Origin of the sequence: Eubacterium ramulus, from assembly GCF_045002895.1 — a bacterium.
In the GTDB taxonomy this organism is placed as follows: Bacteria; Bacillota; Clostridia; order Lachnospirales; family Lachnospiraceae; genus Eubacterium_I; species Eubacterium_I ramulus.
This window is the reverse complement of sequence record NZ_CP173382.1, coordinates 766,543-824,213: the sequence shown is the minus strand read 5'-3', so window position 1 is coordinate 824,213 and position 57,671 is coordinate 766,543. Positions and strand designations below refer to the sequence as shown.

Below are 57,671 nucleotides of genomic sequence, written 5' to 3'. Positions count from 1 at the left end.
ATGGCCTGTGACTCTGAATCTTTCTACTCAATCTTATCTATTGTAATAAAGGGAAAAACATCTGTCAAGAGAGAACCGTCACACAACGGTTCCGCACACCGTTCCTGAAACCAGAGCGGAAAACAGCCCAAACGATCTGTCTGCCTCTGTACCTGGCTCTTACAGCATACTTTTTCCTGCAATCCCGCCGGACCGTCCAAAGTAATCCAGGACCGTTGCTCCGATATCCGAAAAGCTGTCTCTGGTTCCAAGATTTTTACCCTGTGCCAGATTTTTTCCATACATCACAAACGGCGTATATTCCCTGGAATGATCCGTGGACGGAGTGCCCGGATCACAGCCGTGGTCTGCTGTGATCATCAGAACATCTTCAGGCTCCATGGCAGACAGGATCCGTGGCAGCTGCCGGTCAAAATAAGTCAGTGCCTTTGCATATCCCGCCACATCATTTCTGTGTCCATACAACATATCAAAATCTACCAGATTTACAAAGCACAGTCCGTTGAATTCACGCTCCATATACTCCAATGTCTTCTCAATACCATCCGCATTGTCCTGTGTCCGGACAAATTCTGTAATACCCTTTCCTGCAAAAATATCGTTGATCTTACCGACACCGATCACATCATATTCCGCTTCTTTCAACACATCCAGCATCGTATCCTGTGGCGGCTCCAGGGAAAAATCATGGCGTCTGGATGTCCGTGTATAGTGACCGGATGTACCAACAAACGGCCGCGCAATGACTCTGCCAACCCCCAGATCCCCCTGCAGCATCCTCCGGGCAATCTCGCAATCCCGATACAGTTCTTCCACCGGAACCACATCCTCATGTGCTGCAATCTGAAATACCGAATCCGCAGACGTATAAACGATCAATGCACCACTTTGCATATGCTCGTCACCGTAGTCCTGAATGACCTGCGTGCCGGAATACGGCCGGTTACACAATACCTTACGGCCTACAGCCTTTGAAAATGCCTCCAGAAATTCCTGCGGAAAACCATTTGGAAAGGTGGGCATCGGTTTCTTTGAGATCAGTCCTGCGATCTCCCAGTGTCCGGTAGTCGTATCCTTTCCGGCAGACTGCTCCGTCATACGTGCAACGATGCCTTCCGGCTTCGCACACGGCGTTTTCGCCGTCACCCCGTCAATATTAAATAATCCAAGCTTTGCCATATTCGGCATGGAAAACTCCGGGCTTTTTGCCACGGTTCCAAGGGTATTGCTGCCCTCATCCCCATAATTTGCTGCATCCGGCATCTCACCGATTCCAAAACTGTCCAGAACGATCAAAAATATACGTTTCATCTGCTGTTCCCCCTTGTCTTCGTTTTATTTTTCCTGAAAAAGCATTTGGCTTCCGCAGATTGTAAAGCGGACATTCGCAATCCGCATTTCTGCTTACAGTATAACACACTCCCCTTTTTTATGTTCATCAAATAATCTCATTTAACGCTTTTTTACAGAACTATTAGTTACTGGCTCAAGGGTGTGATCACGATATTTTCCGCAGAAATTCCGGTTTTACGCTTCACGATATCCTCCACCTGTGCCCGCTTTGCATCGGTGACATCGCCCATATTGAGTACAACGTCTGCCTCATTGTCCGTAATACTTACCACGACATCGGAAAATCCTTTTGCTTCCAGCAAAATCTCTGCCGCATTTTCTTTTTCCGCAACATCTGTCATCTGGATCATAGAATCAATGGCATCCTGTTTCTGTGCCTCCGCAATGGATGTATTATTGATGATTTCCATCAGTGTCTCCTTATTCTTAGAGCGCACCTGCTCCCGGTTTAATTTCACCTCCGATGCAAACGCCAGACTCTGTGCCTGGGCTGACGTCTGCACCGTTTCTCCCGGATTCTGTATTTCCTCTGCATTTCCCCCATCGGCCTCTGTCTGGGTCTCAGATCCGGCCCCTGAGTTTTCTGTATCCTGCCCGGAGCGTTCCTCTGCCTGCGCATCCGCTGCACTGGCAGCCTGGGTATTGTCCTCCGTATCCGTAAATATTTCTCCAATCTGCTCGCCATCTGAAATATCATTGGTTTCTCCTGCTGTCTGGATTGCGTCATTTTCTGCTACATTTGCCCTTGTGTAACTGATATAACCTGCCACAGCGATCATCAAAGCCAGTGCGGTAATAATAATCTGATTTTTGCGAAATATCTTCTTCAATTGGAATCTCCTTTCGTTTTCATTTTAACTATCTTTATTTTATGTGCATCCAGTCCGAATAATGCCTCCACCGACTCAGAAATATTTTTTCTCACTTCGGAATCATCTCCGCCTTCCGCCACGATCAGAACACCATCAATTTTGGGCAGGATCGCACGGTTTACAAATGGGGTTTCATCTCCGTCAGACCGGGCATAAACCGTCGTTTCACTGTTCTCACAGCTGCCGGATCCGCCATTGACCGGATCCGTTTCCCCTTCCTTCTGCTCTCCCTCCTGCGTATCCTCCCGCATCGTCACATCTTTTTCCACTATGGATTCTCCCTGATCCCGGAACGTGATCATCACCTGCACATCACCAACCCCTCGCATCCTCTGTAATATTGTCTCCAGGCGCTGTTCCAGTGCCGCCCCATATGTTTCATAATCTGAAACGCCCTGCGCCGTTACTGTACTCTCACTATTCTGTGTATTCTTCTCCACATTCGTCGTTGTACTGTTTTTCCTGCCGGCAGGCATCGCAATGATCAGAAGCAGAACACCCGCCAGAAACAAAATGAGCCACTGATCCTTTTTCACATATTTCCACTTTTTCTCCCGCAGAAAACCATTCCAATCCATCAGCTGCCATACACCTCCACCTGCTGTTCTCCGATTCCACAGGCTTCTGCCGTCTGCCTGCGCATCTCCTGCTGCATCGTTTTCCCGGAAACCGCCGTCCACACGGTCACCTGTGCAACGGCACCGGTATCTTGCGTCAACGTCACTTCCACTTTCTGCACCGGCACACCGCAGGAATTTCCCAGTTCTGTTACCATCTGCTCCACCACTTCCTTTACCTGTCGCTCATAATATGTTTTCTGCTGCCGTTCCATATTCGAAAAATCAAGCTGCCTGCTCTGCAGGATATCTTCCCGGACAAATTCCCGCTCCATCCTCTGTTCTACATTTTTCTGTCCCAACACGGAAAATAATGGATTTAAAATTGTCACTACAAACACCATCCCTGCAAAAAAACGCACATATTTCCGATAAGCATTCGCCGGCAATACCTGCAGCAAAAGCGTCAGAAATATCCCAAGAAATATCATTCGTTTTACCCATTCCAGCATCTCTGTCATATGATCGCCGTCACCACCACCGCTATCGTTATCATACATAATAAAATTCCGGTTCCAAGCGCACGAAACAAAAGTAATGCCCCATCCCCCACACAATCAATACAGCCACAGATCCGTTTATCGGAAAACGGCTCCGAAAGTGCCCCTGCCACTTTATAGAAAACAGAAAACACCAGCATTTTCAGTAATGGCCCTAGCGCCAGGCACACAAGCACGATCATTGCAGCCGTTCCTATTCCGTTTCGGATCACCACCGCCGATCCAAAGAAAATATTTCCCACCGCCTGTGCTGTATTTCCAAGTCCCGGCAGCATGCTGATGGTCTGTGTCACCGACATTTTTTTCAGATTATCCACAGAAGGGGCAATCATCCGTTCGATCACATTCATTCCCGTCACCCCTGCCAGCAGCAGACGCATTACCCAGATAAGTCCCCGTTTCAGCAGGACTGTCATTCTGGAAATCAGTTTTTCCTCCGTCATACAGTTCAACATCTGAAGCACCACATAGACATGGATCGCCGGTATTACAATATACAGAAGTACCCGGTCAATCAGATAAATCACGATCAGAGACAGCTGATAAAATCCTACCGCAGTTACCTTCTGACTGCAAAATACCATCGTCATGCAAAATGCGGGCAACAATGCTTCCATAAAATCAATCACCTGTCCCAGTACATCTTCCAGAATTCCATGAATGAGCAGATAGGACCGGAGCAACAACCCCATCAGCAGTAAAAAATATAGATAAAACCCTGTTTTTGAAATCTGGCTGTTCTCAAACACATGGATAAAATTCTGCAAAAACGAACAGGCCGCCGTCAGAAGCAGTATTTGTACAAACAGCTGTTTTCCTTCGGCTACATCCCCAAATGCACGATCAAAAACCTGCCGCACCAGCGTCCGCTTATCCGTATACTCTCCGTCCTGCATCAGCTGCCTGACCAGTTCCCGAAAGGTCAGATCCTGTGTATCTGTATTCTGCTCCAACACCTTCTGAATGTCTGACAAAGGCAGATCCGACAGCAGTTCTTCCTGCTGACTGGCCTCTGTCTGCGCAATATTCTGGGCCGCCCGTACCTGTTTTGGAACACCAAACCACACAACGAACACGCTCAAAAGCAAAAATATCATGCACCATCTGTATCTGTTTTTGTGATTCCATATACGCTGTGCCGTGCTTTCCTTCGCATACAATGCCTGTCCCTCCTGTCTCACGCAAATCCCAGCATCTCTGCAAGTCTACATTCTGTTTCGGTCGGTGCAAAACCATTGTCCACCGGCCAATGTGCGCCCCGCCGGAGGCTGCATCCGATTTACTTCCAGGTACTCAGCAGTCCTTCGATTGTTTCCAGCAATGTCAGAAGCACCGGTACACTGACCGCCATGATTGAAAACTTTGCAAACATCTCGATCTGGCTTCCAATTGCTGAAAATCCCGCATCCTTGCAGATTCCGGACGCAAACTCTGCCACATAGGTAATGCCCATCAGTTTCACCAGAATTTTCAGCATAGCAACATCTATTCCGGTATACTGTTCTATTTTCCGGATGGTCTCCATCACAACCTGTAAACGGTTCATGCTAAAGACAAGGATCAGAACCACTGCGGACAGACTCAGATACAGTGCATATTCACTTTTCTGCTGTTTTACCATCAATGCCAATGCCACCGCGCCGATTCCAATCATTGCGATCTGAATGATTCCCATGATCTTCCACCTCTATTTGTTGTCTGTTTTCGGTTTTTCATAAGGAAAACAGATGTTTTATTTTGTCAAACAAATCGTATATATAAGGCACGATCCAGAACAATACTATGATCAGACCTGCAAGACTGACCAAAAATGCATGCTCCTCCCTTCCGCTGTGTTTCAAAACCTGTCCGATCACAGTCACCAGTATCCCCACCGCTGCTATTTTAAACAATAAATTGACATCCATCGCTATCCTCCCCGTAAATGACTAAACCAGAATCAGAATCACAAAAATCCCGGCTGCCACCCCCAGACAGCGGTACATATGTTTCTTTTCCTCCAGTTCCTTCTGCCTTAATCTCAGCAGACGCTGCAGCCGTTCCCGACATCCCTGCAAATGCTCCTCCTGCTGTCTCTGGTCCAGAAATCCAAGATGTTTTCCTATACGACATACCTCTTCCAGCTCCTCTCCGGTCAAAAACAGTTCCTTTCCTCCTTTCCGGAATGCCTGCTCCCAGATTTCCGAAAATGACGTTCCTGTACCATCTTTCATCTGTTCTATCATCTGCCGTAACACAAAAGCTATTTCCGGCCTTATTTTTTTCTGAATCTGCTGCAAAGCTTCCTGTATCGGCAGCCGTTCATAGCGGATTTCTGCTGACAGCAGTTCTGTCAGTTCAATCAATGCCTCCAGATACTCCTTATGTAAACTGCCTGTCCGGAGCAGTTCCCGCACAAAGCCGATACACGCCGCCAGCACACACATACTCCCCGCTGCTTTCAACATCCTATCCCTGTTCTCCTGTTTCTTTTTAACATCGCATTGAATTCCAGTAAGCTCTGACATCTGAGTAAAGTGGACATTCACAGTCGCTTTGCGACCTGTCATTGGATGCATTTAACTCCCACTGACATAAGCATCCCCTTACCTACCGCTTAGTACTCTACGCACTTGAAGCAGGAGGAATGCTTATCCCGCGTTCATCATATACGGTATACCTGCGTTCTCCGTTCTCTTTTGAAATGACTACATAGTTTCTGAATAACTTCACCTGTCCGCACTTGTCCCACCCTGGCTTTTGAAACAGTTCTTCCAGGCTTCCTGCATGTACCGTTGCCAGCAGATGACAACCACAGCGCATGGCATATTCCATTGCTGCAAAATCTTCTCTGCCGCCAATCTCATCCACTGCAAGGATTTCAGGCGCCATACTGCGTATTAACAGCATCATCCCTTCCACTTTCGGGCACCCATCCAGCACATCTGTCCGGATGCCCAGATCATTTTGTGGAATTCCATGAAGGCAACCGGCAATCTCTGACCGTTCATCCACCAGCCCGATTCTTTTTCCCGGATGCGCTTCGTCTCCATTGGAAAACAGCCGGATCAGATCACGAAGCAAGGTGGTTTTTCCATTTCCGGGTGCGGACAGTAACAGTGTATTTTCCGGTTCCTGTTCCCGCCACAACTGCTTATAAAGCAATGCTCCACACGCCTTTCGCTCTCTGGCAATACGAATGTTCAGATACAGGATCGGATAGATTCTGTTTATCCTGCCATTCAGCTGCATGACCTGTCCACACACACCGATCCGATGTCCTCCTTCCACTGTCAGAAATCCCTGCCGGATCTCTTCCTCATAGGCATAGAGCGAATACCGAGACATCAGGGTACTCATCTGCCTTAAATCTTCTTCCGATACGGACAGACATTGCCTGTCCGTCTGCCTGACCAGTGCGCCATTGTTCAGGAAGTATGCCCCATCAGCGGTAACCAGTTCCAATGGCTGATTTACACGCACCCGGATTTCCTCCAGTTTCTGTGACAATCGTTGAAATACCTCTGCCTGTTCCATGACTTTTCTGATATGCACCGGAAACAATTTCAAAATCTGTTCCACTTTATCACTCCATTCAGCAGCCTGTTTCACTGCCATAGTCTAATATATGCCATTGCTATTTTGTTAGAACTTTTGTCTGCACGCACAAAGCAAAAAACTCCGGGAAAAGTATCCCGCAGTTTAAGATTCCCTGCGATGATATTTTTCCCAGAGTTTGTAAATCGGACATAAGCATTCAATACAAGAATGCCCTCGACATTCTAAAAACACGACAAAAGGACACTTCCACAGAAGTGTCCTTTCAATTAACTTCGAACTAGTTGTATTTACGTTTTCTAGCTGCTTCAGATTTCTTTTTACGTTTTACGCTTGGTTTCTCGTAATGCTCTCTCTTACGAATCTCCTGCTGGATACCAGCTTTCGCACAGTTTCTCTTAAATCTGCGTAAAGCGCTATCTAAAGTCTCGTTCTCTTTTACGATTACATTTGACATAGTCTCACACCTAACCTCCCTCCAGTTGCGTATTGTGCATATTCAACTGATTGGGTAATATTCTTACTGCACTGCTTGACAATTATAATCATTTTTTGTAGATATGTCAATAGTTTTTTCAAACTTTTTGCATATTTTTTTATGATGTCTGGGTCAACAGATGCCATACGAATTGTTCCGTACTTCGTACTCCCGCAATTCTTATTATTATTTGATCTGTCCCGCCAGTGCTTCTTTCGCTGCTGCGATCGCATCCGGGATTCCTGCCGGGTTCTTACCGCCGGCCTGAGCCATATTCGGACGTCCGCCGCCGCCACCGCCAACTTTTGCTGCGATTGCTTTGATCAGGTTACCTGCATGTGCACCCTGCTTCATAGCTCCTTCTGTTGCCATAGCGATCAGACTTACTTTGCCTTCGTTTGCAGATGCCAGTACAACAACACCCTCGCCGAGTTTCTCTTTCAGCTGATCACCCAGGTCACGCAGTCCGTTCATATCTACATCTTCCAGAGCGGTTGCCAGAAGTTTTACTCCGTTGACTTCTTCTACACGATCCATGACATCGCCAAGTGCATCCTGTGCAGCTTTGCTCTTTAAGGATTCGTTCTCGCTGTGGAGTTCTTTTACTTCTGCCTGCAGATGTGTGATTTTTTCTGTCAGACCTGCTGCATTTGTTTTCAATAATGCTGCTGCCTCGTTGATGATCTCCTCTAATTTATCATAGTAAGCATATAATGCATCGGAAGTCAGAGCCTCAATACGTCTTACGCCTGCTGCGATACCGGACTCAGATACGATCTTAAATGCGGAAATCTCGCTGGTATTTGCAACATGAGTACCGCCACAGAGCTCTGTGGAGAAATCACCCATTTTTACCACACGGACGGAATCACCGTATTTTTCACCAAACAGTGCCATCGCACCTGTTTTCTTTGCTTCTTCCAGACTCATGATACTTGTCTCTACCGGAAGTGCCTCTGCGATCTTTTCATTTACGATAGTCTCAACCTGTTTTAACTCTTCCTCTGTCATAGCAGAAAAATGGGAGAAGTCAAAACGTAGACGGTCCGGATTTACATCAGAACCTTTCTGCTCTACATGAGAACCAAGTACGTTACGCAATGCTTTCTGCAGTAAATGTGTTGCACTGTGGTTCTTTGCGATCAGAGAACGTCTCTTTGCATCTACTTCCAGCATAACCGTATCACCGACTTTGATCATACCTTTTGTCACACGGCCGATATGTCCGACTTTACCGCCGAGCATTTTTACCGTATCTTCTACACGGAACTCACCCTCTGCAGTGCGGATATAACCGGTATCAGCGGTCTGTCCACCCATAGTTGCATAGAATGGAGTCTCATTCACAAAAACAGTACCTGCCTCACCATCTGTCAGTGCTTCTACGATCTCTGTCTCGCTGGTCAGAACAGTTACTTCCGAATCATGGCAGAAACGGTCATATCCGACAAATGTAGTTGTAACGGACGGATCGATCGCATCATAAACCGTTGCATCTGCACCCATATAGTTTGTTACTTTTCGTGCGTTACGTGCTTTGGTACGCTGCTCTTCCATCGCTGCCTCAAAACCTGCCTGGTCAATCGTAAATCCTTTTTCTTCCAGAATTTCTTCGGTCAGATCTACCGGAAATCCATATGTGTCGTACAAACGGAATGCATCTTCTCCGGAAAGAACTTTCTTTCCTTCTTTTTCCATCTCTGCCTGCATATCAGCCAGAATTGCAAGTCCCTGATCGATTGTCTTATTGAATTTTTCCTCTTCCTGTGTCAGTACACGGAAAATGAATTCTTTTTTCTCTTCCAGTTCCGGATAACCGTCTTTGCTCTCGTTGATGACAGTTTTGCTCAGTTCCGCAAGGAACAGTCCGTCGATACCAAGCATTTTACCATGTCTTGCCGCACGACGGATCAGACGACGAAGTACATAGCCTCTGCCCTCATTGGTCGGCATGATACCATCCGATACCATGAATGTAGCGGAACGGATATGATCTGTGATCAGACGGATGGATACGTCATCCAGTGCATCTGTCTGGTAAGTTTTATGAGACATCTCACATACTTTGTCACGGATTGCTTTCATAGTATCGATATCAAATACGGAATCTACGTCCTGCATAACAACAGCCAGACGTTCCAATCCCATACCGGTATCAATGTTTTTATTTTCCAGTTCTTCGTAATTTCCTTTTCCATCACCGTTAAACTGTGTAAATACGTTGTTCCATACTTCCATAAAACGGTCACAGTCACAGCCTACTTTACAATCCGGGCTGCCACAGCCGTATTTCTCTCCACGGTCATAGTAAATCTCAGAACATGGACCACAAGGACCCGCACCATGCTCCCAGAAGTTATCACACTCACCATTCTCATCACGATAGAAACGTGTAATTCTCTCTGCCGGTACACCGACCTCTTTTGTCCAGATTTCAAATGCTTCCTCATCCTCACCGTAAATAGACGGATACAGACGCTCCGGATCCAATTCCAGCACTTTGGTCAGGAACTCCCAGGACCAGGCAATTGCCTCATGTTTGAAATAATCACCAAAAGAAAAGTTTCCCAGCATCTCAAAGAAGGTCAGATGACGTGCTGTCTTTCCTACATTCTCAATATCACCGGTACGGATACATTTCTGACATGTGGAAACTCTGCGCTTCGGTGGAATCTCTGCTCCTGTAAAATAAGGTTTTAACGGTGCCATTCCTGCATTGATCAGCAATAAACTGTTGTCATTATGCGGGATCAGCGAAAAACTTTTCATTACAAGATGATCTTTGCTTTTAAAAAAGTCAAGATACATTCTTCGTAATTCATTTACACCATACTTTTTCACTCTCGTGTTCCTCCATCTATATGTTATTATGAATATCAAATTCACTCTTGCGATCGCTGAAAACACAACGATTACACACTCTTACAATAATAGCATAGCATTTCTTCCTTGTAAAGCAATGCATCCCTGCCTATCCTTTATTTGGAAGAAATTTTTTCTGTTTTTTCATCTGTATCATATTAGACACAAAGCTTTTTTTCTCCGGATCTGACCGAAGTGCCACCGGAACCGGCACACAGCCACCTACCGTGGATGCCAGCAGCATCCAGCCGATATCTTTGACCGGGAAAAAGACAAGAGACAATGCAAGCGCCCCTAACGGCTGCTGCAAAACCGTGCCAAGCAATGCTCCTGTCACCAGCACCACGCTGACGATCTCATTGATATGCAGAATTGCCGCAAATCCATATCCGATGCTCAATCCACTGAAAATCATCGGGAAGAAATGTCCGCCACGCCATCCGGATTCAATGCAGACATTGGTCAAGAATAATTTTACCACACCGATCAGGATCAACAGATAAGGTGTATATTTCAAATATTCATACTGCATAGCCTGAATATTATTTCCACCGGAAAACATGGTCATCGGTAATGCAGAACCGATCAGTCCCAACACCAGTCCACCAAGCACGGCATTGAATACTGCCAGATTTTTTTCTCTCAGTTTTCCGAAAAACCAACTGCTGGCCTTCTGAAAGATCAGATACAGATAGCCGGCTGCAATTCCGACAATCACCAGCAAAATAACTGCCACTTTGTCTCGCAGGATCAGTACACCACCATGCAGGTGAGGTACCGCCAGGCATCTGCCAAAACAGAAATTCAGCAGTTCATATACTGCCAGTCCGGTCAGTCCGGCCGTAATACCTGATGCAATCTGCTCTTTCCGTTTCCAGCTGATTTTCCCTTTGTCGTACACAATCTGATCCGGCGGAAGAAACAGCCCAGCTGCCATCACCCGGAACAATTCTTTCTTCCTGATATATGGATTTCCAGCGATCAGCGTCTCCATCTTCCAGCGTGCCAGCCCAAACTGATCCATTGCCCAGCAGCAAAGACCAAGTAAAAGACTGACCAGGCCGGATTCTGGTCCGACAGCTCCGCCAAAAAACAGAGATAAAAATGATGCTGAAACAATCATCGGAAGTTTCCGGTAAGGATATGTACCCGTGTCTTTTACCCGCTTAACAGAATCTGCCATCCGCTCCGGATATGGGCCATATACTCGGTGGAACAATCCGATGAGTACACCGCCTCCCAGGCACATGAGAACCGTATAATATTTCGAATCTATATAAACCGGAACCATTTCCCAGATGACCGTAATCCCTACATTTGCCACTTTCAGATATAACCACACGATCCCGGCAATCACAGCACCTGTCAATGATGTAAAATACAAAAACAGAGTTCTGTTACTCATTTGTTCTTTCATTCTGTAATCTCATCCTCCAGCAGATTACTTCCATCCGCTGCTGTGGTTGCCAGCCGGTCACAGCGTTCATTCTCCGGATGACCGTCATGTCCTTTCACCCAGTGAAAGTTCACCTGATGCGGTTCCATCGCTGCCAGAAGTCTGGTCCACAGATCTTTATTTTTCACCGGCGATTTATCTGATTTTTTCCAGCCGCGCTTCAGCCATCCCTGGATCCAATGCTGATTGAACGCATCCGTCAGATATTTGGAATCCGAATATAATTCCACCTGACACGGTTTTACCAGCGCCTCCAGTCCGACGATCGCCGCCATCAGCTCCATCCGGTTATTTGTTGTTTTGCGGTATCCGGCACTCAGTTCCTTTTCATGCAGCCTGCCCGCCGCATCGACAAACTGCAGCACGGCACCGTATCCTCCGGGTCCGTCCGGATTTCCCCGTGCGGCACCATCGGTATATAATGTTACTTTCATACCTTTTACCCTTCCATTGAGCGGATGATCCGATTTGCTTCTTTATAAATGTCTGCCGGTTCGAATCCAATAGAAAATTTCTGCTCTTCATACAGGATTTTTCCATTGACCATGGTCAACTTGACATTTTGCTTGCTTCCGCTGTATACAAGATTTTTTACGATATTATTCTCCGGCTGCATATTCGGCTGCTGCAGATCGATCATGATCAGATCCGCTTTTTTACCGGCTGCCAGACGGTCGCAATTATCCAGCCCCATCGCATGCGCACCACCTGTCGTGGCCATATACAGGATTTTATCCGCACTGATACACTCTGCATCCATTTCACGCACCTTCGCCAGTGCACTTGCCAGAAACATTTCCTTAAACATATCCAGGCTGTTGTTGCTCGCAGGTCCGTCTGTACCGATCGCCACCGGAATACCTTCCTCTACAAATCGTTTCAGCGGTGCGATACCGCTTGCCAGCTTCAGGTTGGATGCCGGGCAGGTAACTGCGGTCAGCTGACGTTTCTGAAAGATCTCAAAATCTTTATCATCAAAATATACACAATGGTATCCACCGCCGCCATACTCATACATGCCAAGTTCTTCCGTCAGCTGCGTCGGCGTCTTGCCATAACGCTCCAGACACTCCTTCACCTCATTCTGAGTCTCGGAATTGTGCAGGAATACCGGTGATTTATATTTGTGTGCCAGATCAGCGATTTCCTGCATCAGTTCCATCTTTGTCGTATACTCTGCATGGAAACCGATCATGAACGAAGTCAGGTCGCTGGTCTCATTGACTTTCAGATAATTTTCCTCAACAACTGCCGCACTTCCGCCAAAACTGTTTACACCGGACACCTGAACGGCACGGAATCCACACTGAGCTGCCACCTGGGCATAGACCGGTGGAAAATAACACATATCAAAGCTGGTAGTAATACCGCTGGTCAGATATTCCATGATACCAAGCACTTCCAGCGGACGGATGTTTTCCGTATCCAGCTTGTCCTCTTTTGGGAAACACATCTGATACAACCACTCCTGCAACGGAAGATCATCTGCATAGGAACGTAAAAATGTCATATAAGTATGTGCATGGGCATTCTTAAATCCCGGCATCAGCAGATTGCCTTTTACATCAATCTCGCGTTCCCATGCCGGCTGCTCCATCTGAAGTTCTGTACAGATTTCTGCCGGATTTTTGCTCTCGCCCACATAACAGATCGTATCTCCTTTTACCCAGAGTTCTCCGTTGATGATATCAAATCGTTCCTGCTCATTTAATGTCAGGATTTTTGCATTATAAAAGCGAATGTTCATCTTCTTGCCTTTCTCATTTTGTTTCTATGATTCGTCATTCTACTGGTTTGCAATATTCACTATGGATGCCGTGATCAGCTGCTGGAACAGCGGTGCCACCCGGTCTGCCGTCTCCTGGATTTCCGCATGTGTCAGCGGATTTTCTGAAATACCGGCCGCCAGATTGGAAATACAGGAAATACCGCAGACACGCATTCCCATATGATTTGCCGCCATAGCTTCACAAGCGGTACTCATACCGACTGCATCTGCCCCCAGGCTCCGATACATCCGAATCTCCTCCGGAGTCTCATAATTCGGTCCGGTAGTCTGCACATACACACCTTCTTTTAACGGAATTCCACAGTTCTTTGCCGTATTCCGTATAATCTCCTGCAGATCCTTTTTATAAACCTCACTCATATCCGGGAAACGGGTTCCAAGTTCCTCAATATTCGGTCCGACCAGCGGCGATGGTACAAAACTGGAAATATGACCGGTGATCAGCATAAAATCTCCAGCGTGCATGCCTTTCTGCATTCCTCCGGCAGCATTGGTCAGGAACAATACTTTGGCTCCAAGCATGCCCATCAATCTTGTCGGAAGCACCACATCATGCATGTCATAACCTTCGTAAAAATGCACTCTGCCCTGCATGATCACCACCGGAACATTCTGGATATAGCCAAATACAAACCTTCCTTTGTGCCCAAGTACCGTAGAGACCGGAAATCCTTCAATGTCATGATAATCCAGAACCGCCTCCACCTGAACCTGCTCTGCATAATCACCAAGTCCGGAACCGAGAATCAGGGCTACCTGCGGTTCGAAACTAATCTTTTCTCTCACACTGTGGTAACATCTCAATAATTTGTCATATTCTTTACTCATACCATCCTTCTCCTTTTTCTCCGTTTTATGTTGAATCGTTATACTTTTCACATAGATAGTAAATTATAATACCACAAATCAAAAAAATGAACAAGTCCCGGACATTTCTGTGCTATTCTTTTTCTTTCCTTTTTTCCCACAAAACAAATATCTTTTATGATATGTCAAAAAGGAAACTGACATTCTGAAACGCATATGCTTTACAGAATATCAATTTCCTTTTTGCTAAAATGCCAATCTTTATTTTACCGGTTACCCCTTTTATGGTTACAAAATAATGCACACAAGCCCGCCATTGTTATCATTCACGATTTTCTTCATCGTATCCTGCAGTTTCTGCTGGCTTTCCTCATCCATCATCGTAATCTTCCGCCGGATACCATCTTCCACCAGTTCACCCAATGATTTTCCGAAAATATTTGTCTTCCAGAGCCCTTCCGATGTATTCTGATTCTCTTTGATATACGATACCAGATCTTTGGCCTGCTCCTCGCTGCCGATGATCGGTGCAATCTCTGTCTCAATATTTGCCTGTATCATATGTATGGATGGAGATGATGCCTTCAGCCGGACACCATACTGGTTTCCATGCCGGATCAGTTCCGGTTCTTCCACAGAAATTTCATCCATGGACGGTGAAACAACGCCATACCCAGTACGTTTGACACTTTCCATGGCATCCGCCACCTGTGCATACGCATCTCTTTTTTCCGACAGTTCCCGGAGTAATGAGATCAGTTCATACTCTCCGTGAATCGGAACCCCTGCCAGTTCACTGATATTTTCATAATAATAGTGCTCATCCACCTGAAAACAGATTTTTGCCGTACCGCACGCCAGATCCGTCACTTCCAGCCGGATTGACGAGATTTCTTCTTTTTCCGGTTCAAAAACAACACCTGCAATGTCCTTCATCTGTTCCGCCTGTTCCAGAATCCTGCGTGCTTCTGCAATAGCTGCTGCTTTGATCTTGTGGGATATCGGCAGCATCTCCACCCATTTGGGCAGATAAAAATCAAGCTCTGTCACCGGAAATTCATACAATGCCTCTTGCAGAATCCGGCAGATATCCTCCTGCTTCAGCTGTTCACAGTTTACCGGAAGGACACTGACACCATATGTTTCCTTCATTTTTCTGCTCATCTGCATGGATGCATTACTGTGGGGTTTCGGTGTGTTTAGCAAGACCACAAAAGGTTTTCCGATTTTTTTCAGCTCCTGAACCGTCCGTTCTTCTGCCGGAACATAATTTTCTCTTGGAATATCTGTAAAACTTCCGTCCGTGGTCACCAGAATTCCAATGGTGGCATGCTCCCGGATCACCTTTTCCGTACCGATCTGTGCAGCCTTTGCAAAAGGAATCTCATGGTCAAACCAGGGTGTCTTCACCATCCGCTCATTCCCATCTTCCATGTGGCCGTTCACTCCGTCGATCAGATATCCGACACAATCGATCAGCTTCACCTTTGCAGTCACATCATCCTCCAGCTGAAGGCTTACGGCCTCTCTTGGAATAAACTTCGGTTCCGTGGTCATGATCGTTTTCCCCTGAGCCGACTGAGGCAGTTCATCCACGGTCCGCTTTTTTGCCGCAGAATCCTCCATCTGAGGCAGCACCATCACATCCATGAACCGTTTGATAAATGTCGACTTGCCGGTACGCACCGGTCCAACCACACCAAGGTAGATATCTCCACCGGTTCTGGCAGTAATATTCTGATAAATATTCGTATTTGTCATAGCAGTCATCCTCTCCTCTTCTGCTTATGCATATGCGGCATGGAGCTGATTTATACCGGAAAAGAGCGAAAAAAATATCACTGTAAGGCGTCTTAGCCTGCAGGATACTTTTTCCGCTCTTTTTTCGTCCGTTTATTCAACCACTAATCGTCTAACAAATATTCTCCCAGAATGCGAATACCATCCTCGATACAGCCGTCACAGCTGCGCAATACTTTCCCGGTATCAATTCCTTTCAGTTCCCGACAGACAATGGATCCGTTCTTTTTCTCAAATTCAGCTGCCAGTTCCCGCACTTTTTTCATCGTCTGCGGCTTTGTATCACAGGCCTGCAGATCTCCCGAACTGTTTGCCAGTCCAAGTGCCATAAACATCGCAGTCACTGCACCGCAGGTCTGCATCATGCCGCCCATGCCGGCGCCGAATCCTTCAGAGATACGAAACAGCGTCTCCTCGTCGATTCCCAGTTCTTCCGCATAGGAACAAAGCACGATCTGCGCACAGTTATATCCTCTCGTATGTTTATCCTTGATTTCTGCTACACGTTCTTCTATTGATTTCATCATCTTCTCCTTGTCATTTCTACTTATTCTTCTTCGCTTATTCATGTTACAGTTCACTTGCGCTCATTATATCATGAACAAAAACAGTTCATGATTGGCATTCACCACTCGTCAATCATACAAGTATGTTGACTCGTTTGCGTTCATTATATCATATTTTAATGTTTTTTCCCTGAATCCATTGAATTTTTCTTCAGAAACTGTTACACTATAGTTACCCTTTTGATACTAAATTACTTTTTCAAACCAAATAAAATTAACAAAAAGAAAAATTTCGGAGGTGAAATACATTTCATGCAACAAACTGTCAATCCCTATCATTTTGTTACAAATTGTATTTCCGGAAAGTGGAAAATGACGATTCTTCATCATATCCACCATTATGGAAAAATTCGTTTTAACGAAACAAAAAAGACACTCGGTGTCAGTGAAAAAGTTTTAAGTCAGCAGTTGAAGGAACTGACCCACGACGGACTGGTACAAAGGATTCAGTATAACACAATCCCATTAAAAGTCGAATATATTCTCACACCGCTGGGCGAGGATCTGATTCCGGCACTGGATATTCTTTACATCTGGAGTATCCGCCGGCTGACAGACTTAAATCTTCCTATTGATCCGGATGCATTCAAAGTACATACGGAACTTAAGTATCGAGATCAGTTAAAAGATATCATGGATACTTACATGAAAAAACATCCTTCTGTTGAGGAGTAAAGCAAAATATGGTATACAAAAAAAGCTGCTTTCGCAGCTTTTTTTGTATTAGGATAGGATATTATATAGCTACAAACAAGGCGGATCTTTCCAGCCTGTGTAACTTGCTTTGATATGGTCTCGCATATGCTCGACCCGAAATCGATGTGACTTATTTGTTTGTCACATACTCATAAATTGCATGTGCTGCATGTTTTCCTGCACCCATTGCAAGAATAACAGTAGCGGCACCTGTAACTGCATCACCACCGGCATAAACACCCTCTTTGGTTGTTTTTCCGTTCTGCTCGTCAGCTACGATACATTTCCATTTATTTACTTCCAGACCCTCTGTTGTTGAAGAAATCAGCGGGTTTGGAGAAGTTCCCAGAGACATGATGACGGTATCAACATCCAGGACAAAGTTGGAACCCGGAATCACCTGCGGACGTCTTCTTCCAGACTCATCCGGCTCACCAAGCTCCATACGAACACATTCCAGACCGGATACCCATCCGTTCTCATCCTCATGAATCTTCACCGGATTTGTCAAAAGATCGAAGATAATACCCTCTTCTTTTGCATGATGAACTTCTTCCACACGGGCCGGAAGTTCTGCTTCACTTCTTCTGTATACGATATGAACCTCTGCGCCAAGACGAAGAGCGGTTCTTGCTGCATCCATTGCTACGTTACCGCCACCAACTACTGCTACTTTCTTGCCGCCGTGAATTGGTGTATCATAATCTTCTCTGTATGCGCTCATCAGATTATTTCTTGTCAGGTACTCGTTTGCGGAGAATACACCATTTGCATTTTCTCCCTCGATACCCATGAATTTTGGAAGACCTGCTCCGGAGCCGATGAATACAGCCTCAAAACCTTCCTCATCGATCAACTGATCAACGGTTACTGCTTTACCGATAACTACGTTTGTCTCAATTTTAACGCCAAGATCTGTTACATTGTCAATCTCTCTTGCAACAATCCGCTTTTTCGGAAGACGGAACTCCGGAATACCATAACGAAGTACTCCACCTGGCTCATGCAATGCTTCAAAAATTGTAACATCACATCCCATTCTTGCAAGCTCACCTGCACAGGCCAGACCTGCAGGACCAGAACCTACGATTGCGATCTTGTGTCCGTTTGCCGGAGCCGGATCCTGCTGACGATAATGGAATTTTGCAGCTGCATCTGCTACAAAACGCTCCAGCTTACCGATGGAAACAGCCTCGCCTTTGATTCCGCGGATACATTTTCCTTCACACTGGTTCTCCTGCGGGCATACACGTCCACAAGTAGCCGGAAGAGATGTATACCGAGAAAGAATTTTGTAAGCCTCCTCAATCTCTCCAACTTTTACTCTGCCGATAAATGCAGGAATATCAATAGAAACCGGACAGCCTTCGATACATTTTGCATTTTTACATCCAAAGCATCTCTGTGCTTCCATCATTGCTTCTTCTTTATTATATCCATAACAAACTTCTTCGAAATTCGTTGCTCTTACCTTTGGATCCTGCTCTCTTACAGGAACTTTTTTTAACATATCCATTAGTTGTCACCTCCGCAGTTTCCGCATCCACCATGATGTGTATCTCCTTCGCGCAGTTTCAGGATTGCACGTCCCTCTTCTGTCTTGTACATCTGCTGACGTTTCATTGCCTGATCAAAATCAACCAGATGTCCGTCAAACTCCGGTCCGTCTACACATGCAAATTTGATTTCATCCCCTACCTGTAAACGACATGCGCCGCACATACCGGTACCGTCTACCATGATCGGGTTCATGGAAACAATCGTCGGAATATTCAGCTGTTTGGTAAGCAGACATACGAATTTCATCATGATCATCGGTCCGATTGCCACACACACATCATACGGTTGTTCGGATTTTTCTGCCAGTTCTTCAATCGCTGTAGTAACCATTCCCGGAATACCATAGCTTCCGTCATCTGTACATACATACAGATTGCCTGCTACTGCTTTCATCTCATCCTCAAGAATCAGCATCTCATGATTTTTTGCTCCGACAACAACATCTACATCAATACCATGCTCATGCATCCATTTTACCTGTGGATAAACCGGTGCTGCTCCAACACCACCTGCCACAAACATAATTTTTTTCTTTTTCAGTTCTTCTATATCTTCCTCAACAAGTTCGGATGGACATCCCAGCGGTCCAACGAAATCCTGGAAAAAATCTCCTTCATACAGAGCTGTCATACGTTCTGTGGAAGCGCCTACTACCTGAAATACAATCGTAACGGTTCCGGCTTCTCTGTCATAATCACAGATTGTCAGCGGAATACGCTCTCCGACTTCATCCATTTTTACTATTACAAACTGTCCCGGCAAACAGGATTTCGCTACTCTCGGTGCATTTACTACCATATAATAGATTTTATCAGCTAACTGCTTACGTTCTAAAATCTTATACATAAGGACCTCCTCTATTGTTAATGAATTAACTTGCTTTTTATATTGTATACAGATTTTTTGTGTTTTTCAACTACTTTCTGCATATATCTTTGTTCTAATTCATATACATCACTCACTATCTAATAATTATGCATTTTTTCGCATAAAATATTGATAATTTTTAAACGATATGTATACAAATGATACACTTTTGCTTTATATTCAAGTCGAACGCACGTGAGATTTGGTGCGTGATTCTGGTCAGCGAAAGCTGACATATTCTTCTCAGAATCACTGCACATCTACACATCTCTGCTTCGTATACTTTTCCATTTCTATGAATGACTATTCGCTTTATGAAATATTTCTACGTATTGAAGAAAACTCCTGATTTCTCAGGAGTTTTCTTCGGATAGGTATAATTTTGGGAATCAGAAAAATCGAATCAATTTTTCTGGTTTTTACTGTGGTACAACCTTTGTAAATGTTTTGGCTTCCTCTTCTCCACGCTGAACACGCAGTGCACCAAGCGCAAGAGATTCCATTTCATTTTCTCCGGCATATACGATTACCGGTGCGATAAATTCCACACGTTTTGCAACTTCTTTGGTAAAATACTCAGAATATGCAATTCCACCGGTCAGAATGATATTGTCCACTTTACCGTCAACATAAACAGCAAGTTTGGCAATATTTCTTGCCACATTTAAAATCATTGCATCATAGATAAGTTTGGCTTTTTCATCGCCATCCATCATCATTTTTTCAACGATTCTTGTATCATTCACACCAAAGTAACCCATAAGACCACCCTGTGTTTTTACTTTTTTCATCATGGCTTTTTTACCCATGCCTTCACGGGTAGCCATATCAATCACCTGGAATGCAGGCAGTCCGCCGGCACGCTCCGGTGAGAAAGGTCCTTCATCATCAGAGATCATATCAACAATCTGACCTTTGTGGTGCAGGGATAAGGTGATTCCGCCACCCAGATGTGCAACAATTACAGAAATATCACGGTATGGTTTGTTGTTTTCTTTTGCATATTTCATAGCTGCTGCACGCATGTTCAGATTGTGTCCCATACCTTTACGCTGCATCTCCGGTAAACCGGTTACTTTTGCAAGAGGCTCTAACTCATCCACGGTTACCGCATCATAAATGTATGCCGGGATAGCAAGCTCTGTGGCAATAGCATTGGCAATAACTGCACCAAGATTAGATGCATGCTCATTCTGCGGTGCATAAGTAAGTTGCCATACCATATCTTCATTTACTCTGTAAGCACCTGCCTTGATCGGTGGAAGAAGTCCCCCACGGGATACAATGGCTGTCAGATCTTCTTTGTGCACTCCATTTTTTTCCATGGTTGCAACAATCAGATCTTTTCGCATCTCATACTGATCAATAATATTTTCAAAAGGCTTTAACTCATCCTGGGAATGCTCAATACTTTCTACAAATAACGGTGTCTCATCCTGATAAACCGCAATTTTTGTGGAAGTGGAACCCGGGTTCATGACTAAGATTTTTTCCATGTGAGTCTCCTTATTTGTTTTTGCCGGCACTTACTGCTGCTGCTAATGCGAGAGAAAGGAATTTCTCTTTTGCAGAAGATCCTCTGGAGCAGAATACAATCGGTACCTGAGCACCAACTACAAAGCCTGCCATGTTACCCTGTGCAATGATTGTGATGGATTTTCCAAGAATATTTCCAACCTGGATATTCGGAACAAGGATAACATCCGCATCGCCTGCAACCGGGCTTTCAAAACCTTTGATGTCTGCACACTCTTTATCCAGAGCAATATCCAGGGAGATCGGTCCCTCAACAACACAGTCTTTGATCTCGCCGCGCTCGTTCATTTCTTTTAACTCACGTGCTTCTACTGTCTCAGGCATTTTCGGATTCACTTTCTCTACAGCTGCAACTGCTGCAATCTTCGGATTCTCATATCCAAGAGCCTTCAGAGTCTCTACGGTATTCTCGATGATCTGTGCTTTCTGCTCCAGTGTCGGATAAGTCATCATACCACCATCTGTAGTAACAAGAAGTTTATGATAATGTGGAAGTTCATCAAATACAAAGTGGGACATTACACGACCGGTTCCGAGACCTGTCTCTTTATTGACAGCCGGTTTTAAGATCTGTGCTGTCTCCATTTTACCTTTCATCAGGAAATCACCTTTTCCCTCATGGATCAGGGCAACGGCACGTTTTGCAGATTCATCTACATCCGGAACATCATAAATATCTTCTTCCGGAACAACCAGACCGATCTCTGCACAGATTTTATTAATCTCTGCTTTATCTCCAACCAGAACAGGTTTTGCAATTCCTTCTTCCTGTGCATGTTTGATTGCCTGTAATGTATGCTCGTCCTGAGCTGCTGCAACGATTACACGCATCGGCTCCGGAAAACCTTTTACACGTTCTACGATCTCATCAAAGTTTTTAATAACTGCCATATCAAAATCCTCCTGCGTTTTATTTATATTTCCGAGTTTCTGTTGAAACTCTTTTCTCATTCAATGGTTTTTATTATAGCATGTTTCTTTTTGCACCGCAATAAAAATTTGCAAGTTATACTTTATATTTTGTATTATGCACGATTTTTTGTTTCATTTTTAAAGGAACTGAATGAAATTACCGAATGCGGACACGGATTCGGTAATTTCACTTCAGTTCCAATTTACACTACAAAAAAACTCAACATTTATACTCAGTAAAGCGGATATTCGCAATCCGCTTCGCTACTTGCTCATAACCGAATGCTGCTTTGCAGCTTATCAGGAGTGGCTTGCACCACTCCTGATACAAGCAAGTTCCAACCCACTGCTTATTGCTTTACGCAATTGAGGCAGGGGACTTGCTTGATTCGGTTAAAATCTGTTTTTCACCGTCTCAAGATTTTTCAAAATATAATCTCTGGACCAGAGCTGATGTGCCTCCAGACCGTCACAGATCTTAGAGAAGTCTTTATTGGCAACTGCCTCATGAATCTGCTCAAAATAAGTGATACCGGAATGATACTGTTCTCCACTGCCGCCTTTTTCTCTCGGCATCGCAAACAATGCATGCAGAATCTCATCCATTCCTGTCATGGAAGTAACTTTTGTCATCAGCATCTCATTCTTGGAATTTTTGTAAAATACATCCAAAATATTACGGATGCATCTGCAGCTCTCGATGACACCATTGGAAGAACGATATTCCTCAATATATTTTCCGATCTCATCTGCCATCTGCTGTGCATCACCATTGCGCAATGCATTTCTTGCAGCTACCATCTGATACGCAAATGCAATCTCCTGGATTTCACGGACATCTTCTTCTGTGATATCGATGACTCTCGCACCCACATTATTTTCAAATTCAATTAACCCCTCGTTTAACAAACGGTTCAGTGCCTCACGCACCGGTGTGGAACTGACACCATACTCCTCCTGCAATTTACTTACATTCAGTTTACTTCCAAACGGTATTTTCAACTGAACGATTCTCTCCCTTAACTTTTCATACACCTGATCAACCAGGGATACCCTTTTAATGACTGCCATTTTCTTTACTCCTGTCTTAATGCTTTTTGCATAATACACATTTCACATTTTGCACAATATCAAATGTACAACATATTATGACACAAAAATGTATACAATGCAAACTATTTATGGCACAAAAAAAGAAACACGATCAAAATCTTTGCGATTTCAATCGTGTCTCTCTCCTACTCTACTTCAAAGTATTCATTATCATCTACCTGACGGGCACCTTCTTTTTCATAGACACCCATAACATGACACTCCGGGCAGAAACCGAACTCATCACCGAACTCAGTCATAACGTCCAGTGCGTACTCAAATTTCATACCGCATTTCGGGCAGTGATAATACATATATAAAGCTCCCCAGGTCATAAGAAAAGGTCTCCTTATTTAGCTAAGCCAAGAATCTGACGTGCCTCATCCGGTGTAGCAACTTCTTTGCCATACTCTTTGATCACACGAACTGCTCTCTCGATGAACTGAACGTTGCTCTCTGCAAGCTGTCCTTTTGCATACATTACGTTATCTTCCATACCTACACGGATATTTCCGCCAAGTGCTACTGCACCATAAAGCATTTCCATAGCACTGTGTCCAACACCGAAGCAGGACCATGTGTAGTTTCCTTTTCCTACTAATTCATCTGCTGTCTCTTTCATGAAGATCAGGTTCTTCATAGAACCGGCAATACCGTTTGCACAACCCATGCAGAACTGGAAGTGTACCGGTGTTTTCAGAACGCCTTTTTTGATGTAGTAAGCAGCGTTTCCGATCATACCAGGATCAAAAGCCTCGATCTCCGGTTTTACACCTAACTCCTGGAATAACAGACCACAATCTGTTAAGAATTTCGGTGTATTTAAAAATAATCCGCTGTTTAACCAGTTCATGGAACCACAGTCATAGGAAGCCATCTCTGGTTTTAATTTTTTAACGTGAGCAACACGGATTTCATCATCAGCGTGGATATCTCCGGATGTTGTAAGATTTAATACGATATCGCAATCCGGATATTTTGTATGGATCAGGTTTACAGTCTCTTCAAATTTAGCTGTATCCATTGTTCCGTTACCTTCATCATCTCTCATATGAAGATGCGCTACTGCAGCACCTGCTTTCCAGCATGCATAAACGTCATCAGCGATCTCCTGCGGAGTCATCGGTACGTTCGGATTGTTCTCTTTTTTTGGCCATGCGCCTGTTACAGCAGCTGTAATAATAACTTTATTTTTTAATGCTTTGTTATCCATTCTAATTTCCTCCCTTAATATTACTTCTTATACAATGTAAAACTTATTTCATTCCCTATAATCAGATTTTATTTCATGTCTTAACGGTTGTCAAGTCTTTGAATAAGCCCACTGCATTTCTGCAATGGGCTTATTTTCATTTTCCTAAAACCTCACCAACAATTATTTGTTGCGGTTGAACAGTCTCTGAATGTAGTCCAGGCAGCTAAGTCCGTACTCTTCCTCATCACCGTAACCTGTTCCGCAGTATTTGTATTTTCTGTCCGGAACTGTCGGGTCAATGTTCTCTTCGTCAACATAAGCAACCGGATGAGCCATAGAACCATCGCCCATGTACCATCTGATTGGGTAGCAGTGGAAATCGAACCATTTACCCGGAACGATCTTATCAAGATCACCACCAAGGTTCTCAACACCAACGATACCATGACCAAGCATCTCTTTATGACATGGCTCCCATGTTCCCCAGATACCAATTGCCTCTAAGTCACCGAATTTCTTGTCATATGCTTCCTGACCATGGATACGGATGTACTCGAATTTATCAAACTCAGCGTAAGCTTCCTCACCAAAGAGCTCTTTGTACTCTTCAACGATTGTTTTACCTGTAGCTCCAAGAAGGTTCATTCTTGTCATACCGTTGTTACCCATAGCTGTGTGAAGCGGATGATCCAGAGCCTGTCCGTCCATAGCTACACATTTAACGCCCTGTTTTACAAACCATTTACCAGCATCTACACCAGTACCTGCTGCGTAATGATAGTAAGCTTTGGAATCATCGAAGTAACGATGCATTCCGGAGTTAATGCAAAGAATTTTTCCTTTCAGATCGCCATCTTTTAAGCCGTATTTTTCCATACATGCATCCAGATGTTTGTCTGTGATCAGTCCCCAAGGCTCGATATCAATTTTGAAAACGATAGCCTGTCCAGCATAAGCATCAGCCGGCATCTCATGTGTGTAACGAGCACGTTTGCCGTCAAACTCATACTCCATAACGTGACGCGGTGCATCACAATGTGTACCGGTATGCATTGTACATGTGATTCTCTGTGTAAGAACGCCACCTTTTGCCATGGAATGTGCTCCTACGATCTCCGGTTTGTCAAAGTACGGCCAACGTGGAATCTCTGCGCTAAATGGATGTGATAAATCAACTACAACTTTTGCCATTTTATTAACCCTCCTAGATTATTAAAAAAAATATGGTTCATAATAAGTATATCTACAAATAAACAAAGGATCTTTATTTATTGTAAAGCATTTTGATCAGGTACTCGTTCAGACCACCGTTAATTTCTGCGATTTCCTCATCTGTATATTTCATAAATCCTTCATGAACACCGTCTACTTTCTCTGCACGGAAACCATTTTTGCCTTCCTCAAGCATCTGTTTCAGTAATGGAGAAGCATCATGTCTGTCTTCCAGATCTTTTAATACATAGTTGTGGATATTGGATGTGAGCTGTGTGCTTACCATATCAGAGTTTACTAATGGCGGTAAGTATGGCAGTCTCAGACCAAAGCTGTATTTACATGCATCATCAACAGTCTTTGCATCCGCAATGCCTCGCTCAACGATTGAAATAGCCTCGCGCCATAATGCATGCTGCATTCTGTTTGCGATGAATCCCGGAACATCTTTTTTACAAAGAACCGGTTTCTTTCCAGCCTCTGTCAGAACATCGATCACTGTCTGAGCAACCTCATCTGTGGTAGCATCTGTTTTAACAACTTCTACCAACGGAATAAGGAATGCCGGGTTCCAGAAATGTGTACCGCAAAGTCTCTCGCGATGTTTACATTTTGCAGAAATCTCTGTCGGGCTCATAACGGATGTATTTGTACAGAAGATACAGTCATCTGCCACATAATCCTCTAACTGTGCGAACAGATTCTGTTTCATCTCCATCTCTTCTAATACACATTCAACAACCATCTGTGCATTTTTAACACCTTCGTCGTTCAGATCCTGTGTAAAGCTGATTTTGGAAACGATCTTGTCTACATCTGCCTCTGTAACGATTTCTTTTTCAACAAGAAGTTTCATATTGTTGCGGACTTTAGCCTCAACATCAACCGGGAAAACATCATATACAGTAACCTTTGCATCATCAAGTCCTGCAAGGATCTGAGCGATAGCGCTTCCCATCATTCCGCCGCCGCATACTAAGAAATTCTTAATTTTACTCATTATTTTGCATCTCCGTCTTATTCATCATTTACCGGAATCCCGACTAATGTCAGGATTCCATATTTTTTGTAATAAGTCTGCAATCATGGTTTTTGCCGCCACATCACATGACCTTTTTTCATTATCAGAGGATAATGATTAGCAGGTTAAGTAACCGCCGCTGCAGTCGCAGTTAGCGCCTGTGATATAGTTGGAAGCATCGGATGAAAGGAAGATTGCATATCCAACGAAATCTTCCGGCTCAGCCAGACGTCCGATCGGCTCACGTTTCATGAAGTTCTGGTATACTGCTGATTCCGGATCAAACATCCACTCTGTCAGCTCACTGCGGAATACAGTCGGGCAAAGAGAGTTTACATTGATGCCGTATTTAGCAGAAAGGTCACAAGCCATGGAAGAAACCATAAGATCTGCTCCACCTTTGGATGTACAGTATCCTGTGTATCCAGCCATACCGCGTTTGGAACGCTGAGATGTAACAACTACCATCTTTCCGCCTTTGCCCTGAGCAACCATCTGCTCTGCAACGTATTTGCATACAACGTATACAGATTTGCAGTCAGCATCCATAATGTACTGCCAGTCAGCTACAGACTGCTCTAAAATATTCTGAGGTTTGTTGAATCCGTGGCAAACAGCAAGGATATTGATCTCACCATATTTTTCAACGGTAGCTTTCATTAAAGCTGCAACATCTTCTTCTTTTGCAGGATCTGCTGCATAATATGCACACTCGATATCCTCTGCTTTAAACTCAGCCTCAAGTTCCTGTAATTTAGCAGCATTACGTCCGGTCATCATAACTTTTGCTCCTGCGTAACCATATGCTTTTGCAAGAACTTTTCCTAATGCTCCTGTTGCACCTGTTACTAATGCAACTTTACCTTCTACAGAAAACATGTTGTCGACAAAGTCTTTTTTTAAACTTACCATTTCCCAAAGTCCTCCTTAAAATTTACATTGTGTTTTATTCTTGATTCCGGTTGTCGATCTATGACATCCGAAATGAGATATCTTGAATGAATCCGACGTTTTCCCATTCGTCATTTTCATCAGCTTCAGTATAGTTCATGTCCCTTTTTTATGCAATACATACAATATTGTAATCAAGTTACTGTACGGTAATTCAGTTTCCTTTTTGTACATTATCACCAACATTTTTTTGTTTTTTTATGAAGAAATTGTTGATTTTTCCTTATACTGGTTGTATACTTATGTTTGTAAAAAATGTCAGAAAAGAAAGGAAGGTCTTATACTATGGCTGGCTACAAAATTACTAAAAAAGATGCTTATTATACTTACGAGGCACCGGGACACAAAGAGTGCAAATTATGCAGACTTCATGATCCGCAGGATATCGATGGCGGAAGACTGATCAACGGTCTTTCTCACTTCCTTCCAAGTGGCGGCGGCACAGAATTCGGAGACAACGCTATGGAGTCTATCTACTACATTGTTGAAGGAACCATGTTATTCAAAGGCGATGACGGTGTTGAGACAGTTCTGGAAGCAGGTGACAGCGTACATATCGCTCCACACTCCAAAAAATGCGTTACAAATATCGGTACAACAACCGCTCAGATGTTAGTAGTTCTTTTACCGGAAGCTGCTAAATAATCTTATTCCAGTCTGAATAAAACGAATGATAGAAAAAGAACCCGGATCAATGAGATCCGGGTTCTTTTTCTATCATTCGTTATGTTGTCATATCATATGTTCTGTGTCTTCTTTTTTCCATGACAGATCAGGATAACAAGATCCGGTCGTTGTCCAACTGTGCACCAACACCCTCTTTGAATTTTTCCAGAAGGTCGGCTACCGTCAGACCTTTCCGCTCCTCATCTTTGATATCCAGTACGATCTCACCGGAATTCATCATCAACGTACGATTTCCAAGTTCCAGCGCTGACTGCATATTGTGAGTGATCATCAGGCAGGTGATCTTGTTTTCTGCCACGATCCGTTTTGTCAGATTCAGCACTTTCTCTGCGGTAGCCGGATCCAACGCTGCGGTATGTTCATCCAGAAGCAGGATCTTCGGAGTAACCACCGTCGCCATCAGAAGTGTCAGGGCCTGCCGTTGTCCTCCGGATAACAGTCCCACCGGATTTTTCATACGATCTTCCAATCCCATATCCAGCAGTGCCAGTTTTTCACGGAACATTTGCTTTTCTTTCTGGGAAATCCGGCTGAAAAATTTGCCTTTTACAGCGGAAGCCCGCAGGTAAGCCAGAGCCAGATTTTCCTCAATACTCATATTCGGAGCCGTTCCTTTCATCGGATCCTGGAACAGGTGACCGATGTATTTACTCCGTTTGTATTCTTTTTCATAGGTAATGTCCGTTCCATCCAGGATCACTGCTCCTTCGTCCGCAAAAAATGTTCCGCAGATTGCATTGAACATCGTTGATTTTCCGGCACCATTGCTTCCGATAATAGTTGCAAAATCACCGTCCTGCAGTTCCAGATTCAGATGGGACAATGCTTTCTTCTCATTTACCGTTCCCGGATTGAATGTCTTGGATACATCAATTAATTGAAGCATTACAGATTCCCTCCCTGTTTTCTTTTTGCCATTGCCACACGTTTCGTTTTCATAAATGCAGCTTTCTGTCTCAGATACGGCAGAGAAATTGCCACTGCGACAATAATGGAAGATACTAGTTTCAGGCACTCTGCCGGCACATTAAACCGTAATGCGATAGCCACGATAAAACGATACAGACAACTTCCCAGGATAACACCAAAAATCCGTTTCGCCACACTTCCTTTCCCAACCAGCGTCTCACCAATGATCAGGCTGGCCAGCGCGATCGTCACCTGGCCGGTTCCGATGTTGATATCACAGGAACGCTGATACTGGGCCAGCAGTCCGCCGGACAGACCCGTCATGGCATTTGCCACGCACAGACCGACGGTAATCGTAAAGATCGGACTGATAGAAGAAGCCCGCACCATAAACGGGTTGTCGCCGGTTGCCCGGATGGATAATCCAAGCCGGGTTCCCAGAAACAGAATCAACACGATTGCAACGATCACAATGATAATAAGAATTGCAATAATCTCATACCAGTTGCCACCAATGGCTTCTTTTGCCATCGTGAAAATAGTTTTGCTGGCAAACAGGTTGATGGTGGAAGAAAATCCCATGACTGCAATATTGATGGTGTACAATCCCGTATTTACGATAATACCCGCAAGAATAGATTCCACTCCAAGGCGGGTCTGTAGGAATGCAGTCACAAATCCGGATGCCACACCGGCTCCCATCGCAGCCAGCAGTCCCAGAAACGGATGTCCCTGTAAAGTTACCATAGCGCAGACTGCACAGCCGAGAGTAAAACAGCCATCCGTGGAAAGATCTGCAATATTTAAAATCGAAAATGATACAAACAGCGCCAGCGCAACCAGCGCATAGATACATCCCAGTTCAATGGCACTCTGTGCCAGTGAAACAGTAAAAATTGATGACAACATAATGATTGATACTCCTGCTTTTATTTTATTTGAATTCCTGAGCAGTTGTAGTTTCTTTTACCTGCTCACACATATCAGCAAACATGCTGTAATCCAGACCAAGTTTTGCTGCTGTGTCTGTATTGATGGTTGCAATACCATTGTTCATAGTCTGTACCGGAGTTGTTGCCGGGTCAGCACCATTTACCAGAATATCCACTACCATGTCGGCAGTTGCCTTTCCAAGTTCCTCATAATTTACACCATATCCGCAGAATGCACCGTTTAATGCGAAGGAATCAGCGCCGCAGTACTGTGGAACTTTTGCATCCTGGAATTTTTCAAAAATAGCAAGTTCTGCTGTCATAACAGTATTGTCGGTCGGTGTAAATACTGCTTCACAACCTGCTGCAATCAGTGCATCCGCACCAAGGGAAATCTCATCGTTTGTTGTTCCTGTTTTCTCCACACATTCAATTCCTTTGGCTTCCAGATATTTTTTTGCATCTGCAATCGGCTGTGTAGAAGCATCCTGTCCTTTGTCATATAACAGACCAACTTTCTTGATATCCGGCTGAGCTGCCAGCATCAGATCAAGAATTGCTTCTGTGTCAAGCATATCTGAAGTACCTGTGATATTGCTGCCCGGTTTTTCCATACTGTCTACCAGTCCTGTGATAACCGGATCAGATACTGCTGAAAATACAACCGGTGTCTGTGTCTCTTCTGTTGCCGCCTGCATTACCATTGCAACCGGTGTTGCAACCGGAACGATAGCATCTACACCGTCATTGATCAGGTCGCTTGCAATCTGGTTCATGACGGTTGCATCTGCCTGACCGTTATATGTGTGGCCATCGTAATCAAATGTCACACCAAGTTCTTTTCCTTTTGCATCCAGCTCTTCTTTGACCGCTTTTACGATCTGATTTAAGGATGCATCATCTACATACTGTACAATACCTACTTTGTACACTTTTCCATCTGCTGCCTCTTCTGTTGCAGATGTGTTTTTTCCTGCATCTTTCTGGTCAGTAGACTGACCACCACAGCCTGCTAAAACAGTTGCTGCCATTGCACATCCAAGTACCATTGCCAAAATTCTCTTTTTCATCTTTTTACTCTCCTCTTCTTTCATATTGTTTATTCAGAGCCAGCCATCTCGATGTGGCTCACATGCCCTTCTTGAACCCTGTTCAAGAAGTATCCCTCCCAAAAACAGTTCGGTCAAATCTGCTTGGCTCTGAATATAACAAAAAACCGCCTCAAGATAAACTTATCCTGAGACGGTAATAAACTTGTTATTATCGCGGTACCACTCAAATTGACGTAACGCCCACTCTGTTATGTACGCATTCATACATACCGACTTGATAACGGGTTCGGATCCCGGCATCCCCTACTCTCAAATCAATTTCAGGAAGCCCTCAAAAGTCCATTCAGCTTTCTCCTCATGCTGCACTCACACCAACGGCAACTCTCTGAAAATCAGTTCGACATTTCTGTCTCCAGCTTACTACTCTTCTTCAACGGTTTCAATTTGTTTTCTTATATGTGCTTTAGTCTATTACATTCTTGAAATTTTGTCAATCAGTTTTCTGATTTTTCTCACATTTTATGTGAAGTATACGAGACTGTCTTCCGGTTCTTCCGCCTTTACCACTTCTTTTGCATACAGAACCGGTCCTTTTCCCCGATATTCCTTTGCAAACTCATTGTGGATCTGTGCAGTCACATAGACCCAGGACTTATGCGGAATCTCCATCGCATTCTCATATTTACATTTCAGACCGATAAACTGAATATCCTCTGCACAACAGGTCATGGCAAAACGTCCCGGTACCATCATCGGTTTTTTACCGAATTTATCCGGACGGTAGACAAGTCCCAGAAAACGAACGGTCTTTCCTTCATATTTCTGCGGATTATCCTGAACATCCAGATAAAAGATACCATAGTCTGCATCTGTAATCTCGATGACATCCTGTTCCAGATCATATGGAAGTTCATCTGCGTCGCTCTCATCAATGGTTCCGTCTTCCCGTTCATATACAATCTGTGCACGACGGTTTACAGCCTTGATCGTTCTGCGGAATTTTGCTTTCGGCGTATCCGCGGTACAGCGGTTAAATATAACCACATCTGTATGGAACACCTGCTCCATCATCATGGCACGCATATTATTCAGATACATCTCAAAAGTGGATGCATCCACGGTAGCCAGAGACTGTACGATCTCCCATCCTTTCGGGAGCTTCATCTCAAGAATCTTCGCTGCTTCCCAGGTACCGTTATACTCGATAAACACCTGATCCGGTTTGATTGTTTCATCACAATCTTTCAAATATTCTTCTGTGAATTCTTCTTCTGACTCCACACCCACAACTGTAATTTTGTTTTTTGCCAGTGCTTCTTCATCGTATTCTTCATCACCGTCTTCGCAGGCAATGATCAGACTGCGGGATCCGATACCGAAATCGTTCTCCTGCAGGGTCTGTGTGATCAGGGAAGTTTTTCCACTATCCATAAAACCGGTAAATAAATATACTGGTATATCCATATTTGCTCGTTTCTCTCTTTTCTAATATATTTTTTTCTTCGTAAAGCGGACATTCGCAATCCGCTTTTGCTACTTGCTCATGAACGCAGCCGCTTTGCGACCTGTCAGTGGGAGCTTTTAACTCCCACTGACATAAGCATCCCCCTTATCCACCGCTTAGTGCTCTACACACTTGAAGCGGGGGATTGCTTATTCTGCGTTCAAATGCTCCGACGGCTTATGTCTAATTCAGTTCAAACAGTTCCTCTAATTTGTGCTCATCAATATTCGTACCGATGACGCAAAGACGTCCGGTGTAATCCGGCTCACCGTCACGCAGTTCATACTCACCCGGAACCATATCAAAGTAGATCCATGTACCATCCTCTGCCGGAACCATTCCCTTTGCACGCAGAATGCTGCCGTAATCTTCCGTATCACAGAAGATCTTCAGGATAGACTCGATCTTCTCTTTTGTATATTTATGCGGAGTCTCTTTGCCCCAACTTGTAAATACTTCATCTGCATCATGATCGTGATGATGATGATCATGGTCATGGCATCCACAGGTGCATCCTTCACCATGGTCATGATCGTGATCATGGTCGTGGTCATGATGATGGTCGTGGTCGTGATGATGGTCGTGGTCATGCTCATGATGATGCTCATGCTCATGGTCATGATGATGGTCATGCTCGTGGTCATGATGATGTTCTTCGTATTCTTTCATCATCTCCTGCATCAGCGAATCCTGCTGTTCGACAACGTTCAGAATCTGCTCACCGGTAATAGCATCCCAAGGAGTTGTAATGATTGCAGCCTTTGGATTTACTGCCTGGATTTCTTTTACACAAAGCTCTAATTTTTCTTCTTTCGCATTCTGGGTACGGCTCAGAACGATGGTTGTTGCATTTGCAATCTGGTTATTAAAAAATTCACCGAATGCTTTCATCTGTTTGGAAGCTTTCATTGCATTGACAACCGTTACCAATGCGTTTAATTTAACATCGTGATCTTTCTCCATATCTTTTACGGAAGACATAACATCAGAAAGTTTGCCTACTCCGGACGGCTCAATGAGAATACGATCCGGATGATAAGTCTCGATGACTTCATTCAGGCTGCGATTGAAATCGCCTACAAGAGAGCAGCAGATACAACCGGAATTCAACTCTTTGATCTCAATCCCTGCATCTTTTAAGAAACCACCGTCAATACCGACTTCACCATACTCATTCTCTACCAGAACGACTTTCTCTCCGGAAAAAACTTCTTCCAGCATTTTTTTAATAAAAGTTGTTTTACCGGCTCCGAGGAATCCGGAAATAATATCTATCTTTGTCATTTTATATCATCCTTTCTTCATTTATAAATTTCCACCCTTTGACAGATTATTTTAAGTCTGAATGCAGGAATTGTCAAGGTGTGTCACACGCCTGTCTGCTCACATCCGACTTTTCTCAGGACAGGTTTGACATTTCACAGAGTTTCTGATAAATACCACCTTTTGCAAGCAATTCTGCATGGGTACCGCTCTCCTCAATGCCATTTTCTGTCAGTACCAGAATACGCTGGGCATTACGGATGGTAGACAGACGATGGGCAATGACAAACGTTGTCCGCCCTTTTGCAAGAATTTCCAGAGATTCCTGCACCACCTTCTCACTCTCGTTATCCAGCGCAGACGTGGCCTCATCAAAAATCAGGATCGGCGGATTTTTCAAAAACACACGGGCAATGGACAGACGCTGCTTCTGCCCGCCGGACAACTTCACGCCTCGCTGGCCGATATCTGTGTCATATCCATCCGGAAAATTCATGATAAATTCATGGGCATTGGCTTCTTTTGCCGCCCGGATAACCTCTTCCCGGCTGGCATCCGGTTTGCCATACCGGATATTTTCCAGAATTGTTCCTGCAAACAGATACACATCCTGTTGCACGATTCCGATATGATTTCGCAGATCAGACAGCTTGATGTTACGGATATCCTGTCCGTCCACCCGGATCGTACCGCCTGTCACATCATAGAATCTCGGAATCAGACTGCACAGAGTGGTTTTTCCTGCCCCGGAACTTCCAACCAGTGCCACATACTCCCCTGCCGGAACATCCAGATTCACATGATTTAACACCATCTGATCACTGTCTGCATAATGAAAGGACACATTTTCAAAACTGATATTCCCCTTCACCTCCTGCATTGACTGCGCATCCGGTGCATCTTTGATATCAGGAATTACTGAAATCATTTCCATAAAACGTTCAAAACCGGAATAGCCATTCTGGAACTGCTCCGTAAAATCAATCAGTGTCTTAATTGGCTCCGTAAAGACATTGATATACAGCAAAAACGTGATCAGATCGGTTATATTTCCTTTTCCACGAGCTATCATTACGCCGCCCGATAACATTACCACTACGGTGATGGCTGTCGTAAATGCCGTCAGACCGGCATTGTATCCACCCATGTAACGATAACTGTTTTTCTTTGCATCCAGAAATCCATCATTTCCTTTTTTAAATTTTTCATTCTCAATTTCTTCATTCGCAAAAGATTTTACCACACGAATGCCGGACAGATTATCCTCGATCTGACTGTTAATATCTGCGATTTTCACGCGGTTCATACGGAACGCACGTTTCATTTTTTTATTAAACACATAAGCATACACCAGCATGAACGGCACCAGTGCAAACGCTGCCAGCGTCAGTCGCGGGCTGATATTGATCATAATAACAAACGCACCGATGATACGGATCAATGAAATCACGATATTTTCCGGTCCGTGATGCAGCAACTCTGTAATATCAAACAGATCTGATGTAATACGCGACATCAGCTGGCCAACCTTCTGATCATCGTAAAACCGGAAAGACAGCTTCTGGTAATGAGAAAAGATCTCCGCACGCATATCGTATTCGATCCTGGCTCCCATGACATGCCCGTAATTTGAAATAAAATAATTGCAATAACACTGGGCCGCGATCAGTACCAGCATGAATACACCCAATTGCACAATCGTATGCAGTGCCTGGCTGCTTCCCCAGTATACCACCTCTGATGTAATGTAACGTACTACCAGCGGAATCACCAGAGATACCGCTGCCGCCCCGAACGCAAAAAACATATCCGCAACAAAAATTCCCATATATGGCTTATAATATGAGAACAGTTTTTTTAAATTTTTCCTCATGTATTTTCCCCTTATGATGTTTGATATAAAATAAAGCGGACATTCGCAATCCGCTTTCGCTACTTGCTCATGAACGCACGTGAGACTTAGCGCGTGATTCCGGTCAATGTAAGCTGACAGATTCTTCTCAGGATCACGGTCTGAATCCATACGGTGAATGCACTGTTATCTAATATATACACTCTTGCAAAAAAAGTCAAACCATGTTGGTGTAAAGCATTTATTCTTCTTTCTTTACGCTTTTTTATTTTTCGTTACGGTTTACCGGACATTGGGCACTGCACTTGACTTTCTTACCAGATTGATGCACTATATCAGATATGAGATGACTTCACCTCTACAGGTGTCATCTGCAAATTGTTGCAACATTTTAACAAGGAGGTTCTTTTTATGACACCAAAACAGGAATATTATAAAGTTGCCGCAGAAACGATTCTAAAAAACATTGAGCAGCGCGGCTATGAGGGATGCTACTGTGAAACCAGCGAAAAAGCAGTCAAAAAAGCTCTTTCTTATGTAACACCGGGTTCCAGTGTATCCTTTGGAGGCTCCATGACCATGAACGAATGTGGCCTGATGGATGCCCTGCAGAAACGCACCGATATCACATTGCTGGATCGCTCCAAAGCCTGTTCCCCGGAGGAAGTAAAAGAAATCTATCACAAGGCATTATCCTGTGACTACTATTTTATGAGCACCAATGCCATCACATTAGACGGTCAGCTTGTCAATACCGACGGTACCGGAAACCGCGTAGCTGCTTTAATCTACGGGCCGGAAAATGTTATTATTATTGCCGGCATGAACAAAGTCGCTGCCACGCTGGAAGAAGCTGAATCCAGAGTAAAAAATATCGCTTCTCCTCCAAATGCCATTCGTCTTGACCGCAAGACCCCCTGCGCACTGACCGGAAGCTGCCATGACTGCTTTGCGGAAGGATGCATCTGCAGCCATACTGTTATTACCCGAAGAAGTGCCATCAAAGGACGTATCAAACTGATCCTGGTCGGAGAAGAACTTGGTTACTAAACGCATTTACGAATGCGCATTTTCAAGTCGAACGCACGTGAGACTTGGTGCGTGATTCTGGTCAGCGAAAGCTGACATATTCTTCTCAGAATCACTGCACATCCTCGCGGAGCGTTTATCTCAGTCGGAGATTGTACTCCCACTGAGAAAGACTTGTTATTACTCTCCACTTGTAGAAGTGGGAGTCTTCTCGACTGAGATAAAAACCCATGCCAATCATTTATGCAACAAATGATTGGCATGGGTTTTCTGTATGATTACGTTTACATTTTCTCCGGTGCATCAAAGCCAAGAACATCGATACATGTCTCCAGAACATCTCTGGTCAGTTCTAACAGGCGAATATACCCTGCCTGTACAGCCGCATCCTCTTCCACCATGATTTTTGTCTCATGATAGAAATGATTCAGGGCATTTGCAAGGCTGTAAATATAAGCACAAATTTTATGCGGTGCAAGCTCTTCTGCCGCATTTGTCATTACTTCGTTGAAGCGGGCCAGTTCCAGCATCAGATTCTTCTCACTGGCAGAATGTGCTGCCTGAATGGTGTAATCTGCTGCACTCTTGCCACTCTGTGCATATTTTTTCAAAATAGATTTGATACGCACGATGGTATACAGGATATATGGGCCGGTATTTCCTTCAAAGGAAATAAAGCGGTCAATATCAAAGATATAGTCTTTGGAAGCCTGATTGGATAAATCTCCGTATTTGATGGCAGATAATGCAACCTGCTTTGCGGTCTTCTCTGCATCTTCTTTTTCCATCGTATTGTTCTCGGAAATCTTCTGGTACATCTCGTTCTGAATGTCACCCACCAGTTTTTCCAGACGCATAACACCACCTTCACGGGTTTTGAACGGTTTGCCATCCTTTCCATTCATAGTACCAAATCCGATGAATTTCAGTTCTGTGCTGTCATCTACCAGACCGGTTTTTTTCGCACAGCGGAATACCTGTACAAAATGAAGTTCCTGACGCTTGTCTGCCAGATATACCATCTGGTCCGGATGGTAATCTTTCATACGCCATACAATGGTAGCCAGATCTGTCGTTGTATAGAGAGAGGCACCGTCGGATTTTAAGATCATGCACGGCGGAATTTCTTTTGCATCACGCTCCTCGCTGACATCTACTACCAGTGCGCCCTCGCTCATATAAGCAAATCCGTCTTTCTTCATCTGCTCTGCCATCGGTGCGATATACGGATCCGCATCGGACTCTCCTTTCCAGAGATCAAAGGATACGTTCAGACTGTCATAGTTCTTTTTCAGGTCAGCAATGGATACGGATAAAATGTGTTTCCAAAGAGCGATATATCCTCTTCTGCCCTTCTGAAGTTCAAAAGTCGCCTGCATAGCTGCCTCTTTATAAGCGGCATCTTCTTTTGATTTTCCACTTGCTGTCGGGTAAATCTCCTCCAGCTCGGAAATGGTAAACGGTGCTTCTTCCGGATACTCGCCTTCATAAGCCTCATCAAAATATACCAGCTCCGGCTTCCGTTCATGAAGTTCTGTGATGATCAGTCCCATCTGCAGACCCCAGTCTCCCAGATGTACATCACCAATCACATTATGACCGATATAACGGCTCATACGCTTTACACTCTCACCGATAACAGCGGAACGAAGATGTCCCACATGCAATGGTTTTGCCACATTGGCTCCGCCGTAATCCACGATGATCGTCTTTGGCTCGGCAGTCTTCTCGCAACCGTAACGCTCATCTGCCTGCATCTCACGAAGATACTCTGCCAGATACTCCTCAGATAATTTCAGATTCAGGAATCCCGGTTTGACAGATTCTACGGATGCAAACATCTCCTGCCCCTGCAAACGTGCTGCCACGTCATCTGCGATCATAAATGGTGCTTTTTTATACTGTTTTGCGGCAGCCATAGCTCCGTTACACTGAAACTCACACAGATCCGGTCTGTTTGACAGTGTCACTTTACCGAATTTTTCTTCATATCCGGCTTCCACAAAAGCTTTTGTTACCTCAGCGGTAATATTATCTAATAATTTTTTCATGTGTACCTCCCGGTTTCAATCTTTCTAATTGACAATTAGTTTTATTTTAACATTATTTTCATGGTTGTGCAACGCTGATCTTCCGCACTCTGTTATTTTTTGTCAACACTGATTTCTACGCATATTTACGGCAAATCTGTACATGCTTTCTAATACATTTTGAACGCAGATCACAAAGCAACTGCGTTCATGGGCAGATAGCGAAAGCGGATTGCGAATGTCCGTTTTACATGTATATCCGTAATCTTTTTAAATTAATCCGGAGGCAAAACAATATGGCATCATATAAAGTAGAAATCTGCGGTGTGAATACATCCACACTTCCCATTTTAAAAGAATCTGAGAAAAAGGATCTCTTTGTACGCATCAAAAACGGGGATCTGACAGCCCGGGAAACTTACATCCGCGGGAATCTCCGTCTGGTTCTCAGTGTCATCCGGCGCTTTTCCGCTTCCAATGAAAATGTGGATGATCTGTTTCAGATTGGCTGCATTGGTCTGATCAAATCCATCGATAACTTCGATCCCAGCCTGGATGTAAAATTTTCCACCTATGCTGTACCCATGATCATCGGAGAAATCCGGCGCTACCTCAGGGACAACAGCAGTGTCCGGGTCAGCCGTTCCCTGCGGGATATTGCCTACAAAGCCATCCATGCGCGGGAACTGATGATCCGCAATAACAACCAGGAACCGACACTGGATGAAATAGCTGCTGAGATCCAGATTCCAAAAGAAGAGATTGCATACGCACTGGATGGCATCCAGACACCGGTCAGTCTCTATGATCCCATTTACACGGACGGCGGCGAACCACTCTATGTTATGGATCAGATCAGTGATAAGAAAAATAAAGAAGATCGCTGGGTGGAAAAACTCTCACTCAGCGATGCAATGAAACGGCTGAATAAGCGGGAAAACCACATTATACAGCTGCGTTTTTTTGAAGGAAAAACCCAGATGGAGGTAGCAGATGAAATCCATATTTCCCAGGCACAGGTCAGTCGTCTGGAAAAATCTGCCCTCAAAACCATGCGAAACTACCTTACAGTAACGTAATGAACAACGCTAACGTAGTCACATCGATTTCGTTCAAGAATGCCCTCGGCATTCTTGCTGCGAGAGTAAGGTTTTAATTTGCATTCACCAAGACCCCATGCACCACAAAGCGCTTCGTCTCTCCGCTGCTGGTGCATGTGGACAATGTCACGATCTTATCTTCTTTTGTCGGATGGATTCCGGTATCTTTCATGGAAGAAGTCACCATACGGTCGATCATAGCCTGCCAGGTATCATCCGGTCCATAACCAACGGTGTAGACCTCATCGTCCTGCTCCACGTCATAGTAGGAAAAAATCTGATACCGCAGCACCTGCGTGTCCGTATAAATATTAAAATACTGGTTATTTTCATAAAACCCTTCGTCATTTTTATAACGTTTCAGATCTCCGAACATGGTCGTATTCCGCATATTATGACCGTAAATAATGGAATGATAATCAGAAAAATCCGGCTGATTCATTCCTTCCAGGAAAATACATCCGGCAATATGATAATTTCCATAGATGTCACTGCGCAGATACGTTTCATCATCTCCGGAATACAACACCGGATAACTGATGTGGACATCGTTATAATTATCGAAACGCAGCCATGCCATAATATCCGGATTTTCCTTGCGCAATGCCTCAAACTGAATGCGGGTTCCGTCCTGCCAAAGTGCCCCGGCGCCATCCGGATGCACCACATATTCAGATTCCAGTGTCTGGAATGTCTTTTCTGATTCCTTGTAATCCTTCTGAATGCCAGCCAGTTTTACGATTGAAAAAATCATCACTGCCAGTGCAATGATAAGGATCACCAGCGTCACCGGATGCCTTTTTTTCTTCTTTTTCTCTTCCATGCTCTTCTCCTCATTCTAATATTTTACCCGGACAGATTTGCCCGGGTAAAACACAAAATTTCGTTAATATACCACAACCGGATATCCGATCTTCACATTTTCATAAATAGTCTTCATCGCACTGTATGGTGTATTGACACAGCCATGTGATCCACGGGTCTTGTAGATAGATCCGCCAAATTCTGATCTCCAGGATGCATCATGGATACCAACATCTCCGTTAAACGGCAGCCAGAAAGACACTTCTGAATTGTAATCCTGTCCCGTCAGCGTATAGTCTCTCATCCGTGCATCAATCGCCCATACACTGCCGGATGGTGTGCTGTGTCCTGCAGACACATTTCCGGTTACCACCGGTGTGGATACAATGCACTGTCCGTCTTTATACAGCCACATTGTCTGAGCTGCGATGCTGACTTCAATGTAGGTAGAACCGAGATCGTTGGTATCACGGCAGACACCCGTGTACAGATATACCGGCTCCACCGTTGTAGTCTCACCTGCCAGCACCAGTTCTTTTAACTGGGCAACCGTTTTTTTCTTATTGATACACCAGCCGTAATCCCCGCCTTTTAAAGTGATCGTCTGGCCATCATGTGTTGTAAACTTTCTGCTCAGACCAAATGTATCATATTTTAATCCAAGCTGATGCACATATTCAGTGATTTTTTCCTCATCCAGATCAAATGTATAATCATCCCCAAAGGTGATCCAGTCTGCAATCTCATCACTGTCTACTACTTCCTTACGATCTCCGAAATCATACGTGATCTTTGCCACCAGCATTTTATTGGCATCTTCGCACTCCTTCTTCAGCTTTTCATCCTCTTTGTATACCTTGGGTGCAATATAACAGTCCTGTTCTTCCAGTGATACCTGCTCCAGTCCCTCTTTGATTGCTGTGTCAATGGCACGATCCGCTTTCTGTATATCCAACTGATTACCGAGCTGTTCCTCCGCAATCTGAAACTTTCCATCTTTGTATTCCAGATGTGCATCTGTGGGAGCGCTCATAGTCTCTTCCTGTATGCAGGATAACGCCGCTATGGTATCATCCAGCTTCTGCTCATCCATGGTAATCCCGAGAGGAATATCTTCCTTGGCAGTTGCTCCCATCAAAAACCACAGAAATGCTTTCTGCTTTTCAAACAATGCTTCCAGTTCTCCCTGATCATCATATTTCAGATCAATAGAAGAAGCATCAATCGTCTCATCTCCGTCGCGGGTTGTAATTGTCAGATGATAAGCATTCATTTTTTCCGCAATCTTTTCTTTAATACTGTCTATGCTTTCATTCCGCAAAGAAATACCAAAGGCTGTTCCCCCGGCATAAAAATGTCTGCTGTAATAAATTGTACCTGTGATATACAGAACAGCCAACACTGCGATGACCACATATACAATTTTTCGAAATCGTTTCTGTCCAATCCGCTGTCGTTTTAATTCCTGTCTTAACTTTGTCTTTTGCACACTTATTACTTCCTTTGTATTTTGTTTCCGTATTTGCAGCTGTTTCCAGTCAGTCATCTCATATTTTAACGCATTTTTATTTTTCATCAACCTTTCCCGGAAAAATTAATAAAATTGTAAACATTTTCTCACAGCTGTCTCAATTTTGTAAACATTCCATATGCAGACGGTCAGATAAGTTAAGAATGCCTACTCGTATTTTGTAATCTCTTTTTTCAGATGCCTCATGATTTTTTTCTCAAGTCGAGAAATATAGGACTGGGAAATTCCCATCTGATCCGCCACTTCCTTCTGTGTATACTCCTTTCCCCCGGCGGTCAGTCCATATCGCAGTTCAATGATATTACGCTCCCGGGAAGAAAGCCGCGCAATGGCCGCTTTCAGAAGTTTTTTCTCCATCTCTGTCTCCATATCCTTATAGATAATGTCCTCTTCCGTTCCCAGAATATCCGAAAGCAGAAGTTCGTTACCATCCCAGTCTACATTCAATGGTTCGTCAAAGGATACTTCCATTTTCATCTTACTAGTACGGCGCAGATACATCAGAATCTCATTTTCGATACACCGGGAAGCATAGGTCGCCAGTTTGATATTTTTATCCGGATTATAAGTATTGATAGACTTGATCAGGCCAATGGTCCCGATGGAGATCAGATCCTCCACACCGATACCTGTATTGTCAAATTTCTTTGCTATGTATACCACCAGCCGCAGATTATGTTCGATCAATTTTTTTCTGGCATCTTCCTCATTTTCTGTTCCAAGCGACATAATACAATCGTTTTCAGCTTCCCGCTCCAGCGGTGCCGGAAGTACTTCGGTTCCACCGATATAGTGAATCTCATTCGAATTGAGAAACAGCAGATTTTGCAATGTTGGAATTAACTTTAACTGGAATTTTCCTGGTACAGATACTCTTAAATACATACGCAGATGTCCTTTCTATTCTTTGTTCTTCCACCTGCGCTTGCATGAAGCGGCGGACGTCATCTGTCAGGCAAAATAGGAGGCATGCAATAGCATCTGCACACGGGGATGCTGCATCACCGGTCCTTTCTGTAATCCGATTTCCGGTTTGAAAATCTGCTTTTTTGTACCTTTCTGCCAGATATCCATCCGATCAAGTAATACCACCATCATCGACCCTTCCTGACGGATGGTCCGGTAAGATATCTCTTTTTTTCTGACTGTATCCTGCGGAAGCTGTTCAAACAGTTCCTGTTCCAGCACCGATACCGGTGCACCGCTGTCCGGATCACGCAGCAGGTTTCCACTGTCACAATACGCCCACAATATCCTGCTCTTTCCGGACAGCCACACTTCTACCCGGCAAACATTTTTCATCACCCTGCGTCTGACCTGATATCCTGTAAAAAGCAGTGCTGCCACAAAACCATACACTATGATCTGTCCTGTTTTTCTGCCGTTCAAAACAGTCAGCCAATTCTGTACGCCTCCCATTACAAACAATACAATGTACACGGTCAATAGTGCCCGCAGATAACCGGCCCGGTCTCTGCCCCCAAATACCATAAAGGTCATCAGCGGATGTACCATACCATGCACCAGTAAACTGTAAATGGCATACCGTGGAATCATAAACAGCAAACTTACAGAAACACCTACACCAAAAACGCATGCTATCATACACCGCTTCCAGCTGACAGCTCTGTTCAGTATGATTCCTGCAGTATACACTGCACAGAAGTCCATAAGCAGACTGGTCAGGCAAAAAATGTCTGCATACCATTCATATGCCACTTGTCACCTCCCTGCTTACTATACAAAAAACTCCGCGAATTTCTTGTCGAAATCGCGGAGTTCTTACCGTTATCTTCTCAGATTTATTATCTTTTTGTATTTTTCAGGAATTCCGGAATCTTAATGTCGCGCGGTGCAACTGTAGGTGTCGGTTTCTGTGGACGCTGGATTCCATTATAATTCTGAACCGGAGCAGTCGGCTGTACCGGTTTTGCGCTGCCGGTTCCTGCTGTACGTGCCATATTTAATGTATTACCGCCATTGAATTTCACGCCCGGTAAAATACTTTGTGCCGGAGCTGCTTCTGTCTCAAGTCCGGTTGCAATAACTGTGATCGTTGCAGAATCCGGTACGGACTCGTCGAACTTCGCACCGAAAATGATATTTGCATCATCTCCTGCAAGCTCCTGAACATAACTTGCAGCATCGTTTGCATCCATAAGAGAGATATCACCGGAAATATTGATGATGACATGAGAAGCACCATTGATGGTTGTCTCAAGCAGCGGACTGGCAACTGCCATCTTAACTGCCTCGATTGCTTTATCATCACCGGTTGCCGCACCGATTCCGATATGTGCGAGACCTTTGTCTTTCATAACGGTCTGAACATCGGCAAAGTCAAGATTGATCAGAGCCGGTACATTGATCAGGTCTGTGATTCCCTGAACTGCCTGCTGTAATACTTCATCTGCTTTCTTTAATGCATCCGGCATAGTCGTTCTTCTGTCTACAATTTCAAGAAGCTTGTCATTCGGAATAACGATCAGGGTATCTACACTCTCTTTCAGATTTTCAATACCGTGGATTGCATTTGTCATACGTGTCTTTGCTTCAAATTTAAACGGTTTGGTTACAACACCAACTGTCAGGATCCCCATATCCTTTGCGATCTTAGCTACTACCGGAGCTGCACCTGTACCGGTACCGCCACCCATTCCACAGGTAACAAATACCATATCTGCACCTTCGATCGCTGCGGTCAGTTCCTCCGCGCTTTCTTCTGCTGCTTTCTGTCCGATCTCCGGCTGTGCACCTGCACCAAGGCCTTTTGTTAATTTTTCACCGATCTGAATCAGGGTTGGAGCCTTACATAAAGTAAGCGCCTGCTTGTCCGTATTAATTCCGATAAACTCCACGCCACCAATTTTTTCATCTATCATTCGGTTTACGGCATTGTTTCCAGCGCCACCTACTCCAATTACAATTATTTTTGCGCTGGACTCAGCCCCTATTGACATGATTTCAACCACGATAATCCTCCTTTTATCCCTGATACGGAATATTTTCTATTATATTTGATAACATTTCTGCCATTACATCATTCTATCTTTTATAATATCTTTTTTTTCTTAAATAATCAACAGTTAAATCATATTTTTTACTGCTGTGTACTGTCGTCTTGTGTCGGTACTGTCTGCACATCATTCGGAATCTCCACCAGCTCCCCATTCCGGAAATAGATATCCGTATTTGTCTCAGACCAGGTTTCTAGATGAAGCATCCCGCTCATGCCATCCAGCTGCAGAAGGATCTGATCCATTCGAAGAATCTTCTCATTTAAATCTGTACCGCTGCCCAGATTTACCTGAATCGCACCATAGCTGAGATATACATTACTGTTCTGGATCAGGATCACTTCCGGAACTCTTTCATACTTTTTCAACAATTGTGTCACACTTAACAACGTCCGCAACAGTTTGCTGTTCTCGCCAATGGACAGTTTTTTATATAATTCTGCTGTCTGAACCGACAGACCATTGATCTTGGTCACTCCCGGAATTATTTCTGAAGAAATCTCCACCACAAATCCATCTTTGTCAAAATATGCATTTTTTCCAAGCGACGGCACATACAGATAACCGAGGATTCCTTTTTCCACTACAGTAATCTCCAGTTTCTGCGGAGATTTCAACCGTATCCGAAGGGAATCCACAAAAGGGATTTCCTCCGTTTTGTTACATTTATTTTCAAAATAGACATACAGTGAATTCCAGGAATACTCTTTATCCAGCACCCAGTCTTCAATCTGTTTGTCTGTATAGATTTCATTTCCTTTTACAGACACACTTTTGACTACAAAAACTTTCCAGATTAAAATGGCACACAGACCAGCCAGCATGGCAATGATCAGAATCGCTGTCAATATCATGCGTCCGATTTTTTTTCTTTTTCTTCTTTTACGCACACTTTCTCTCACGCCTGTGTTCCTCTTCTTTCCAGCCAATTTCTTCACTCGATAGGATGTGCCGCATCAAAACGAATCTGCCGGGATACGTTCAGCACCAGTCCCATCTCCGACAACAGAATGGCTACGGACGTACCTCCGTAACTGATAAAGGGCAGAATAATACCGGTATTTGGCATCCAATTTGTTACCACACAGATATTCAGCACAACCTGCAGGGCAATATGTCCCATAACTCCCACAGCAATCAGGGAAGCATACAGATCCGGAGCACTGTTGGCAATGACCATACAACGCCAGATCAGTAATATAAACAGTAAGATTACACAAATCGCGCCAAACAGCCCAAGCTCCTCACAGATGATCGTGAAAATAAAGTCATTTTGCGCTTCCGGCACATAGCCTAATTTCTGTACACTGGCTCCCAGACCTTTTCCGAACAGGCCGCCGGAACCAATGGCATACATTCCCTGCAGTGTCTGATATGCTTTATCCGGATACTGATCCGGATGCAGCCATGCGGCAATACGCACGACTCGATAACCGCCCATTTTGATCCCCGCCAGTCCGAGTCCAAAGAGAATCACGCCCAATGCAGCAAATTCCTTCTTTTTCGGGCTGACTACAAATACCATAATAATTGCGATTCCTGCAATAATAATTCCTGTACTCAGATTATTGATGGCTATGGCAACAGCCATGATACCTGCCGGAATCAGTACCTTTATAATAGATTTGAAATCTTTGATCTGTTTTGGCACTTTACTCAACAACAATGCCATCGTAAGTATGACCGCAATTTTGGATATCTCGGAAGGCTGCAGCTGGATCGGACCGATTTTCAACCAGCGGGCAGATCCATTGGAGCTCTTTCCGATTGCAAATACTGCGAGACACATAAGAAGTGACAAAACATATGCCAATCCCGTAATCTTCTTCATCCACTTCTGTGGAAAATAAGTAAAAACAAACATTCCTATGAATCCGAGCCCGACACTGAAGACCTGACGCTTCAGATAATGTGTCGGGTCATTGAATACGCTCTGACCTTCATATGCACTGACACTGTACAGCATCACCAGCCCGAACCCCACCAGAAAGATAATGATAAACAGAAGACTGTAATCAAAATATTTAATTGTTCCGGCGCTGGCTGTTTTTCCGACGCTGGCTGTTTTTGTACGATTGTGTCGGTCACTCATGTATGATTACTCCTTTAATGCATGAACCATTTCTTTAAACATTTTTCCACGAACTTCGTAATTCGGGAACATTCCCCAGCTTGCACAGGCAGGGGAAAGAAGCACAGCATCTCCATTCTGTGCATTTTCATAGCAGATATCGACTGCTTCCTGCAGACTATCTGCAAATACATAGTCATGGAAACCACAGGCATCTGCTGTCTCAGCGATTTTTTCTCTGGTCTGGCCAATCAGCACCAGTTTTTTTACCTTTCCATCAAAGCTATTGATCCATTCTGTATATTCTGACTGTTTATCATATCCTCCGCCGATCAGATAGGTCGGACGATCCATCGCCTGAATTCCCTTGATGGCTGCATCCGGATTGGTTCCCTTGGAATCATTATAGAAACGTACGCCACGCTTTTCTGTAACATACTCAATCCGGTGCTCCACAGCCTGAAATGTGCGCAGTGCCTGACGGATATGATCCAGGGAAACACCATAATTTAATGCCATCGCAGTTGCTGCCATTGCATTTTCATGGTTATGACGGCCAAGGATATTCAATTCATCCGTAGCGATCACATCTTCTACCTGACCGTCATGCGCATAGACGATTTTGTCACCCTTCAGGTATACACCTTCTTCTAACTGTGTCAGGCTGCTGAAAAACACTACATGTGCAGACAGTTCTTTTGCACGCTCACGCAGCACTTCATCTTCATAATTCAGTACACAGGTCTGCTCCGGCCCCTGATTTTTTGCAATGCTTAATTTTGCAGCAATATAGTTTTCCATCGTATGATGACGGTTCAGATGATCCGGTGTGATGTTCAAAATAGCTGACACACACGGACAAAACGCATCAATCGTCTCCAACTGAAAACTGCTGATCTCCGCAACAGTGACTGTATCATCAGTATCTTCCGTTACCACACCGGTATACGGAATACCGATATTTCCAACCACATGGACATGTGGATACGCTGTCTTCATGATTTCACCCAGCAATGCTGTGGTCGTAGTCTTTCCATTTGTACCTGTAATAGCCAGCACATCTCCCTTTTTACAACGATATGCCAGTTCAATCTCACCCCAGATCGGAAGACCTGCCTCTTTTAACCGCAGGACAAGCGGAAGATCCACAGGAACACCCGGACTTAATACTACCAGATCCAGTTCCTTTTCTACTTCTTCCGGTAATACTCCAACATATAATTCCGGTGTTTTGCCTTCTGTAAAATTTTCCAATACATGTGCTTTATCCAGTTTTTCATTTCCGTCAAATAATACAACTTCAGCTCCGGCATTTTCCAATAAATTTGCTGCTGCCACACCACTGATACCGGTACCGAATACCAGTACCTTTTTCTCTGTGAATTCCATTCCAACATTCCTCCAGATTGTTTTCTTTTCAAAACCTATATTTCTCTATATCAGCCTGCAATCCCGATATACGCGATCAGACAAAGAATTGCTGTCACAATTGAAAATACTGCTACGACACGGGTTTCAGACCATCCTCCCAGTTCAAAATGATGATGAATCGGTGCCATACGGAAAAATCTCTTGCCACCTGTCTTTTTAAAATATACGACCTGGATCATAACAGACAGAATCTCGATCCAGTAGATCAGTCCGACGATCAGGATAAAAATCGGCATCTGCATCATATATGCGGTAGCTGCCACAAAACCGCCTAAAGCCAGAGAACCGGTATCTCCCATAAATACACTGGCCGGATATACATTAAATAATAAGAATCCAAGCAATGCGCCGACTACGGCACAGGTCACCGGTGCGATACCGGCTCCTGTTGCATATGCAACTACGGAGAAAAAGGTAGCGACCAGAATGGTCACGCTGGAAGCCAGACCATCCAGACCGTCTGTAAAGTTGACGCCGTTTACGGTACCTATGACTGCAAGGAACAGGATCGGCACTGCCAGCCAGGACAACTGCAGCATGTGATGGCTGAATGGGACGATCATATCCAGCGATACCTGATGTTTGATCAGATACACTGCAAATACTGCCGTAACCACAATCTCACAGAGCATCTTCTGCCATGCCAGCAGTCCGTCAGATCTGCGCAGCACAACCTTTAAGTAATCATCCAGGAATCCAATGATTCCAAATCCTACCGTCACAAATAAAACCGGTATGATCTGTGGATAATCCTTCACATAAAACAATGATGTGACCACCACTGCAATAAGGATCATAATACCACCCATGGTCGGGGTCCCGTTTTTCTTCTGATGAGATTCCAGTTCTTCTCTTTCTGTGTTTCCAATTTTCAATTTCCGCAGAAACGGAATGATGACCGGTCCGAGCACAGCTGTGATTGCAAATGCTACAAGTACCGGAATAATTACCTGATATGTCATTTTCACACCTCTTCTTATTTCAGCATCTCTCCCATGCTGATTGTATGTTATTAAAATCTAAGTAGTATCATACGTCTTTTCTTTTTATCTCAGTCGAGAAGACTCCCACTTCTGCAAGTGGTGAGTAATAACAAGTCTTTCTCAGTGGGAGTACAATCTCCGACTGAGATAAACGCTCCGCGAGGATGTGCAGTGATTCTGAGAAGAATATGTCAGCTTTCGCTGACCAGAATCACGCACCAAGTCTCACGTGCGTTCGACTTGAATTGGCAACATGGAAGTTCCATTTCATCCCAACACCTGCCGTTTTCAGGATCACCTGCTCCCGGCAGCAATTTCTTCCTGCTGCATCTGTTCTGTCACTGTCTTCCCGATACCGAGGTAAGGCAGTGCATTTTCAAAAATCTCCTTCATTACCGGAGCTGCCACCGTCCCTCCGTAATAGACGCCCTGCGGATTATCGATCACGATCAGACCGATCACCTGTGGATCTTCCGCCGGAGCAAACCCCAGAAACGATGCGATATATTTATGATCACTTCGCGGGAGTGTCTGTGAAGTAGCTGTCTTCCCACCGATGGAAAATCCTTCGATGGCTGCTTTTTTTCCGGTTCCCTCAGAAACCACATGTTCCAGCAGATCACAGAGTGTTTTCGATGTCGCAGTGCTCACCGTCCCTTCTGTTTCATCATAGGAAAATGTCTTTCTGGTTTCTCCCTCCGCATTCTGCACCGATATACCAAAATGAGGAACCACTCTGGTTCCGCCATTGATCAGCGAAGATACGGTCGTAACAAGCTGGATCGGTGTAATCTGGAAAGACTGACCAAATGAAATGGTTGCCAGTTCTACCTGTCCGATATTTTCCTTTTTATGCATAATCGTTGCTGCTTCTCCCGGAAGATCGATCCCGGTCTTTCGCAGCAGGCCGAACTGCTCAAAATAATGATAAAAATTTTCTGCACCGAGGCGCAGTCCCAGTTCTATAAACACCGGATTACAGGAATTCATAATCCCCTGGGTGAATGTCTCTGCCCCGTGTCCCGTTGTCTTGTGACAGCGGATCCTGCGATCCTCCACGATTTTATATCCAGGACAGTAAAAGGAATCGTTCACAGTCACCACGCCCTGTTCCAATGCCGCAGCTGTAGTAATGATCTTAAATGTAGAACCTGGTTCATACGTATCATTAATACAGGCATTACGCCACATCTGATTCAGCAGATCCTGTTTTTCTGATTCTTTCAGATCAGAGGCAGTCTCCACATTCAGCGTAAAAGGCTCATTCAGATTATACTCTGGTACGTTTACCATGGCAAAAATCTCACCATTTTGGGGATTCATTAATATCACAGATACTTCATCTGCATTCTTTTCCAGCATTACTTTCTGTGCTGCCTGCTCACAATACATCTGAAGATTGCAATCCATACTGATTGTCAACTGGTTACCTGTCACCGGTTCCTGCCTGCGTTCCCCTTCCTGCTCAAGTTCCTGGCCATAGGCGTTTGTCATGGTCAGTATCTTACCATCTTTGCCGGAAAGCCAGTCATCATAACGTACTTCCAGTCCTACAATCCCCTGATTATCACCACCGGTAAACCCGATGACTTTTGATGCCAGAGAATCATATGGATAATATCTGCGATAATCTTCATCCACCTTCACACCTTCCAGTTGCCTGGCAAGAATCGCATCACCGGTTTCTTTTGGCACATTTGAACTGATCCGCTCAATGGAACTGACTTTTTCCACCCGTTTGCGCACGGTATCCTCGGGTAACTCCAGCAACTCTGCCAGTTCTGCAATGACCCGTTCCGGATCACGGATCTGGCTGTGTATCACGGAAACGGTACATACCGAGCGATTATCTGCCAGAACGATTCCGTTGCGGTCCACAATTTTTCCGCGGGCGGCTTTGATGCTGCGTTCTCTTTCGTGTAGTGCCTGGGCCTTTTTTCCATAATAATCTGACTGAACGATCATCAGATACGCCAGTCTTCCGCAGGCAGCCGTCAGGATTGCGGTAACCGCGAAAAAAAGGAATACAATTTTTCCTTTCTGATATAACTTCAGATGCTGCATAGTCCCCCCCGGAACACAGATCGATTATTATGTATCCTATTCCGGAAAACAACTCTCTATGCATGTATTTTCTTATTGCCCGGAAGTCTCTCCTTCTGCAGACTGTGGTGCCTCTGTCGGCACTTCACTGTCCATGGACTCTGGTGTCTGTTCTACCTGAATGCCCTCTCCGGTAATACCAACACCTTCGTTGACACCCGTCAGTTCCTCATCCGGATAAATACCGAGATATGGCAATGCTTCCTTCAGAATTTCCCGCGCAATGCTCTGTGCATAATAACTGTGTGCCTGATCTTCGGAATTTGCTTCATCTACAACAACGTAAATCGCTACCTGCGGATTATCTGCCGGCACGGAACCTATAAAAGATACCAGGTATTTTCTGGCTGAACGCGGTAATTTCTGCGCAGTACCGGTTTTTCCACCCATAGAATAACCGTCCACTTTCGCTTTTTTACCGGATCCATTGACAATGACCCCCTGCAGATACTGACGGATCGTAGCCGATGTCTCCTCGGATATGGTCTCTTTGATCAGCGTCGGTTCAATATTCTGAACTGTATTTCCGTTTGCATCGGTAATTTTGGATACCATATGCGGCTGATAATATTTTCCACCATTGATCAGAGAGCAGTAACCTGTTATCATCTGGACCATCGTAACATTGTAACTTTGTCCGAAAGAATTCGTTGCAAGATTGATAGTACTCAGCTGATCTTCCGGATAAATCAAAGAATCTGTCCGTGCCTCTCCCGGAAGATCAATATTTGTCTTTAAGCCAAAATTAAAAATGTGCTGATACCGGCTGAAATTAGCTGGCCCGATGGCATAAGACATCTGCATCAACGCATCATTACAGGAATTCTCCAATGACTGCTGAATTGTTTCAACTCCATGGCCTGCCCGCTTGATACAACTGATATGATGTCCGGAAATCGTCTCTCCACCATCACAGTAATAAGTCTCATTACCGGTCAGGGTTCCGCTGTCCAGTCCGGTAGCCACCGTAAAAGGTTTTGCCGTAGATCCAGGTTCATAAGTGGAAGAAATACAGAAATTATTCCATACCTGATTTAACTGTGCCGTATTCCGTATATTGCTTAACTGATCCTCCGTGTAATGTTCACTTAAGGCAGCATTCCACGCTTCTTCCGTCATTGCATCAATGGTATCTGTATCATAGTATTTCTTTAATTCTATACGTTCTGCCTGATGAATCGCCTTTGTGCTCTCATCTGCGGAAAGGTAACGCAACGTATCCAGATTCCAGGGATTCTGAAGGCTGTATGTACGGTTTGTCGCCATAGCCAACACTTCTCCTGTGTTCGGATCCATCATGATAACACCGATATTTTTGGCACCCTCATTCTGACCGTCCTTCATCGCATTATTGAATTCTGCAATTTTGTTTTCTGTGATAGACTGCAGGTTTGCATCAATGGTTGACACCAGTGTATTACCATCCGCAGCCTCTTTTACCTTGATTTCATAGTTGGAATCATCATTTACATAACCATATTCTTTTCCGTCCACTCCATTGAGTGTCTCATTATAATAATCCTCCAGCCCGCCAATTCCAACATTACCGGATGTCGTAAACCCAAGCAGTGTACTTGCCAACGTATCATACGGATGCTCCCTGATATATTCTTTCTCAAACCACACACCCTTGATATTTTTCCCATTTTTTTCGTCATTTTGTAAATCCTCAAACTGCGCGATTTCTTCGTAAGGCAGCTTGTCCATGACTTTATAATAACGCTTTTTTGGATTTTCACTGACGTATGCCCGAAGTTCTGTTTCGTCTACGCCAAAACACTGCACCATTGCCGCGATGGTCGGCTCCAAATACTGTTCCCTGGATGTCAGAACACTGCAATCTAAAATGACATTGTAAACATCTGTACTCGTCGCCAGGACGGTCCCCTTTCTATCTACAATGTCACCTCTGCGGAACGGTATCGTCTTACTGCTGTATTCCTGCTGGTTCAGTATAATTCTTGCATACCTGTCCCCGCTTTTTAATTGTATATATGCCAAACGTCCCACCAGTGCGATCAGAACTGCTATGATAATAAAAAATACAAACAGCATTTTTCCTTTCATTCTGGTGAGAAATTTGTATGTCTTTTCTGTCTTTTTAATTTTTTTTCGTCTTCCGGGTCTCATTCTATCTCCTCCGAGAGTACATTAGTTAGATGGAATTTCCCCATATTGATTCATATAATCACTGTTTTCCACAGAATAGTAACGAACCTGCTCACTCCCCGGCATGATCAGTCCCAGATTTTTGGCTGCTTCCTTGATCTGATCCAGATTCATGGTAGTCTCCAGACGTTTCTCTGCTGCCACATTATCTGCCTTTACCTCGGCAATCTGGCTCTCAATCGATGCAATATTTGCCATTCTGGTGGTCACATCTGACTGCAGATAGATAAAAATGGCACAGACCAGAAAACAGACAACCGTTGCAGCTGCAAGAAATGCTACATATCCGCGATCCATTGCCATGGCTCTCTGCTGATTCTGGCGGGCCGCATTTTTTCTCATACGCTCCTGATGCAGCTGTTCTCTTGTTTTTTCTGCCGGCTGTACACTTCTGCCCGGCACACTCTCTCTTTGTCTGACTACATTGCCTTCAATATACGAATCCCGACGATAATGTCTGTCTCTACTTTCCATTTTCTTATACACCTTCTGTTTTAATAATTATCTGTTTCTTTTATCTCCGCTCAAACACACGCAGTTTTGCACTTTTTGAACGTTTGTTATATTCCAGTTCTTCCTCCGATGGGAGAATCGGTTTGCGTGTCAGCATTTTCCCCAATGATTTTTTTCCGCATACACACACCGGAAAATCCGGTGGACAGGTACATGGATTTTCATTTTTCTTAAAATTCGTCTTTACGATGCGATCTTCCAGTGAATGGAATGTAATGATACATAACCTTCCTCCCGGATTCAGCATCCGGATCATCTCATCCAGTGAATTCTCCAGTACATCCAGCTCATGGTTCAACTCAATACGGATCGCCTGATACGTGCGCTTTGCAGGATGTCCTCCTGTAGCCCGGACTTTTGCCGGAATTGCCGCCCGTATGATTTCATTTAACTGACCCGTTGTCTCAATGGGTGCTTCCTGTCTAGCCTGCACAATATGCTTTGCAATATTTTTCGCAAACTTATCCTCTCCATAATCACGGATCATCCGGTAAAGTTCCTGTTCGCTATATTCTGCCAGAATATCTTTTGCTGTCATAGCCTGACGCTGATCCATCCGCATGTCCAACGGTGCATGTTCATCCTTATAGGTAAACCCCCTTGCCGGTTCATCCAATTGATAGGAAGAAACCCCGAGATCCAACATAATACCGTCTACATTCTGAATACCGATCTCTCGGAGTCTTGCCGGCATCTCACAATAATTGCTTCTTATGATCGTCACTTTATCTTTGAAAGGCTCCAGCCTCTTGGTCGCTGCTGCAATTGCGTCCGCATCCTGATCGATCCCGATCAGACGTCCCTGCTCAGACAGCCGGCTGCATATTTCATAACTGTGCCCGGCGCCGCCCAACGTACCGTCTACATAAATACCATTCGGATCAGTGATCAGATTTCCTACGGTTTCTTTCAGTAAAACCGACACATGCGAAAAATCCATTTATCGCATTCCTCCTTAAAAATCTACTTTCCTGTGATAAAGCAGACAACCATTTTCTGTGCAGCTATATACTTAATCCCAACGCTGCCATATGTTCTGCCGCCTCATCCATATCTTCATACTCATTCTCGCCCAGCCAGCGTTCCTTACTCCAGATTTCCACCCGGTTCAGGACTCCGACTAACACAACTTCTTTTCCGATTGCCGCAAAATCGCGCAAAACAGCGGGCAACAGTATTCGACCCTGTTTGTCCACTTCACAGTCAGCTGCACCGGCGAAGAAAAATCTTGACAGTTTACGTGCATCTTTCGTTGTCAAAGGGAGTTCCCGGAATTTCGTCTCTATGATCGCCCACTCCTCATTCGGATACAAAAACAGGCAGCCATCCAGACCCTTTGTCACTACAAATGTTTCTCCCAGAGCTTCGCGGAATTTTGCCGGCACAATCAGTCTGCCCTTGGCATCTACGGTATGATTGTATTCGCCCTTAAATCCGCGTCCCATTGAAAACACCTGCCTTCCGTTCTATCAAAACGGTGCTTTGGTTATCCACAAAGTTATCCACCTTATCCACTTTCTACCCTTTTGCACCACTTTCACCCACTTTTATATAAATAGTAAAACATTTATCCCTAAAAATCAATAGGTATTTCCGCCCGGACAGCAAAAAAAATGCCTGAATGACAAGCATCCAGACATTTTTTTCCTAAAAGTCAAACAAATATAGGAAAATTTCGTCGACATTTTAATGATTTTCTTCCTGTTCTGCAATCTCATATCGCATTACTTACAGCAAAAATCTGCACATTCGGTATCTTTACAATGGCAGGCCTGACTGCCACCGCCGATACCAATGCTGTCTGCACAGCATTTACACCCACAATTGTGTACACAGCTTGTCGCCTCGCAGTCGATATCTACGGTACTGCTGGCCTGCCCGGTAAAATTACACACACTTCCGTTTCTCTCACGAAAGCTCTCACAGCAGGTATCACTGGTTCGTTTTGCATTAGAACCTCCCACAGTGATATCATCTTTGGAACAATAATGATCCTGATTATACAGGCAGCTTGTTACAGAACAATTCAATTGCGTCATGGCAACTTCCTCCTTTTTCTTTCATACGAAGAAAGTGTGCGCATTTTTATTCTTTTTATACAAGAAAGTATGTTATTGTGTATGAAAATAAAAAACCTGTGGCAGAGGTTACTCCACCACAGATCACAAAAATCTACATTTTTTTATTATTTATTTCTGCCACAGCATTTTTTGTATTTCTTACCGCTTCCGCATGGACACGGATCGTTCGGATATACTTTTGTTTCTTTTACAACAGTGCCGGATTTCTTCTGCTCTGTGTATAACTGTTTTAATTTTTCCTCAGAGAAGATCTCTTTCCACTGTGGAAGCTCGTATAACCAGTCAGCCTTTGCTTCTACCATGTTTTTGTATAATTTTTCTTTATCGAAAGCAAGACTCACATGAGAATCTTCTGTCAGATCTTCCAGGTTGTTCGGAGTAACAAGACTCTCGTCGATACCATCCAGAAATCCTACCATAGCCATTACTTCGATCTCGAAACGCTCTGCCAGTTCTTTGACAGTTCCTTCTACTGCTTCATCCGGATTGGAGAGAAGTTTCTCATATACACTTTTCTCGATTGCGAAGTAGCGGCTCCAGAAATTCTGCAGCTGACCCCTGTCTGCTTTTTCATTAAAGGCAATTGCCTGCCAATCCTGTAATAATCCCATTATTTTTACCACCTTTTATTTTTTTATTCATAAGTGCGATTTACTGCATGTTTTAGTATACCTCATATACACAGTGTTTGTAAACTGAATTTTTTTGAATAAATCTGCTGCCTGTGGTTATACTTCAAACAGGCGGCAGATTCGACTTGAATTACCCCCATACAGTTTGCCGCCGGGCCGGCTTTCCGGCACAAAAGACAAGTTTTTTAACTTATCCTCCCCTATTATTGTGAGAAAGTTCTCTCTTTCCCACGAAAAGATACCGCCACTGATCTGCTGACCGGTGACGGTATTTTTTATCTCAGTCGAGAAGACTCCCA

General features: G+C 44.2%; 54 protein-coding genes. 4 read left to right on the top strand and 50 right to left on the bottom strand.

The window, feature by feature from the left end; translation table 11 throughout:
* Positions 1–159 precede the first annotated feature (159 nt).
* The 17 genes from ACIRUQ_RS03735 to ACIRUQ_RS03655 all read right to left on the bottom strand — a co-directional run bounded on the left by ACIRUQ_RS03735 (position 160) and on the right by ACIRUQ_RS03655 (position 16,598).
* Positions 160–1,311 carry a phosphopentomutase gene (locus ACIRUQ_RS03735; protein ID WP_055289755.1) on the bottom strand — a complete coding sequence of 384 codons (1,152 nt, stop codon included), beginning with the start codon at positions 1,309–1,311 and terminating at the stop codon, positions 160–162.
* 167 nt (positions 1,312–1,478) lie between these two features.
* Positions 1,479–2,183, bottom strand: a complete 705-nt coding sequence (locus tag ACIRUQ_RS03730; RefSeq protein WP_055289753.1) for a SpoIIIAH-like family protein — start codon at positions 2,181–2,183, stop codon at positions 1,479–1,481.
* Positions 2,180–2,905 (bottom strand): stage III sporulation protein AG, encoded by a 726-nt coding sequence (locus tag ACIRUQ_RS03725; protein ID WP_156330955.1) that lies wholly within the window; start codon positions 2,903–2,905, stop codon positions 2,180–2,182. Before ACIRUQ_RS03725 ends, ACIRUQ_RS03730 begins: the two co-directional genes overlap by 4 nt.
* On the bottom strand, positions 2,803–3,342 hold the full coding sequence (locus ACIRUQ_RS03720) for a stage III sporulation protein AF (protein WP_082432718.1): 540 nt from the start codon (positions 3,340–3,342) through the stop codon (positions 2,803–2,805). Before ACIRUQ_RS03720 ends, ACIRUQ_RS03725 begins: the two co-directional genes overlap by 103 nt.
* Complete coding sequence (locus ACIRUQ_RS03715) at positions 3,300–4,502, bottom strand: stage III sporulation protein AE (RefSeq protein ID WP_055289747.1); 1,203 nt, start codon at positions 4,500–4,502, stop codon at positions 3,300–3,302. The genes ACIRUQ_RS03720 and ACIRUQ_RS03715 overlap by 43 nt, the downstream gene beginning before the upstream one ends.
* Before the next feature lie 119 nt (positions 4,503–4,621).
* Positions 4,622–5,017 (bottom strand): SpoIIIAC/SpoIIIAD family protein, encoded by a 396-nt coding sequence (locus tag ACIRUQ_RS03710; RefSeq protein ID WP_021737895.1) that lies wholly within the window; start codon positions 5,015–5,017, stop codon positions 4,622–4,624.
* A 37-nt stretch (positions 5,018–5,054) separates the two neighbouring features.
* Positions 5,055–5,249, bottom strand: a complete 195-nt coding sequence (spoIIIAC, locus tag ACIRUQ_RS03705) for a stage III sporulation protein AC (protein ID WP_021737896.1) — start codon at positions 5,247–5,249, stop codon at positions 5,055–5,057.
* Positions 5,250–5,270: 21 nt separating this feature from the next.
* Positions 5,271–5,789, bottom strand: a complete 519-nt coding sequence (locus ACIRUQ_RS03700; protein ID WP_055289744.1) for a stage III sporulation protein AB — start codon at positions 5,787–5,789, stop codon at positions 5,271–5,273.
* A 157-nt stretch (positions 5,790–5,946) separates the two neighbouring features.
* Complete coding sequence (gene spoIIIAA, locus ACIRUQ_RS03695) at positions 5,947–6,939, bottom strand: stage III sporulation protein AA (protein ID WP_022035818.1); 993 nt, start codon at positions 6,937–6,939, stop codon at positions 5,947–5,949.
* Between the two features lie 220 nt (positions 6,940–7,159).
* The gene (gene rpsU / locus ACIRUQ_RS03690; protein WP_021737899.1) at positions 7,160–7,336 is read right to left on the bottom strand and encodes a 30S ribosomal protein S21; all 177 of its coding nucleotides are present in this window, start codon (positions 7,334–7,336) and stop codon (positions 7,160–7,162) included.
* A gap of 207 nt (positions 7,337–7,543) precedes the next feature.
* Positions 7,544–10,165 (bottom strand): alanine--tRNA ligase, encoded by a 2,622-nt coding sequence (gene alaS, locus ACIRUQ_RS03685; RefSeq protein WP_055289774.1) that lies wholly within the window; start codon positions 10,163–10,165, stop codon positions 7,544–7,546.
* Between the two features lie 163 nt (positions 10,166–10,328).
* Complete coding sequence (locus ACIRUQ_RS03680) at positions 10,329–11,624, bottom strand: chloride channel protein (RefSeq protein ID WP_207642769.1); 1,296 nt, start codon at positions 11,622–11,624, stop codon at positions 10,329–10,331.
* A gap of 8 nt (positions 11,625–11,632) precedes the next feature.
* The gene (gene rnhA, locus ACIRUQ_RS03675; protein ID WP_021737902.1) at positions 11,633–12,109 is read right to left on the bottom strand and encodes a ribonuclease HI; all 477 of its coding nucleotides are present in this window, start codon (positions 12,107–12,109) and stop codon (positions 11,633–11,635) included.
* Positions 12,110–12,114: 5 nt separating this feature from the next.
* Positions 12,115–13,422 carry an amidohydrolase gene (locus ACIRUQ_RS03670; protein WP_022035821.1) on the bottom strand — a complete coding sequence of 436 codons (1,308 nt, stop codon included), beginning with the start codon at positions 13,420–13,422 and terminating at the stop codon, positions 12,115–12,117.
* 39 nt (positions 13,423–13,461) lie between these two features.
* Positions 13,462–14,292 carry a purine-nucleoside phosphorylase gene (locus ACIRUQ_RS03665; RefSeq protein ID WP_022035822.1) on the bottom strand — a complete coding sequence of 277 codons (831 nt, stop codon included), beginning with the start codon at positions 14,290–14,292 and terminating at the stop codon, positions 13,462–13,464.
* 267 nt (positions 14,293–14,559) lie between these two features.
* Positions 14,560–16,032: a stage IV sporulation protein A gene (gene spoIVA / locus ACIRUQ_RS03660; RefSeq protein ID WP_022035823.1), complete on the bottom strand. Its 1,473-nt coding sequence runs from the start codon at positions 16,030–16,032 to the stop codon at positions 14,560–14,562.
* A gap of 143 nt (positions 16,033–16,175) precedes the next feature.
* Positions 16,176–16,598: a C-GCAxxG-C-C family protein gene (locus tag ACIRUQ_RS03655; RefSeq protein ID WP_021737907.1), complete on the bottom strand. Its 423-nt coding sequence runs from the start codon at positions 16,596–16,598 to the stop codon at positions 16,176–16,178.
* 351 nt (positions 16,599–16,949) lie between these two features.
* Here ACIRUQ_RS03655 and ACIRUQ_RS03650 point away from each other — a divergent pair, with 351 nt between their 5' ends.
* A complete protein-coding gene (locus tag ACIRUQ_RS03650) occupies positions 16,950–17,312 on the top strand; it encodes a winged helix-turn-helix transcriptional regulator (RefSeq protein WP_252261338.1) in 363 nt (120 codons plus the stop codon).
* A 151-nt stretch (positions 17,313–17,463) separates the two neighbouring features.
* Here ACIRUQ_RS03650 and gltA read toward each other — a convergent pair whose 3' ends face one another.
* The 10 genes from gltA to ACIRUQ_RS03600 form a co-directional block, all read right to left on the bottom strand.
* Positions 17,464–18,849: an NADPH-dependent glutamate synthase gene (gene gltA / locus ACIRUQ_RS03645; RefSeq protein ID WP_055289738.1), complete on the bottom strand. Its 1,386-nt coding sequence runs from the start codon at positions 18,847–18,849 to the stop codon at positions 17,464–17,466.
* On the bottom strand, positions 18,849–19,739 hold the full coding sequence (locus ACIRUQ_RS03640) for a sulfide/dihydroorotate dehydrogenase-like FAD/NAD-binding protein (protein ID WP_021737910.1): 891 nt from the start codon (positions 19,737–19,739) through the stop codon (positions 18,849–18,851). The genes gltA and ACIRUQ_RS03640 overlap by 1 nt, the downstream gene beginning before the upstream one ends.
* A gap of 440 nt (positions 19,740–20,179) precedes the next feature.
* Positions 20,180–21,256, bottom strand: coding sequence for a butyrate kinase (gene buk, locus ACIRUQ_RS03635; protein ID WP_044962586.1), 1,077 nt, complete (start codon positions 21,254–21,256; stop codon positions 20,180–20,182).
* A 10-nt stretch (positions 21,257–21,266) separates the two neighbouring features.
* Positions 21,267–22,187, bottom strand: coding sequence for a bifunctional enoyl-CoA hydratase/phosphate acetyltransferase (locus ACIRUQ_RS03630; protein ID WP_055289736.1), 921 nt, complete (start codon positions 22,185–22,187; stop codon positions 21,267–21,269).
* 414 nt (positions 22,188–22,601) lie between these two features.
* The gene (locus tag ACIRUQ_RS03625) at positions 22,602–23,279 is read right to left on the bottom strand and encodes a GntR family transcriptional regulator (RefSeq protein ID WP_022035829.1); all 678 of its coding nucleotides are present in this window, start codon (positions 23,277–23,279) and stop codon (positions 22,602–22,604) included.
* A 167-nt stretch (positions 23,280–23,446) separates the two neighbouring features.
* Positions 23,447–23,635 (bottom strand): hypothetical protein, encoded by a 189-nt coding sequence (locus tag ACIRUQ_RS03620; protein ID WP_021737915.1) that lies wholly within the window; start codon positions 23,633–23,635, stop codon positions 23,447–23,449.
* A 14-nt stretch (positions 23,636–23,649) separates the two neighbouring features.
* Positions 23,650–24,513 carry a 3-keto-5-aminohexanoate cleavage protein gene (locus tag ACIRUQ_RS03615; protein ID WP_021737916.1) on the bottom strand — a complete coding sequence of 288 codons (864 nt, stop codon included), beginning with the start codon at positions 24,511–24,513 and terminating at the stop codon, positions 23,650–23,652.
* Positions 24,514–24,675: 162 nt separating this feature from the next.
* A complete protein-coding gene (locus ACIRUQ_RS03610; RefSeq protein WP_021737917.1) occupies positions 24,676–25,686 on the bottom strand; it encodes a cyclase family protein in 1,011 nt (336 codons plus the stop codon).
* 73 nt (positions 25,687–25,759) lie between these two features.
* Complete coding sequence (locus ACIRUQ_RS03605; RefSeq protein WP_021737918.1) at positions 25,760–26,707, bottom strand: 3-hydroxyacyl-CoA dehydrogenase family protein; 948 nt, start codon at positions 26,705–26,707, stop codon at positions 25,760–25,762.
* Positions 26,708–26,845: 138 nt separating this feature from the next.
* Positions 26,846–27,640, bottom strand: a complete 795-nt coding sequence (locus ACIRUQ_RS03600) for an SDR family NAD(P)-dependent oxidoreductase (protein WP_021737919.1) — start codon at positions 27,638–27,640, stop codon at positions 26,846–26,848.
* Positions 27,641–27,964: 324 nt separating this feature from the next.
* On the opposite strand from ACIRUQ_RS03600, the gene ACIRUQ_RS03595 reads away from it, so the two are divergent.
* Positions 27,965–28,324 (top strand): cupin domain-containing protein, encoded by a 360-nt coding sequence (locus tag ACIRUQ_RS03595; RefSeq protein WP_022035830.1) that lies wholly within the window; start codon positions 27,965–27,967, stop codon positions 28,322–28,324.
* A 127-nt stretch (positions 28,325–28,451) separates the two neighbouring features.
* On the opposite strand, the gene ACIRUQ_RS03590 is transcribed toward ACIRUQ_RS03595, so the two are convergent.
* The 6 genes from ACIRUQ_RS03590 to ACIRUQ_RS03565 form a co-directional block, all read right to left on the bottom strand.
* Complete coding sequence (locus tag ACIRUQ_RS03590) at positions 28,452–29,252, bottom strand: ABC transporter ATP-binding protein (RefSeq protein ID WP_021737921.1); 801 nt, start codon at positions 29,250–29,252, stop codon at positions 28,452–28,454.
* Positions 29,252–30,184, bottom strand: coding sequence for an ABC transporter permease (locus tag ACIRUQ_RS03585; protein ID WP_055289733.1), 933 nt, complete (start codon positions 30,182–30,184; stop codon positions 29,252–29,254). Before ACIRUQ_RS03585 ends, ACIRUQ_RS03590 begins: the two co-directional genes overlap by 1 nt.
* 25 nt (positions 30,185–30,209) lie before the next feature.
* The gene (locus ACIRUQ_RS03580; RefSeq protein WP_022035150.1) at positions 30,210–31,277 is read right to left on the bottom strand and encodes an ABC transporter substrate-binding protein; all 1,068 of its coding nucleotides are present in this window, start codon (positions 31,275–31,277) and stop codon (positions 30,210–30,212) included.
* 501 nt (positions 31,278–31,778) lie between these two features.
* Positions 31,779–32,723: a GTP-binding protein gene (locus ACIRUQ_RS03575; RefSeq protein WP_021737924.1), complete on the bottom strand. Its 945-nt coding sequence runs from the start codon at positions 32,721–32,723 to the stop codon at positions 31,779–31,781.
* 223 nt (positions 32,724–32,946) lie between these two features.
* Positions 32,947–34,047, bottom strand: a complete 1,101-nt coding sequence (locus ACIRUQ_RS03570; RefSeq protein ID WP_055289731.1) for a CobW family GTP-binding protein — start codon at positions 34,045–34,047, stop codon at positions 32,947–32,949.
* Positions 34,048–34,162: 115 nt separating this feature from the next.
* On the bottom strand, positions 34,163–35,854 hold the full coding sequence (locus tag ACIRUQ_RS03565; RefSeq protein WP_404856531.1) for an ABC transporter ATP-binding protein: 1,692 nt from the start codon (positions 35,852–35,854) through the stop codon (positions 34,163–34,165).
* Positions 35,855–36,289: 435 nt separating this feature from the next.
* Here ACIRUQ_RS03565 and ACIRUQ_RS03560 point away from each other — a divergent pair, with 435 nt between their 5' ends.
* Positions 36,290–36,928: a lactate utilization protein gene (locus tag ACIRUQ_RS03560; RefSeq protein WP_021737928.1), complete on the top strand. Its 639-nt coding sequence runs from the start codon at positions 36,290–36,292 to the stop codon at positions 36,926–36,928.
* Positions 36,929–37,191: 263 nt separating this feature from the next.
* Here the strand turns inward: ACIRUQ_RS03560 and argS are convergent, their stop codons facing one another.
* Complete coding sequence (gene argS, locus ACIRUQ_RS03555) at positions 37,192–38,958, bottom strand: arginine--tRNA ligase (RefSeq protein ID WP_022036544.1); 1,767 nt, start codon at positions 38,956–38,958, stop codon at positions 37,192–37,194.
* Positions 38,959–39,233: 275 nt separating this feature from the next.
* On the opposite strand from argS, the gene sigG reads away from it, so the two are divergent.
* Positions 39,234–40,016 carry an RNA polymerase sporulation sigma factor SigG gene (sigG, locus tag ACIRUQ_RS03550; protein WP_022036543.1) on the top strand — a complete coding sequence of 261 codons (783 nt, stop codon included), beginning with the start codon at positions 39,234–39,236 and terminating at the stop codon, positions 40,014–40,016.
* 73 nt (positions 40,017–40,089) lie between these two features.
* On the opposite strand, the gene srtB is transcribed toward sigG, so the two are convergent.
* The 16 genes from srtB to ACIRUQ_RS03470 form a co-directional block, all read right to left on the bottom strand.
* Complete coding sequence (gene srtB, locus ACIRUQ_RS03545; RefSeq protein WP_021737932.1) at positions 40,090–40,860, bottom strand: class B sortase; 771 nt, start codon at positions 40,858–40,860, stop codon at positions 40,090–40,092.
* A 63-nt stretch (positions 40,861–40,923) separates the two neighbouring features.
* Positions 40,924–42,417, bottom strand: a complete 1,494-nt coding sequence (locus ACIRUQ_RS03540) for a L,D-transpeptidase family protein (RefSeq protein WP_055289727.1) — start codon at positions 42,415–42,417, stop codon at positions 40,924–40,926.
* A 102-nt stretch (positions 42,418–42,519) separates the two neighbouring features.
* The gene (gene sigE, locus ACIRUQ_RS03535; RefSeq protein WP_021737934.1) at positions 42,520–43,257 is read right to left on the bottom strand and encodes an RNA polymerase sporulation sigma factor SigE; all 738 of its coding nucleotides are present in this window, start codon (positions 43,255–43,257) and stop codon (positions 42,520–42,522) included.
* Positions 43,258–43,323: 66 nt separating this feature from the next.
* Positions 43,324–44,091 carry a sigma-E processing peptidase SpoIIGA gene (locus ACIRUQ_RS03530; protein ID WP_055289724.1) on the bottom strand — a complete coding sequence of 256 codons (768 nt, stop codon included), beginning with the start codon at positions 44,089–44,091 and terminating at the stop codon, positions 43,324–43,326.
* 86 nt (positions 44,092–44,177) lie between these two features.
* Positions 44,178–45,344 carry a cell division protein FtsZ gene (gene ftsZ / locus ACIRUQ_RS03525; RefSeq protein WP_044962592.1) on the bottom strand — a complete coding sequence of 389 codons (1,167 nt, stop codon included), beginning with the start codon at positions 45,342–45,344 and terminating at the stop codon, positions 44,178–44,180.
* A gap of 128 nt (positions 45,345–45,472) precedes the next feature.
* Positions 45,473–46,243 (bottom strand): cell division protein FtsQ/DivIB, encoded by a 771-nt coding sequence (locus tag ACIRUQ_RS03520; protein WP_044962605.1) that lies wholly within the window; start codon positions 46,241–46,243, stop codon positions 45,473–45,475.
* Between the two features lie 80 nt (positions 46,244–46,323).
* Positions 46,324–47,481: an FtsW/RodA/SpoVE family cell cycle protein gene (locus ACIRUQ_RS03515; RefSeq protein ID WP_021737938.1), complete on the bottom strand. Its 1,158-nt coding sequence runs from the start codon at positions 47,479–47,481 to the stop codon at positions 46,324–46,326.
* Between the two features lie 6 nt (positions 47,482–47,487).
* A complete protein-coding gene (murD, locus tag ACIRUQ_RS03510; protein ID WP_055289722.1) occupies positions 47,488–48,849 on the bottom strand; it encodes a UDP-N-acetylmuramoyl-L-alanine--D-glutamate ligase in 1,362 nt (453 codons plus the stop codon).
* Between the two features lie 50 nt (positions 48,850–48,899).
* Positions 48,900–49,853: a phospho-N-acetylmuramoyl-pentapeptide-transferase gene (gene mraY, locus ACIRUQ_RS03505; protein ID WP_021737940.1), complete on the bottom strand. Its 954-nt coding sequence runs from the start codon at positions 49,851–49,853 to the stop codon at positions 48,900–48,902.
* A gap of 315 nt (positions 49,854–50,168) precedes the next feature.
* Positions 50,169–51,938: a penicillin-binding protein 2 gene (locus ACIRUQ_RS03500; protein ID WP_055289720.1), complete on the bottom strand. Its 1,770-nt coding sequence runs from the start codon at positions 51,936–51,938 to the stop codon at positions 50,169–50,171.
* A 72-nt stretch (positions 51,939–52,010) separates the two neighbouring features.
* On the bottom strand, positions 52,011–54,044 hold the full coding sequence (locus ACIRUQ_RS03495; protein ID WP_082432720.1) for a penicillin-binding protein 2: 2,034 nt from the start codon (positions 54,042–54,044) through the stop codon (positions 52,011–52,013).
* 84 nt (positions 54,045–54,128) lie between these two features.
* A complete protein-coding gene (locus ACIRUQ_RS03490) occupies positions 54,129–54,620 on the bottom strand; it encodes a hypothetical protein (protein ID WP_021737943.1) in 492 nt (163 codons plus the stop codon).
* A 40-nt stretch (positions 54,621–54,660) separates the two neighbouring features.
* Entirely contained in the window at positions 54,661–55,599 is a 939-nt protein-coding gene (gene rsmH / locus ACIRUQ_RS03485) for a 16S rRNA (cytosine(1402)-N(4))-methyltransferase RsmH (protein WP_021737944.1), read from the bottom strand.
* Positions 55,600–55,663: 64 nt separating this feature from the next.
* Complete coding sequence (gene mraZ / locus ACIRUQ_RS03480; protein WP_021737945.1) at positions 55,664–56,104, bottom strand: division/cell wall cluster transcriptional repressor MraZ; 441 nt, start codon at positions 56,102–56,104, stop codon at positions 55,664–55,666.
* A 279-nt stretch (positions 56,105–56,383) separates the two neighbouring features.
* A complete protein-coding gene (locus ACIRUQ_RS03475) occupies positions 56,384–56,698 on the bottom strand; it encodes a DUF1540 domain-containing protein (protein WP_055289718.1) in 315 nt (104 codons plus the stop codon).
* Between the two features lie 146 nt (positions 56,699–56,844).
* Entirely contained in the window at positions 56,845–57,351 is a 507-nt protein-coding gene (locus ACIRUQ_RS03470) for an SEC-C metal-binding domain-containing protein (RefSeq protein WP_021737948.1), read from the bottom strand.
* Between the last annotated feature and the right edge of the window lie 320 nt (positions 57,352–57,671).

Bases quoted from the DNA above. Each gene is read 5' to 3' on its own strand.
- alaS (WP_055289774.1), bottom strand. From the start codon at position 10,165: ATGTATCTTGACTTTTTTAAAAGCAAAGATCATCTTGTAATGAAAAGT.
- ACIRUQ_RS03520 (WP_044962605.1), bottom strand. From the start codon at position 46,243: ATGATATTGACAGCGATTCTGATCATTGCCATGCTGGCTGGTCTGTGT.
- ACIRUQ_RS03490 (WP_021737943.1), bottom strand. From the start codon at position 54,620: ATGGAAAGTAGAGACAGACATTATCGTCGGGATTCGTATATTGAAGGC.
- rsmH (WP_021737944.1), bottom strand. From the start codon at position 55,599: ATGGATTTTTCGCATGTGTCGGTTTTACTGAAAGAAACCGTAGGAAAT.
- spoIIIAA (WP_022035818.1), bottom strand. From the start codon at position 6,939: ATGGCAGTGAAACAGGCTGCTGAATGGAGTGATAAAGTGGAACAGATT.
- sigG (WP_022036543.1), top strand. From the start codon at position 39,234: ATGGCATCATATAAAGTAGAAATCTGCGGTGTGAATACATCCACACTT.
- ACIRUQ_RS03585 (WP_055289733.1), bottom strand. From the start codon at position 30,184: ATGTTGTCATCAATTTTTACTGTTTCACTGGCACAGAGTGCCATTGAA.
- ACIRUQ_RS03600 (WP_021737919.1), bottom strand. From the start codon at position 27,640: ATGGTAAGTTTAAAAAAAGACTTTGTCGACAACATGTTTTCTGTAGAA.
- ACIRUQ_RS03720 (WP_082432718.1), bottom strand. From the start codon at position 3,342: ATGTATGATAACGATAGCGGTGGTGGTGACGGCGATCATATGACAGAG.
- ACIRUQ_RS03575 (WP_021737924.1), bottom strand. From the start codon at position 32,723: ATGGATATACCAGTATATTTATTTACCGGTTTTATGGATAGTGGAAAA.
- ACIRUQ_RS03515 (WP_021737938.1), bottom strand. From the start codon at position 47,481: ATGAGTGACCGACACAATCGTACAAAAACAGCCAGCGTCGGAAAAACA.
- ACIRUQ_RS03495 (WP_082432720.1), bottom strand. From the start codon at position 54,044: ATGAAAGGAAAAATGCTGTTTGTATTTTTTATTATCATAGCAGTTCTG.
- ACIRUQ_RS03655 (WP_021737907.1), bottom strand. From the start codon at position 16,598: ATGATGAAATCAATAGAAGAACGTGTAGCAGAAATCAAGGATAAACAT.
- ACIRUQ_RS03475 (WP_055289718.1), bottom strand. From the start codon at position 56,698: ATGACGCAATTGAATTGTTCTGTAACAAGCTGCCTGTATAATCAGGAT.
- ACIRUQ_RS03590 (WP_021737921.1), bottom strand. From the start codon at position 29,252: ATGCTTCAATTAATTGATGTATCCAAGACATTCAATCCGGGAACGGTA.
- ACIRUQ_RS03470 (WP_021737948.1), bottom strand. From the start codon at position 57,351: ATGGGATTATTACAGGATTGGCAGGCAATTGCCTTTAATGAAAAAGCA.
- mraY (WP_021737940.1), bottom strand. From the start codon at position 49,853: ATGACATATCAGGTAATTATTCCGGTACTTGTAGCATTTGCAATCACA.
- rpsU (WP_021737899.1), bottom strand. From the start codon at position 7,336: ATGTCAAATGTAATCGTAAAAGAGAACGAGACTTTAGATAGCGCTTTA.
- buk (WP_044962586.1), bottom strand. From the start codon at position 21,256: ATGGAAAAAATCTTAGTCATGAACCCGGGTTCCACTTCCACAAAAATT.
- ACIRUQ_RS03640 (WP_021737910.1), bottom strand. From the start codon at position 19,739: ATGTATAAGATTTTAGAACGTAAGCAGTTAGCTGATAAAATCTATTAT.
- ACIRUQ_RS03500 (WP_055289720.1), bottom strand. From the start codon at position 51,938: ATGCAGCATCTGAAGTTATATCAGAAAGGAAAAATTGTATTCCTTTTT.
- ACIRUQ_RS03560 (WP_021737928.1), top strand. From the start codon at position 36,290: ATGACACCAAAACAGGAATATTATAAAGTTGCCGCAGAAACGATTCTA.
- ACIRUQ_RS03680 (WP_207642769.1), bottom strand. From the start codon at position 11,624: ATGAGTAACAGAACTCTGTTTTTGTATTTTACATCATTGACAGGTGCT.
- spoIIIAC (WP_021737896.1), bottom strand. From the start codon at position 5,249: ATGGATGTCAATTTATTGTTTAAAATAGCAGCGGTGGGGATACTGGTG.
- argS (WP_022036544.1), bottom strand. From the start codon at position 38,958: ATGAAAAAATTATTAGATAATATTACCGCTGAGGTAACAAAAGCTTTT.
- srtB (WP_021737932.1), bottom strand. From the start codon at position 40,860: ATGGAAGAGAAAAAGAAGAAAAAAAGGCATCCGGTGACGCTGGTGATC.
- ACIRUQ_RS03710 (WP_021737895.1), bottom strand. From the start codon at position 5,017: ATGGGAATCATTCAGATCGCAATGATTGGAATCGGCGCGGTGGCATTG.
- ACIRUQ_RS03580 (WP_022035150.1), bottom strand. From the start codon at position 31,277: ATGAAAAAGAGAATTTTGGCAATGGTACTTGGATGTGCAATGGCAGCA.
- rnhA (WP_021737902.1), bottom strand. From the start codon at position 12,109: ATGAAAGTAACATTATATACCGATGGTGCCGCACGGGGAAATCCGGAC.
- ACIRUQ_RS03650 (WP_252261338.1), top strand. From the start codon at position 16,950: ATGACGATTCTTCATCATATCCACCATTATGGAAAAATTCGTTTTAAC.
- ACIRUQ_RS03700 (WP_055289744.1), bottom strand. From the start codon at position 5,789: ATGTTGAAAGCAGCGGGGAGTATGTGTGTGCTGGCGGCGTGTATCGGC.
- ACIRUQ_RS03610 (WP_021737917.1), bottom strand. From the start codon at position 25,686: ATGGCAAAAGTTGTAGTTGATTTATCACATCCATTTAGCGCAGAGATT.
- spoIVA (WP_022035823.1), bottom strand. From the start codon at position 16,032: ATGACAAATACGAATATTTATCAGAATATTACTGCCAGAACCGGTGGA.
- murD (WP_055289722.1), bottom strand. From the start codon at position 48,849: ATGGAATTCACAGAGAAAAAGGTACTGGTATTCGGTACCGGTATCAGT.
- ACIRUQ_RS03620 (WP_021737915.1), bottom strand. From the start codon at position 23,635: ATGACCTGGGGAGCTTTATATATGTATTATCACTGCCCGAAATGCGGT.
- ACIRUQ_RS03540 (WP_055289727.1), bottom strand. From the start codon at position 42,417: ATGAAAAATAAAAATGCGTTAAAATATGAGATGACTGACTGGAAACAG.
- ACIRUQ_RS03630 (WP_055289736.1), bottom strand. From the start codon at position 22,187: ATGGCAGTTATTAAAAACTTTGATGAGATCGTAGAACGTGTAAAAGGT.
- ACIRUQ_RS03595 (WP_022035830.1), top strand. From the start codon at position 27,965: ATGGCTGGCTACAAAATTACTAAAAAAGATGCTTATTATACTTACGAG.
- ACIRUQ_RS03565 (WP_404856531.1), bottom strand. From the start codon at position 35,854: ATGGGAATTTTTGTTGCGGATATGTTTTTTGCGTTCGGGGCGGCAGCG.
- ACIRUQ_RS03625 (WP_022035829.1), bottom strand. From the start codon at position 23,279: ATGGCAGTCATTAAAAGGGTATCCCTGGTTGATCAGGTGTATGAAAAG.
- ACIRUQ_RS03570 (WP_055289731.1), bottom strand. From the start codon at position 34,047: ATGACAAAGATAGATATTATTTCCGGATTCCTCGGAGCCGGTAAAACA.
- ACIRUQ_RS03670 (WP_022035821.1), bottom strand. From the start codon at position 13,422: ATGAACATTCGCTTTTATAATGCAAAAATCCTGACATTAAATGAGCAG.
- sigE (WP_021737934.1), bottom strand. From the start codon at position 43,257: ATGTATTTAAGAGTATCTGTACCAGGAAAATTCCAGTTAAAGTTAATT.
- ACIRUQ_RS03665 (WP_022035822.1), bottom strand. From the start codon at position 14,292: ATGAGTAAAGAATATGACAAATTATTGAGATGTTACCACAGTGTGAGA.
- gltA (WP_055289738.1), bottom strand. From the start codon at position 18,849: ATGGATATGTTAAAAAAAGTTCCTGTAAGAGAGCAGGATCCAAAGGTA.
- ACIRUQ_RS03735 (WP_055289755.1), bottom strand. From the start codon at position 1,311: ATGAAACGTATATTTTTGATCGTTCTGGACAGTTTTGGAATCGGTGAG.
- mraZ (WP_021737945.1), bottom strand. From the start codon at position 56,104: ATGGGACGCGGATTTAAGGGCGAATACAATCATACCGTAGATGCCAAG.
- ACIRUQ_RS03615 (WP_021737916.1), bottom strand. From the start codon at position 24,513: ATGGATAACAAAGCATTAAAAAATAAAGTTATTATTACAGCTGCTGTA.
- ACIRUQ_RS03605 (WP_021737918.1), bottom strand. From the start codon at position 26,707: ATGAGTAAAATTAAGAATTTCTTAGTATGCGGCGGCGGAATGATGGGA.